Genomic DNA, 57,671 nt, shown 5'->3' with positions numbered 1-57,671 from the left:
CGAAGTGGATGTTGCCAGCCTCGTCACGCTTGTACAGGCCAGCGGGGCAGGCCTTCTCAAGCTTGGCGAATTCGGCGAGGTCGGGATTCTCCACCAGTTCGATATGGGGATTGCCTTCGTCAACGAAGAACTTGTTGACGCCCAGTTTCACATCGACATTGACGGTGCTCATATGGCTTTCGCTCCTTTGAGGCCGTCCTTAATCAGATTAAGGAAGCCAACTTTCTTGAGATGGGGCATGACCTTCTTGCGCAGGGGCACGGAAGGACCGTTGATGGTGAACAGATCGCTCATGATGCCGGTCACCATCTCGGGGTAGTCGTTGAACATGCGGGGGTTGTCGAGGAAGCCCGGCAGGTTCTTGTAGAGGTTCAGGTCCTTCATGACGAAGCTGTTGTCCAGCTCGGCCTTGTAGGAGGCCAGGCCCTTCTCGCTGTAGTCGCCAGCTTCCTTGGCGGCGATGACGGCCTTGGCAGCCGCTTCGCCGGAAGCGATGGCGAGGTCCATGCCACGCACGGTGTAGCCCACATTCAGGCACAGGCCAGCGGCGTCGCCGGCGATGAGCACGCCGTCACCGACCAGCTTGGGCAGCATGGAGAGACCACCCTCGGGCACCACGTGACCGGAGTACTCGACGGTCTTGCCGCCCTCGACGAGGGGCTTGACGGTGGGATGATTCTTGAAGTCCTCCAGCATCTGGGGAACGGTCTTGCCCACCTCGGCCATGTTGTGCAGGCCGAACACCACGCCGAGGGAAATGCTGTCCTCGTTGGTGTAGATGAAGCCGCCGCCCATGTAGCCAGCGGAGGGCATACCAGCGAACAGCCACGCGGCGCCTTCCTTGTCGGAGCAACCGAAGCGGTCGTTGATCTGCTGCTTGGAGAGCTGGATCACTTCCTTGACGCCCACGGCGCAGTGATGGGGGGTGACCTTGCTCACCATGCCGAGCTTCTCGCCAAGGATGGAATTCACGCCATCGGCGAGGATGACCACGTCGGCCTCCATCTCTTCGCCACCGGCGACCACGCCACAGACCTTGCCATCGCGCACGATGAGGTCATCCACGCGGATGCCGGGAACGATGCTGGCACCGGCCTCCTCGGCCTTGCCCGCCAGCCACTGGTCGAAGCGGGAACGCAGCACGGAGTAGGAGCGGTTCGCCGGATCGTCGGACTCGGGAGAGGCGAAGTCCAGCGTGGCGCTCTTGGTGTCGTCGATGAAGGAAATCTTCTCGTGGACGATGCAGCGCTCCACGGGGGCTTCCTCGGCGAAGTTGGGGAAGATGCGCTCAATGCTGTGGGCGTAGAGACGGCCACCGGTCATGTTCTTCGCGCCGGGGAAATTGCCGCGCTCGATGACCAGCGTCTCCAGTCCGGCCTGCGCCAGCAGACAGGCACTGGTACAACCGGCCAGACCTGCGCCGACAATTATAACGTCAAACTTATCTTCGGACATGCTTACCTCACACGCGGCACGAGGCCATAGAAATGGTTTCTGTGTTCACGAAACTGACTTCCAGATGAGCGGAAGATCCGCTCCGCCGGGAATGGCGCTCGCGGTAAGGGGGCCGCGAGGGTCATTCCCGACACGAAATACATCAAAACAGGGACGCGATGCCGGAGCCGTTAAGGGCGTTGTACGGCAGTGCCCAGTACTTGATCAGAAACACGGAGACGAGCACGCCAGCCACGACCATGAGCCAGCCGTACATCCTGTCCTTGCGGTAATCCGAGACAAGGGCCTCGGAGGCGGGAACGCGGTGCAGCTTCTCCTGAAAGGCGCTCTCCTCCGCCGTCTTGACCTGCCCACGGGAACCGAGGATGCCCAAAATCACGCTGACGGCCACGCCGATGAAGAACGGGTCGAAGAGGGACACGAACGGCACGCCCGCAAACTCCTTCAGGCACTTGGAAACGAAGTACCCGAGGAATCCGCCGACCATGGCGAAGTAGGCGCCACGCTCGGTCAGCTTGCGGCTCCAGACGCTGGCGAAGGCCACATAGCCCCACGAGGCGGCAATGATGGTGCTCGCGAACCACGTGATCACGCGGATGCTCGACAGGTTCATGTAGGCCAGCACAAGGGCGATGAGGCCGACGACGAGCACGGTCACGCGGGTGAAGAACAGCTGGGACACGTCCTTGCGCTTGTCGAGGTTCAGCACGTCGCTCGACAGGCTGAAGCTGACCACGGACAGGAAGGTGGACGCGGAGGAAAGTCCGGCCGCCATGATGCCCGTCAGCAGGATCACGCCGACGATCTTGGGGGTGACCTCGTAGGCCGCCCAGATGATGACCCGTTCAGGCTCGGTCATGCCGGGATTGAGCGGAATGACGCACACGGCGATCAGATAAAGATAGATCAGGAACACCACGGTCAGCAGAGCGGACAGCACGCCGGAACGGAAGATGACGTGCTCGTTCTTGGCCATCAGGTTGCGTCCGGCCTGCCACGGGCTGACGCCCACGGCGACCATCCACACGATGCCCATGGTGATGGCATAGAGCATGATGTCCATGACCGAACCGCCGCCCGTGTTGCCGTGATAGTCGAGAAGACCGGCGGGGGTGGCGGGATTGTTGGCCAGATTGGCAATCAGGTCGCCAAGGCCGCCCGCGGCCTTGAACACGTAGGGTCCGGCAACGAGGGTGGCACCGAGGAAGAAGATGAACATCATCGTGTCGGTGATGATCACGCCGCGCGAGCCGGAATAGAAGGTGAACAGGGTGATGCACAGCCACGACACGAAAAGGCAGGTTCCGCGATCGAAGCCGGTCATGGTTTCCATCAGGATGCCGGTGCCCTGGATGACGCTCAGCAGGTATGCGGTCAGGGACACGACCGTCGTGATGCCCGCGAAACGGCGGATGCGCTCGCTGTTGAAGCGCTGCCAGAAGTAGGACGGCATGGTGTTGACCTGCGCACGCCGGATGTACCGACCGAAGAACAGGCCGCCAAGCACGTAGCCGCTGGCGCACAGCGTGTTGATGAGAATCATGGTGGTGATGTTGCCGGTGTAGCAGTAGGCGGTATCACCCATGAAGCCATTGGTGCTAAGCATGGACGCAAACATGGTTCCCGTAATCAGGAACGTCGGAGCCTGTCGTCCGCAAACGTAGTAGTCCTCGATATTCTTGACTTTCAAACCAGCATAGATGCCAACTAGCATGTATGCGATGATGCTGAGGAGAACTCCACCAGTATAAATATTCATGAACGGGTTCTCCTGCTTACATTTTCTCGTCTTCGATGCCGTGGCGCTTCTGCTCTCGATACAGATCCCAATTCAGGTACAGGCCGACGGCCGCGATGCAGCCGCCTATGAATAGTGAGAATACGATTTCACCCATACACAACTCCTTCCTTGCTCACAGCCTACAAGACGATGTGCGAAACGCACGGGAACACTTCCTCGCTTTGGCTGGCGCTCCCCCCTCCCCTCTTGCGTGCGACAGGGAAAGCAGAACGTCATATGCACGAGCCTCCACCGAGGGAGGCCTTCATCCATATCTTCAAATACCGGATGCCACCTTGTGCCTTGCCACTGCTGTTCCAAACGTAGCAGCATGTCACGAATCACATCCGCACTGCGGCGGCATCGTCAGAATTCTGCATCATCATCGAGAACAAGGTTAAAATCCCTGCTGACGATGATGGAACAGCGTCCTCAGCAAGCAACCAGCCCCATCAAAAACTGGGAGAACGGCGAATATCCAACTGCCCGCATAGTGTAAAGGGCATCGTTTTGCCCCAGATACGGACTATGGCAACGAGCATTGCGCGCGCTGCCAATAAAAAGCATATCTTCCCGCTGGTTATGCTGAAGCTTGCATCATCGTTCGAACAAAAAATGCGCGTTCGAAAAACTTTTCCCTTCGTTTTCAAGCCCCGGAGGCGCGGGCCTGCCCGGCAGGACGACGGGCAGGCCCGCAGAGGGGCTTATATCGGCAAAACTACGCCTTGAAGGCGTTGATGAGGGCCGGAACAACCTTGTACAGATCGCCCACGATGCCGTAGTCGGCAAACTGGAAGATCGGAGCGTTCTTGTCCTTGTTGACGGCAACGATCACCTGAGCGCCGTTGACACCAACCATGTGCTGGATCTGGCCGGAGATGCCGAGGGCCAGGTACACTTCGGGCTTGGGCATCACGCCGGAGATACCGACGTAGCGCTCGCGCTCCATCCACTGCTCGCCTTCGGCGATGGGACGGGAGCAGCCAAGCTCGGCGCCCAGAGCGGCGCAGAGATCCTCGGCGATCTTGATGTCTTCCTGCTTGGCAATGCCGCGGCCGATGGAGACCACGCGCTTGGCCTTGTTCAGGTCGACGCTGCTGCCCTGCTTGGCGCGGCGCTCGATGCACTTCACGGAAGCCTTGGGCTCGACGAAGGCCACGGAAACGGCCTCGCCGGTCTTGGAGGCGTCCTCGGCGGCGGGAGCGAACACGCCGCTGCCCACGACAACGATGGACACGGAGGACTTCACCTTCTCCTCGCCAAGGGCCAGGCCACCAAACACCATGTGCTTGGCGAGCACGCCGTCGGCCTCAATGGCGATCTCGGCGGCTTCGGTCACGACGCCGGCCTCAAGACGCACGCCCAGCAGGGAAGCAAGGCCCTTGCAGCGGCGGGTGGAGGGCATCAGCACCAGAGCGGGCTTCTCGCCCTCGGCGATCACGGCGGCCATGGAATCGGCGTACGCCTCGATCACGCGGGAGGAATCGGCCTCGCCAAGGTGGTACACGGCGTCGGCGCCACACGCGAAGGCGCGGGCGACGTCGGCCTGGGAACCCAGAACGAAGGCGGAAACCTTCTCGCCCAGCTGGGCAGCGCCTGCGATCACTTCGGGCAGGCGGGAAGCTGCATCACTGAAGACCCAAACGTTGGAAATCTTGCTCATTTTATCCCCCGACTAGTTGATGACTTTGCGCAGGTTGCTGACAAATTCGGCGATCTTGTCGTCGCCGTCGCCCTCAACGATGATCCGCTTGCGGTCCTTCTGCTTGGGAGCCTTGACGGCAACGGACTCGACCACTTCGGCGGTCTCGATGCCAAGCTCGGCGGCGGTAAGAACGGCGACGGGCTTCTTGGCGGCGCCAAGAATGGCCTTCATGCCGGGGATGGTGGGCACGTTGATGTCAGCGGACACGGACACGACGGCCGGGAGGGTGATCTCCAGCACTTCGATCTCGTCGTCCAGAGCGCGCTCGGCAATGAGCTTGCCCTCGGCGCAGCTGACGATCTTGCTGATGCCGTTCACGGTGGCAACGCCGAGCAGAGCGCCCAGGCGCATGCCGACCTGCTGAGCGTAGAGGTCGCCGGAACCGTCACCGCAGAGGATCAGGTCGAAACCGATCTTCTGGGCGGCAGCGGCCATCACGCTGGCGGTCTTGTGGGGCAGAGCGCCCTTGAAGGAGTCGTCGATGACGACAGCGAGGTCGTCGGCGCCGCGGGACAGGATGTCCTTGCGGGCCTTGGTGTTCTCGAGCTCCTTGCCGCCCACGCTGAGGACGGTGATCTGGGCCTCGCCGGCGGCCTTGAGCTGCACAGCGGACTCGAGGGCGTTCAGGTCGAACTGGCTGATCTTCGGATCGGCCTTGCCGGTGTCGAGCGTACCGTCAGCGTTGACTGCGATATCCTGCTCTTCGGGAACCAACTTGCAACCGACAATGATTTTCATGCTTTCTCCATCCTATCTCTTGTATTGTTTCGACTCGGCAGCGCCGCCATGCGCTACCGGAAGGCCCGGCTCCCCTCGCGGGGAGCCGGAGCCGATAACAAGCTAAGGGTCGTTACTTCCACTCGGCCAGAGCGTAGTTGAGGTACGCGATTTCGGGCCGTTCGGCGTCGATGACGCGGAAATGGATGCTGTTGTCGCTCCACTTCCACATCTGGGTCTTCACGGTGCAGCCGGGGTACAGGGACTTGGTGATGCGGGTCTTGAAGCGGGTGAGGCGCTCCGGCTGACCGGGGAACAGGGTATTGATGATGTGGCGGCAAGCCAGACCGGCGGTGCTGACCGCGTGCAGGTTCGGCTTGGGATGGCCGAACTTCTGGGCGTACTCCCAGTCGATGTGCTGGGGATGGTAGTCGCCGGACAGGCGGTAGATCAGGGCGCGGTTGAGGGCGACCTCTTCGACAACCTCGAAGTCGGGCTCACGCTCGGGAATCTCGACAACGTCCTTCGGGGCCTTGGGGCCACCCCAGCCGCCGTCGTAGAGGGCGCAGTCCCAGCTCTCGTTGGTGAAGAGCTTGGTGCCGTTCTCGTCGAAGGTCTCGCCGATGTGCTGGGCCAGCAGGCCACGGCCTTCGCCGCGGTCGTAGAGGGCCTTGAGCAGCACGTGGGTGCTCAGAGTGCCGGACAGAGCGGTCATCGGCTCGTGGATCTGAAGGTCGAAGCCCCAGTGCAGGGAACCGCCCCAGTTGAAACCGTAGTCGATGGTCTTGGTGACTTCGCTGTCAACGATGGGCATGGCGGCGAACATGGGAAGGATCTTCAGGTCCTTCTCGTAGACGTACTCGAGGTCGGTCTTACCGTCGAAACCAGCGCCACAACCGAGAGCGAACAGGATCAGGTCCTTGAAATCGTACTTGCGCACGAACGGGCCGTAGGTCTTGCCCTGCATGTCCAACTTCAATGCCATTTTGATCATCCTTTGTATGACTGTGGTTACAAAATGTGCGGTGATTAATTTCTGACCATGATCACAAATTTAGGCTGACTAATCAAGCCCGGAATGCCCGGATGCCCAAATCGGGGTCTAATGCACCGCAGCGCACCAATCATCAGCAGCGAGCGAGCCGCTGCATTCAACACACTCATTCTTCAGAACGTTCTTCTGCACCTTGCCGGTGCTCGTTCTGGGAAATGACGTTCTGATTTCGATGAAGGACGGCACCTTGAACTTGGCGAGCCGCTTGGTGCAGTAGTCGAGGATTTCCTCGACACTGGCCGTCTCCCCTTCCTTCAGGATGACGAAGGCCTTCACCGCCTCGTCGCAGATGTCATCCGGCACGCCGACAACGGCTGCGTCCACGATCTTCGGATGGCACACGAGAACGTTCTCGATTTCGCTGCCGGAGATGTTCTCGCCGGAGCGCTTGATCACATTCTTGTTGCGATCGATGAAGTAGAAGAATCCGTCCTCGTCCATGTAGCCGGTGTCACCGGTACGCAGCCAGCCATCGGCGCTCAGGACTTCGGCGGTCGCCTCGGGGGCGTTGTAGTATTCCTTGAAGATGGTTCTGCCCGGCACACCCTTGACGCAGATTTCGCCGGGGGTCAGCGGCGGCACCTCAAGGCCGTCCTCGCCCACGATCTTCGCCTCGTAGCACAGGCCGGTGCGGCCGATGGACGGCCAGCGGCGCTCGTCGCCGGGGCGGTCGCCGATGATGCCGACGACGGTCTCGGTCATGCCATAGGAGGTCAGGAAACGGACGCCGAAGCGCTCCATAAACGCGTCCTTCTCCTGATCGGCGAGGTTCAGGTAGAAGAACACTTCGCGCAGGCAGTGGTCCTTCTCCCAGGTCTGGGCGGGTTGCAGCATCAGCGTCCGGACCATGAGCGGAATGCATTCCGTGATGGTGGCGCGATGCAGGCAGACCTGCCGCCAGAACCGGTGGGCACTGTACTTCTCCAGCATGATGAACGTCGCGCCGGTACTGAAGGTCGGCATGGCGGCGGTACACTGGAAGTCGATGTGAAAGGCAGGCATCATGGTCATGTATCGATCATCGGTCCTCAAGGCGCACTGCCACGCGGTGTAGCGTCCGGCGAACAAGAGGTTGTAATGGGTGATGACGACACCCTTGGGCCTGCTCGTGGTGCCCGAGGTGAAAATTATTTCGGCAGCGTCGTCGCTGCTCAAGGGAACGATCTCCTTCAACGCGGCCGGCTGCTCGCGCAGGGCCCGGCGGAAGTTGATGGTTCCCGGGATGTCATGGTTATCGTCCAGCCGGGTCACGAGGACGTTGTCCAGAGCGATCTTGCCTTCGCGCTGGAGTCTTTCGAAAACGGGATAAAATTTCTCTTCGGTGACGACGGTCTTCGCACCGCACTTGTTGATGAGATATTCGCTTTCGTTGTGCAGGTAGTGCACATTGACGGGAACCGTGATCGCACCGATCTTCGCAAGGCCGAACCAGCAGAATATGAATTCCGGGGTGTTGTAGAGCTGAACCGCAACCCTGTCGCCCTTGCCGATGCCGAGACCAAGAAAGAGATTCGCCGCCCGGTTGATTTCGCAGTTGAGCTGCGCGTAGGAGAACGCGCTGGTTGCGCCTTCGATGTCCTCGAAGACCAGCGCTGTCTTGTCGCCATGGGTGCGGGCCAGATCGTCCCACATATGGCGTAGGTTCTTTCCTCCAACAATATCCATCACAAGCACCTCGTCGCTCGACACATTACCCAGTCAGAGTGCATCGCGTGAAACGATGTGAGTTCGCAGAAGCGCAATGAGCGTCAGCAACGCTGAAATCCCGCCAAAGGAACCGGTAGTTCTGTCTTTCAGGCAAGAGGGATGGCCGCGTACGCGGCCATCCCTCCGCTTGCTACTTCACGTCGAAGGCTACTCGGCCTTCGGGGATGCTCCCAGCTTCACGAGGCCCTTGTCAGAAAGGGACTGGATCTGCTCGTCGGAGTATCCGATGTTCTCAAGAATGGCGGCGGAATCCTGACCGTGGGTCGGCATGCCGCGCCAGATCTTGCAGGGGTTCTTCTTGAACTTGGGCATGATGTTCGGGCCCTTGAACTTCCTGCCGTCCATCGTGTCCCACTCGGTGATGGATTCACGAGCGACGTACTGGGGGTTGACCTCCAGCTCGGGGAAGGTCAGCACCTTCGCGAAGGCGACGCGGAGCCGTCCAAACAGCTCCTGCACCTCGGCGATGGTGTGATCCACGAGGTACGCATCGAGCTTGTCCTCGATGTAGGCGGCAGAGGGGCACTTGCGGCTGATGAGCTGGGTGCCTTCGGGGAACTCTTCGGTTCCGAGAAGCTCGGGGCAACCGATCAGGTCGAACATTTCCTTGATCTGGTTGATGCCGACCAGCTCCATCACCATGAAGCCGTCCTTGCACTTGTAGGTACCGCAACCAACCCAGTAGGGATCCCTACCCTTGAACTGACGGGGAGAGATCTCACCACCGTTGAAGTAGTCCTCCATGTAGTACTGGCCAACGCAGAGCATGGCCTCGTACATGGCGACGTCGATGCTTTCGCCCACGCCGGTCTGCTTCGCCTTGTACAGGGCCGCCAGCACGGAGCTGGTGACGGTGAAGCCGGACACGTAGTCCGCGGTGTAGGGGAACGCGGGCATGGGCTGCTCCTCACTTCCGTTCTGGATGAGGTAGCCGCTGAATGCCTGCGCGATGGTGTTGTAGGCGGCGGAGTTGGTGTACTCGTCCACGCCGTACTGACCGAAGCCGGACAGGTGGGCGATGACCAGAGCCGGATTGTGCTCCCAGAGCAGCTCGTCGGTGAGGCCACGGCGAGCAAAGGCGGGGCCCTTGCTGGACTCGATGAGGATGTCCGTGGTCTCCATGAGCTTCAGGAACGCTTCCTTGCCTTCATCCGAGAAGATGTTCAGGGACAGGGCGTGCAGGTTGCGGCGGGAGTACTGGGGATAGTTCGGCTGCACGCGGATGGTGTCCGCGTAGGCAACATTCTCGATCCAGATGACTTCCGCGCCCCACTCGGCCAGCATCTGTGCGGAGAAGGGACCGGCAATCTCGATAGCCGAGAAGACGACCCGAAGGCCGCTCAGGGGGCCGAACTTGGGGGTGTTCAGTAGCTTGGTCATTGTGCTTATCCTTGCAGTATTGAGTGCAGTGGGTTGTGGACGACTAGCGGTACTGCTTCAGAACAGCGCGGCCCAGGGTCAGGATCTGCATCTCGTCGGAACCGCCGGAGAGACGGTCGATGCGCAGGTCTCGCCAGAAGCGGCCCACGCGGTGACCGGTCACGCCGATGCCACCGAGCACCTGCATGGCGGTGTCGACAACGAAGAAGGAGGCGTTAGCGCAGAAGTACTTGCACATTGCGGAATCGCCGGAGGTCATGGTGCCGTTGTCGCACTTCCAGGCGGTTTCGAAGAGCATGTTCTTCATGCTGTTCAGCTTGATCGCCATGTGGGCGAACTTTTCCTGAATCAGCTGGGTGCGGCCGATGGCCTGGCCGAACTGCACGCGCTGGTTGGCGTACTTGGCGGCGTCCTCGAAGGCGCACAGGGCGATGCCGTAGTTGGTGCAAGCAACGAGGAAACGCTCGGCGTCGAACTCTTCCTTCACGCGGTTGAAGCCGTTGCCCTCAACACCGAACAGGTCCTTCTCTTCGAGCTCGACGTTGTCGAACACAATCTCGCAGCAGCTGTCCATGCGCAGGCCGAGCTTATCGAGCTGGTTCAGCTTGATGCCGGACTTGCTCATGTCCACGAACCACTCGGAGAACACAGGGCTCTCGGAAGCGGCGTCGCGAGCCATGACCACGAGGTAGGGGCAATGGGCGCTGGAGGTGATGAAGCACTTCTGGCCGTTCAGGTACACCTTGCCGTTCTTGCGGGTGTAGGTGGTCTTCAGGCTACCCACGTCGGAACCGGCGCTGGGCTCGGTGATGGCGGAGTTCCACATCTGCTCGCCGGTGCCGCGCAGGGCGAAGATCTTGTCGATCTGCTCCTGGGTGCCGTGGCGCAGAATGGTGCTGAAGCCGGGCAGCTGGTACAGGACGTAGGTCGGAGCGCCGTGACGGCCAAGCTCCGCCCAGATGGCGGTCAGGGTGACCATGCCGGCGTCCATGCCGCCGTGTTCCTCGGGCAGGAGCATGGTGTCGATGCCCAGCTCGGCGAGTTCCTTAACCCAGCGGATCGGGTACTCGTGCTTCTCGTCGCACTCGACGAAGTAGCTTTCCCAGTTCTCTCTTTCCATCAGCTCGCGAACGCCAGCTACGAAAAGTTCCTGTTCATCAGAGAGCTTGAAATCCATGATTGAATCTCCTCAGGGGTTTAAGCTGCGAGATGCCTGCAACTCGTTATGGAATTACCAGTTCTTGTTCTGCTTAGCGTCCTTGAAGAAGGACACGACGATCATGATGTTCACGAAGAACAGCGGGCAACCACCAGCGATGATGGCCGTCTGCAGGGGCTTCAGGCCGCCCAGGGCCAGCAGGGTGACACCGATGACGCCAACCAGCACGGACCAGCCAACGCGAACCCAAACCGGAGGCTCGGAGTAGCCGTCGGCCTCGGTGCAGGTGGACATGGCCAGGGTGTAGGAGCAGGCGTTGATCAGGGTCACGGTCGCCACGAAGCAGAGAACGAAGAACACGGAAATGGTCAGGGTGCTGAACGGCAGAGCGGCCCAGGTCTCGATGACCGCGCGGGGAGCGCCGTACTGGGCAACCAGGGAGGTCATGTCGAGCACGCCACGATGGATCAGGTCCATGGTGTTGCCGCTCAGGATGGTCCACATGATCCAGGTGGTGGCGGTCAGACCGGCAACCATGCCCACGCAGACCTCACGCACGGTGCGGCCACGGGAAATGCGGGCGAGGAAGATGCAGGTCTGGATGGTGTAGATGACCCACCAGGCCCAGTAGAACACGGTCCAGCCCTGCGGGAAGCCGCCGCCGGTGATGGCGTCGGTGTAGAACAGCATGCGGCCGAAGTTGTTCAGCAGGATGCCCACGGAATCGGTGAAGTAGTTGGCGATGAAGGTGGTGCCGCCGATGCACAGGATCCACAGCAGAACAGCGATGGACAGGTAGCAGCGCAGGTCGGAAGCGATCTTGATGCCCTTGTTCAGACCGAAGGCAACGCAGATGGCGTTGAAGATAATCCAGCAGCCGATGATGGTGGCGTCCAGACCAAGGGTGTGCGGCACGCCGAAGAGGTACTGCATGCACTCGGTGACCAGCGGAGTGGCCAGACCAAGGCTGGTGCCCATGGCGAGGATCAGAGCGACGATGTAGACGTTGTCGATGATGATGCCGACGAGGCCCTTGCAGTGACGCTCACCCAGCAGAGCGACAAGGGTGCCGCTGGGGCGGACGACGTTGATCTTCTTCACGAACAGGAAGTAGCCGAACACAACGCTGAAGAAGCCGAAAACGGCCCAAGGCAGCGGGCCCCAGTGGAAGAGGCTGTAGGCGAGGCCGTATTCCTGCGCGGTGACGGAGAACGGCTCAAAACCGAAGGGCGGGGTCGAAACGTAGCAGTATGCCTCGTAGGATCCCCAGAAGAGCACTGCGGCGGAAGTGGAGGAAGCGAACAGCAGGAACAGCCAGCTGGAAGTGCTGAATTCAGGCTCCTCTTCGCCGAGCTTCTTGTTCTTCCAAGGTCCGAAAACGAACCAGGCCCAACCAGCGGCCATGATGATCATGTACCACTCGAATGCCCAGCCCCAGGAGAAGGTGACATAGTGGAACAGGGCGTTGATGACGCGGTTTGCGGCGTCAAGATCGCGCACCGTCAGGTAGCACAGGATACCCACGATGATCAGCGAAGGGAAAAACACCTTGGGATCAATTTTTACAGATGCGTTCTTTTTGGGTTCCATCCCCAATACTCCAGATGAAATTGGAAAGTCGTTCGTCAAGCCGGCCCCATCAATTCGCCGAACCGTCATGCCCCGCCGGGTTCATCCGTCGGGCGGCCCATCTTGGCGCGAACACGGGTGCCACTCTCCGTCACTGGCGAAATGCCCCTAACCCCAACAAGCCCATTCATCCGCGCACGCGCGCGTAACTCCGATACCGAGCTTTTGCAGCCTCCAATCACTTGGCATCTCGTCAAGCGCTCATGACTTGCGGACATCTTCGGGAGACGACGCGCGTACATGACGAACTTTCAGTCGAGGACCTCACGCGGCCAAGTCCTCCGCGCACCGCCGTCACCTGCGCGAGGGGGAAAGCCCTCGGCGACATGGCAAACCAGTCGATGCGCCCTGCTCCGTCTTCCGGCCCCTCGGTTTCAACCGGGGAAGCCCAAAATCGGTCCGTCATGTCAAAGGTGAAGCAAGCGCCTCGCCCGCGCGTCTTGCGCGGCGGAAACCTTCGTCTACGAAAGCAGAGCATCTCCAGACCACAGCCCTCGCGATGCTCCATATTTTCCGCTATGATTTCCGATAGTTGGCGCTAGCCACCCAGATTTTCCACACTTCGTGTGTTCCCGTTGCCGCGCACGTGAAAATTTGCATAATCATGTTCATATTGCAATCACAATTTTTTTATGAACGCGTTCATGACCGTGATCACAGCAAATAATGCTAATTTTTTCAGAATGTTAACCTAAATCTTTTTTTGGTTTCATTACTGCGGCAGAAACACCGCGAGAGAAAACGAAAGGACGAACCGACGGGGATATTTCGCGAAACAGGCGTTTCACCAGCTATTTCATCCATGCATGGCCGAAATGTGCATACCATGGACACAGTGACGCCAACAAATGACGACATCAGACGACAACCAGACCAAATCAACGGCTATGTACACGCAAATCAAAGAAATCCAGTACTCGAAGCATGCATAACCCAATGTCGCGAGCATGAAATAGCGAAGTATGTTCGTGCATTGTTTCCGCATAGCGTCGTGACACGCTCTCCAGCTCATGATTGCAAAACAAGAACAATCATCCCTATTCACGACAACACTGCCGCTGCGTATGAAATACGCCTCAACATGCATAACAACCGACAAAAAACCCCTTCCGCCAGGGAGTCCGTAGCTCCCGGCGTAGCCTGTCAAAAGCCACCGCCCCCCCACGCAATCGGGCCCGATTGACACGTTTGGCACAAGCAAGCCAATACCCTCCGCAACCCCTTGACAAATAAAATCAATCATAATATATAGTTGTGCTCATAGCACATAGCTGACGGCTCTTCCCGAGACATTCCAAGGTCTTAAACCGAAAAGCGAACCAACGCCTTACGGCTGGACGCCCACGCATGTACTTCGCGCCCCCATACGACCCGATGGAACGCTTTCGCTTCCATCCCGCAGGCATTGCCCAAAGCCGTTCACCGCGCTCGGGACTCCGGAGCTTCAGCCCTCCTTATCATTAATATATGGGGCTGCTGTTTTTGCTTGCACCAGCCGCGCGAAAATGCCCCATTGCGCGAATCTTTGACACAGCACGCAGCGTCCCTGCCACACCAGCCGCACACCGCCACAGCCAGCGCCCGGCCGCGACAGGGTTCAATGCCGGACAACCGCACCCAACAACGGCTGAACCACGCATGCCCAGCCCACGAAGAACACCGCCTCCAGTGGCGTCGGCGGGGCGTTACGCATCCCCTTTCGGATTGAGAGCAGGACAATCGCCATGCGGACAGAACGGGGAAGGCAAAGCTGACACGGCCTTCACGCGGTTTTCGAAATTGACAAAGGCGCAACTGCTGCCTAAGCAGCTGTTCGCCTAATCATGATTTTACCCGCAGTGGATTTATTTCATGACCGCGGTTATAAATTGGATGGCACGTTGAGAACGTCCCGGCCCGCACATGGCTCGCGAACGTGCGGGATCACGGGAAAATCGACGCTTCACGGGCGATATACACCGCGCACATCGCGCGCAGGCAAACGCCCCGCGCAGGGCGGCAAGGACATTGGCAGCCTGTACACGCCGCGACCACACTACGCCGCGACAGTGGGCGTAATGAAAACGACTTGATCTGACACATTTGGCGCACGAAACTATCAAGGTTTGGAGCAAGAGACAGCATATGCAGACATCGCAGGACAGGTCCAAGATCAAGCAAAAGCGCATAATGACGTATTTCATCAAGGCCGCCAACGAGATCATCAAGCAGGAAGGCATTGGTGCGGTCACCATCCGCAAGGCGGCGGACATAGCCGGCTATGCGAGCGCCACACTTTACAATTACTTTGACAACCTTCCGCATCTCGTCTTCCTCGCCACGATGCACTACCTCGGCGAGTACCATGCCGCGCTTCCCCGCTACCTCGCCGGGTGCAAGAATTCGGTCGAACGCTACATGGCCATCTGCCAGTGTTTCACGGAATTCTCCCTCGACGAGCCGGAGATTTACAAGCTGCTGTTCTTCACCCATGGCGACGAGAAGCTCGAAGAATACACCAGACAGTACTACGAGCTGTTTCCCGAGAAGATCAAGAAGGACTGGCCCGCCCCCCTCGACAAGATCTTCAACATCAACAACATCTATCGCCGCAGCGCCATCATGCTCGACGACTGCGTCAACGAGGGCTTTCTCAGTCGGGAAAGCGCGGATGCGTTCAACGACATCGCGCTCATGGTCTCCAAGTGCATCCTCCAGGACTTCCAGGATGGCCTGTTGGACAAGGACACCGCCCTCAAAAAGACCATGGACTACTACCACCACCTGCTGGGGAGCTACCTGGACCCCGCGCATCGCAACCTGATGCCCGATCTCGAAAGCCTCAAGCGTCCGCAGGTGACCCCCGGCGAGGTCGAACTCGCCGCGCAGGCCTAGGCACAGCCTCGGCATACCTCGCAAAAAAACAAGGCGCACATGGCGGATGCATTCCACCATGTGCGCCTTGTTCCTTTTCCACCGGGGCGAAGGACGCCCGCGTACGCCGCGAAGCAGGCCGCCGCAGACGAGGATTTCTCCCGCCTGCGGCCAGTCCGCTCCGTCCTAGAAAAACGGATTGTGAATCTTCTCGTCGCCCGCCGTGGTCGAAGGGCCATGTCCGGGGTAGAGCACCGTCTTGCCCGGCATGGTGAATATTTCATTCTCGACGGAACGCATGAGCGCCTTGATGTTGCCGCCGGTGAAGTCCGTCCTGCCAATGGAGCGGGCAAAGATGAGATCACCCACGAAGGCCACGCCCTCTCCTGTGAAATGGAAGGTCAGCCCGCCGGGCGTGTGGCCGGGGGTGGGGACGACCTTGCACTTCTTGCCAAGGAATTCATGCATACCCTCCGCGATGGGGGTATAGCGGAAGTCCTCCTGCAAATCGGGATAGCCGGAATCGCCGCAGCCGAGAATCTCCATGTCGACGAGGAAGGCGTCATCGGCACTGGCGAGGATTTCCGCGCCGGTCAGCCGGGCGAGCTTGGCGGCTCCGTAAAAGTGATCGATGTGGATGTGCGTGACGAGGATATGCGTCAGCGTCAGATTTTCCTTCTTCAAAACATCAAGCACCGCCGAGGAATCGTCGCCGGGATCGATAAACACGGCCTTGCTGCCCTCGGACAGCAGATACCCATTGGTCTGGTACGGGCCAAGGCAAAACTTCCGGATCTTCATCGGGACTCCTTGCAAAGCGGTTGACGGAGTGGGAGCGAACGCACTCGGACGGCGGCCTGCGGTCTCCCGCACTGCCTCCTGTCGCACACGATGCGTCGCGACACGCCGCTCTCATGATCAGATTGGTTAACGGTTCGCCACGGTGGGCGCCGGAAAGCGCAGCCCACTGCGCAGCGCCATCCCGGTGAGGATTGCCGCGCCCGCATGGCGATCGTACATGGCGTCTTTATCCAGAATTGCGCCCACAAGCAAGCGAAGCCCTGCGCGGGCTCTCCGGGCCACGCCAGAGCAACCGGCTAGCAGGTCCGCCCGGACGGTGGAAGATAAGATTCTGCGCAATGTTGTCAAGAATCGACAGATGCGCAGCCGCCCGGTATCCTCGCACCCGAATTTCCCAGTCGGCATCCGCCTCTCACGAAAAGCGAAGCGAAACTCCCTGCGCACGCCGCAGGCGACATTGGCCACAACAGCTTGCGCACAGATCCTCCCCCGCTTCGGAAGCGGAAACCGGAATTCATACCAGACGGTATCTTTTTTCGTAATATTCTGATTTCATACAACAAAAATAAAACCCGCGCCGGACTTTACAGGCACACCCCCTTGTATCAAGGTGAATACGCCAAGTTTTCCGGCAAGATACAGGAACACAACATGTTCATTCGCAAGGATAAAATGATGATTCAAATACTGCGCGCAACCCTTCTTCCGCTCCTGGCGACGCTGGCGCTCCTGCTTTCCCCGCCAACGGCTCATGCGGAGAAACCCGCCGCCATAGTCAAAACGAGCACCATCGGCCAAGGAACCATTCAGGCTGCGGCCACATTCACCGGCTCCACGCAGTTCCACCGACAGGCCAATCTGGCCTCCGAACTAAGCGGACTGGTGGAAAAGGTCTTCGTGGACGAGGGCGACACCGTCAAGGCCGGCGAAGCCCTCGCCTGCCTGAACACCGAATTGCTCGACTGCTCCATCGCCGCCGCGCGCGCCGCGCTGGCCGAGCAGAAGGCCGTGCTCGACAACGCGCGCATCGACCTTGAACGTAAAAAGAACCTCATCGACGGTAGCGTCATCTCCCGCGACGAATACGACAGCGCATTCTACGCCGAACGCACGGCCAGCGCCCGCTACGCCACCCTTGAGGCGGAACTCGAATCCCTGCTGACCCAGCGCCGCAAGGCCTGCGTCACGGCCAAGTTCGACGGCGTGGTTCTCGTCCGACACGTTCAGGAAGGCGAATGGATTACCCCATCCTCCGCACTGTTCACCGTCGCCGCCGCCAAGGAAGTCGAGGTGCGCGTCCACGTGCCCCAGCGCCATCTGCCCGCCCTGCGCAAGGGCGCGCAGGTCACCGTGGCGATCCTCGGCGAGGAGCAGGAAGGCACCATCCGCGCCATCGTTCCAGACGGCGACCCCAAGACGCGAACCATCCCTGTCATCATCCGCCTGCGCGACCGTGGCACCGCTGCCGGTCTTGAGGCGTCCGTCACCATGACCGTCGGAGAGACGAAAACTGCCCTCATTGCCCCGCGTCAGGCCCTCGTGCGCCACGCCAATGGCGACGGCTACAGCGTATTCACCATCCGCGACGGCAAGGCATGGGCCGTTCCGGTCCGGGTGGAAGGCTACGCGGGCGACATGGTTGGTTTCTCCTCCGACGCGCTCAAGGCTGGCGCGCCGATCGTCACCAGCGGCAACGAACGACTCCGGTCCGGCCAGCCGGTTGTCCGGTAGGCACACATCATGGATCTCATCAAGGTAGCCATACGCAATCCGGTGGGCGTACTCGCCGCCGTCATCCTCTCGGTCATGGGCGGCCTGCTGAGCCTGTCCGCCCTGCCCTACCAGCTCACGCCGGACGTAAGCAAACCCGAGGTCTCCGTCCGCACCACATGGAAAGGCGCAAGCCCCTACGAAATCGAACGGGAAATCCTCGAACCGCAGGAGGAGAAGCTCAAGTCCATTCCGGGCCTCGAATCCATCGAAAGCATCGCCAACATGGAGCGCGGCACCATCAACTTGACCTTCCGGCTGGGCATTCCGGTCCGCGAGGCGGTACTTGAGGTCTCCAACAAGCTCGACGAGGTCAACACCTACCCCGACAACGTCGACCGCCCCTACATCCGCAGCACCGGCGACTCCGCCAACCCGGCCGTACGCATGTTCCTGCGCACGCTTCCGGAAAATCCGCGCCCCGTCTCCACCTACAAGACCTTCATGCAGGACGAGATCGTCCAGTACTTCGAGCGCATCCCCGGCGCGGCGCAGGTGGACGTGCGCGGCGGCACCAACGACGAGGTACACATCATCGCCTCCGCGCAGCGGCTGGCCGCCTACGGGCTGACCATCTCGGACCTCGTGGCCGCCCTATCCAAAGACAACATGAACATCTCGGCGGGCGATCTCGACGTGGGCCGCCACAACTACCGCGTGCGCATGGTCGGCGAGCATACCAGCATCGCAGACGTGGCGGGCACGGTGATCCGCGGCTACGGAGACCGCTTCGTGCGCGTAGGCGACGTGGCGGACGTCCGCCATGCCTACACCCTCAACGCGGACCCGGTGCTCTCCTCGGGCGCGCCGGGCATCGGCATGTTCATCCTGCCCCAGCAGGGCGTAAACGTGGTGGAACTGACCAACGAGGCCGACGCCGTCACGAAGCGCCTCAACGAAGACGTGCTGAAACCGCTGGGCGTCCGGCTGGACTGGGTGTACGAGCAGCGCCCCTACATCAATTCCGCCATAAGCCTCGTGCGCGGCAACATCTTCATCGGCGGCACGCTGGCCATCCTCGTTCTGCTCGTCTTTCTGCGCAGCGTGTCGGCCACGTCCATCATTTCGCTGGCCATCCCCATCAGCGCCATATCGACCTTCATGTTCATGAAGCTGGCGGACCGCAACCTCAACGTCATCTCGCTGGCGGGCATCAGCTTCTCCGTGGGCATGCTGGTGGACAACGCCATCGTGGTCCTCGAAAACATCGACAGGCACCGCAGCCTCGGCAAATCGCCCTTCGCCGCCGCCTACGACGGCACGCGCGAGGTCTGGGGCGCTGTGCTCTCCTCCACACTGACCACGGTGGTGGTCTTCCTGCCCATCCTGTTCATGCGCGACGAGGCGGGCCAGCTCTTCAAGGACATTGCACTGGCCATCACCGCCGCCATCAGCCTGAGCGCCGTGGTATCCATGCTGGTCGTGCCCATGCTCGCCGAGCGCATCTTCTCCTTCCGCGCGGCGCATCACAGCCAGTCGCACAAGCGCTGCGAGTGGATCGCCACGCTTGGCGAGCGCATCGCCGATTCCATGATGGCGCTGGTGCGCCTGTGCCTAAAGAACACCGCCACGCGCCTCGGCACGGTCATCGTCATGGTCGGGGCGTCCGCACTGGCCACATGGGCCATGTTCCCCAAGGTGGACTATCTGCCGCAGGGCAACCAGAACATGATCACGGCCATCATGGACCTGCCTCCGGGCCTGTCCACGTCGGAACGGCAGGAAATGGCCGACACCCTCGGCAAGGCCCTCGACCCCTACTATGGCAAGCAGGAACACAACGGCCTGCCGGGCATATCCCGCTATTTCTTCGTCGCCAACGAACGGCGGACCATCCTCGGCGTGTCGAGCACGCAGGAGCAGAACGCCCCGGCGCTCATCCCCCTGCTCACCGAGTTGACCTCGCAGTTTCCGGCGGTGCGCACCGTGGTCATGCAGCGCTCCATCTTCGCCTCAGGCCTCGGCAAGGGCCGCAACATCGACGTGGACTTAAGCGGCTCGGACCTGCCCGCCATGTCCGCGGCGGCAGCGCAAATGATGAAGCGCATAGGCGAGGCCATCCCCGGCGCGCGCGTGCGTCCCCAGCCGTCCATCGAACTCATCTACCCCGAAATGAACTTCATCCCGGACCGCGAGCGCCTCGCCTCCGTAGGCATGACACCCGAGGAACTCGGCATCGCGCTGGACGTGCTGCTCAAAGGCCGCAAGGTGGACGACTTCAAACGCCCCGGCGAGAAATCCGTGGATATGCTGGTCATGGGCGATCAGGGCGAACTACACGCGCCGGAGGATCTGGAGCGCGCGCTGCTCGTCACGCGGGACGGGGAAATCCTGCCCGTGGAGGCGCTGGCCAAGGTCGAGCGCACCGGCGGCATGAACGAAGTCCGCCGCCTGAACCAGAAACGCACCATCACCCTCCAGGTCACCCCGCCCAACGAAATGCCCTTGCAGGAGGCCATGGACATACTCTCCACGACCGTCATCCCGGACATGGAACACAGCGGCGACCTGCGCGGGCTGGAGACCTCGCTCTCCGGCACGGCCAGCAAGCTCACTCAGACGTTCTCGGCCCTGCGCGGCGGTTTTCTGGTGGCGGTGGCCATCACCTACCTGCTTCTGGCCGCCCTGTTCGGCAACTTCGCCTATCCGGCGCTGATCATGCTTGCCGTGCCGCTGGCCTCGGCGGGCGGCTTCATCGGCCTCAAGCTGGTCAACGTGACCATCGCCCCGCAGCAGCTCGACGTGCTAACCATGCTCGGCTTCGTCATGCTCGTAGGCATCGTGGTCAACAACCCCATCCTCATCGTGCACCAGAGCCTCATCAACGTGCGCGAAAAGGGCATGGACCACCTCGATGCCGTGGTCTCCGCCACCCGCAGCCGCCTGCGCCCCATCTTCATGAGCGCCACAACCAGCTTCCTCGGCATGCTGCCGCTGGTGGTCGCGCCGGGCGCGGGATCGGAACTCTACCGAGGCCTCGGCGCGGTGGTTCTCGGCGGCCTCATGCTCTCGACCGTGATGACCGTCTACCTCGTGCCGTCACTTCTGGCGTGGCTCATCCGCATGGAAAAACCCGGCAGCGCCCTACGCGCCGAGGCGGAGCGGGGCTAGGCGACAACGAACCAAAAGCTCAACACTTCGGCACCCCCTGTGCGCCAATGCGCACAGGGGGTGCTTCATAAGAAATAAATACCGCAACGACGGAATCGCAAGTCCTACCACAGGCACAAGCCCGAACAGACTACGTGGCGGGAAGGCGTCTGAAACGCTACACCTTCGTCGCGGTGACGGCCCCCTCTGGAGACGTCATCAAGAGCACGTCCATCCGCCCAGACCCGACAGCCACGCCACCGATCTGCACCTTATACGGCCTGCCATTCCGGCGGTGTACCGTCACCTCAATGATTCCTTCCCTCCCCATCGCCACACCCTGCCTGCCGCAATACCTGAACGTATCCTGCGCAGGCAGCTTTCCGTACAGCGACAGATAGGCCCCGCAAGGACCGTTTCCGTTTCCGGTAACAGGATCCTCGTCAATGCCGATCGCCGGAGCGAACATTCTGCCGCTGGTCAGGTTCTGGGCATCCGGCCCATTGAGTGTGAAGACAAAGAAACCATTGCAGCGTATGGCACGACTGCATTCGACAAGGGCCGCCATATCCGGCGTCAGGGAATCAAGCTTGTCCTCGGAACGGATGGGAACCATCACCTTGGAATGCCCAGTGGAGACCTCCTGCACAGGAAGATCAGGTAGCAGATCTGCAGCCTCCAAACCAAGTGCGGCAAGAATCCGATCAACCATCTCTCTGCCGTAGGGTGGCGAAAACACCACCTCCCCCTGAGTCATGACGACCTTCATGTCCTCACCGGACCCAACGATATCCACAGGCAGAATCCCCGCGCCAATTTTGGCGAAAACGGTGACGTCCGCCAGCCCAAGTGCTCTGGCACGGGCATGGTGCGCACCGACGGTAGCATGACCACAGGTAGGCACTTCCGTCGTCGGGGTGAAATAACGGATATGCAGTTCATGATCGGCGGCCTCAGGCGTCGGAATCATGAACGCGGTCTCGGAGACGTTGACCAATGCGGCCACAGCCTGCATCTCAGCTTCGCTCAATCCGGTTGCGTCCAGCACCACACCCGCCCGGTTTCCCTTGCCGGGCGTGGACGTGAACGCATCCACCAATTCAACCGTTATGTTCCTGTTCATGCGCGAAGAGTATGAATTCCCGCAGGCAAAGGCAATCTTCGGCAGAAAAACGTTACCCCGCGCATCCCACCCGTCACAAAAAGAAATCCCCCACGCGTACAGCCCGAGGGATTTCCATATCATTTGTCTGCCTCCAAAGGAAAAGCCCCGGCACAACCGGGGCTTTTTCTTTGGGCGAAACGACAAAAAAACAATGAAGCGTCAGCTCTTGATGGTGATCTCCACGTCGCCGGACGAGACGCCCTTGAGTTGGCGCAGCATGCCCATGATGGCACCGGAAAAGAGATCGCTGACGAAACCGTTCATGGGCACCGGCACGCCGCCGACGCTCACGGAGACGCTGCCCTTGCGGGCGCGGCACTGATCGGGCGTGGCCTTGCCCTCCACGATCTCGCGGGCAAGGGCGGCGCAGTCCTTGCGGCCACAGGACCCACAATCCAGCCCTGGCAGAGCGAAGCCCCGCGCCAGCACCAGATCCGCCAGCGTGACCACGTCCGTGACGTTGGTCATGTCCGGAACGGCGATAGTGCCGTAGCTCGCCAGCGCAAGGCCCTGATCCAGCGCCCCGGCGTCGGCGATGCTGCGCAGGAGCATAACGCGCGGCAGCCAGCCGAGGCTCTTGCCGCCCTCGACCACCAGCACGTCGCAGTCCAGGAGTGGTGCAATGTCGGGCAGATAGCGCTTGCCTTTCCAGAACAACGCAGCGCCGCTGTCGCTCAGCCCGGCACACACGCCGTAGGTTTCGCGCAGGCGGTCGGTGTCCGTGTCCGCGCCGTCGAGGCCGTGATGCGTGAACTTCGCAGCCGCCACGCGCACGCCGCGGCTCTTCAGTTCCTCGCCAAGGGCCACCGCAAGGGTGGTCTTGCCCGTGTCCTTGTATCCCACAATGCTTACAGCAATCATGCGTGATTCTCCCGCTTGCGGTTCAAGACTTTCCGAACCTGTACCGGGAACACCGGCACAAGGCAACACCCGCCAGCGATTCCGAACGGTTATGCATCAGAATGCATGCACGGCCCCGGCGGAGAAGCCCACGCTCACCGCGTCGCCACTGCGGATGTCGGATTCCATGAGACTGCGCCGGTCCATGAGTGCTCGAAAATCCGCACTGCCGCAACGCACGGCGACCTCGTACACGAAACCGAGGTCGCACACGGTGCGCACGTTTCCCTCATAACGCACGTAATGATCGGGAATGCCACCGTCGCGCGAAAGCACGAGGTCCTCGGGCCGTAGCGCCACATGGCCGCATCCATCGGCCACGGGATGCGGCAACGGACAGCGCAGCCCGTGGAACACGGCCTCCCCCGGTGCGAAATGCGCCTCGAACACATTCTTCATGCCCACGAACTCCGCCACGAAAGGCGTCCGAGGACGGCAGAACACATCGCGCACCGGTCCCACCTGCTCAAGCGCCCCATCACGAAGGACGCCCACCCGCTCGGCGAGGAACAGCGCCTCGGCAAAGTCATGCGTGACCATGAAGAACGTGGTCCCAAGTTCGGCGTGCAGGGTCTTGAGCAGAGCGCGAATCTCCTCGCGAAAGTTGGGGTCCAGCGCGGAAAGCGGTTCGTCGAGAAGCAGCACGGGCGGATTCACGGCCAAGGCCCGCGCCAGCGACACGCGCTGCTGCTCGCCGCCGGAAAGATTGCACACACCCCGCTCACGAATGCGCGACAGGCCGAGGACATCCACCAGCCACTCTACGCGCCGCGCGGCCTCGTCACCGGCAAGGCGGTGATAGCGCAGGCCATAGGTGATGTTCTCCATGACCGACAGATGCGGGAACAGCGCGTTGTCCTGATAGACGATGCCCACGCCGCGCCGCTCTGGCGGCAGGGCCGTCACGTCGCGCCCGGCCACGGTGATGCGCCCGCGCGCCTGCGGCACCAGCCCGGCCACGGACTCCAGCACCAGCGACTTGCCCGACCCAGTCGGCCCGATAAGGGCGAAGAACTCGCCATCCGCCACGTCCAGATTCACGTCGCGCACGCAAAAGCCCGGCAGGACGATATCCAGATGCTCCATACGGATCATGCGGCCCTCCTCGATGGCTGCGTCACCACGCGCAGAAGCAGGAACAGCACGAGACACACGGCGATGAGCCACACCGCCACGGGCTGCGAATAGCGCAGACCATAGGCCGTGAAGCGCTCGTACATGAGCACCGGTGCCACGCGGGGATGGTAGGCGACGATGATGATGGCCCCGAACTCGCTCACCGCCCGCGCCATGCACATGATGAACCCGGCCAGCATGTGCCGCCAGCACAGCGGAACCGTGACGCGCAGAAACGTCGCCGCGCACCCGGCACCAAGACTGCGCGACACGTTTTCCAGCCGCGCGGGCACGCCCTCGAAGCCGCTCTTGGCCGCGCTCACGTAAAAGGGCAAGCCCACAAAGGCCATGACCACCACAATGCCAAAGGATGTGCCCATGAGGCGCAGCCCCGCCGCGCCCAGCGCATCACCCAGCCAGTGCCCGCGCCCGGCGATGCTCAACAGCGCGATGCCCACCACCGGATGCGGCAGCATGATCGGCAGGTCAATGACGCTCTCCACAAGCTTGCGCCCCGGAAACGACGCCCGCGCGAGGAGCCACGCCAGCGGCGTCCCCAGCGCGAACACGGCGGCGGAGGCGGCCCCGGACGTCCATATCGAGAGCAGTATGGACTGGCGCACTTCGGGATCGCTCGCGGCCTCGGTCAGCGCTTCGAGGCTTGGCTGCGAGATCATCTCGTAGAGCGGCAGCAGGATGAAGGCCATGACCACCGCGCCGCACGCGCCGCACAGCCATGGAAACACGCCGCCGGAAAGCGGGAGCGCATACGCGCCCACTTTCCGGCGGAACGGGAATGAAGCTGCTTTGTCGGTCATCGGAAACCTAATCGCGGACCTCGACCAGCTTGGCGATGCCCGCCGGAAGCTTGTCCTTCATCTCCTGCGAGGGCACGCGGGCGGGAATGAACGGCGGCTGGCCCATCTCGCGCAGGATGCGCAGACCTCCCTCGGGGTCGAGCAGATAGGCCATGAAGGCCTCGGCAGCCTCACGGTTGGGAGCGTCACGCAGAATGGTCACGCCGTAGGTGCAGGACGAGCCCTTGCGGGTAATGAAGGTTCCGGGCTTCTTGCCGGTAACCTCAACCTCGGCCTGCGCGTAGAAGGGGTCCATCTTGTAGTTGCCAAGATTGATGTGGTCGTTGAGGGCCACATACTTCAGGCCATGCTGGACGGCCACGGAGAGGTACTCCCACGCGTAGTCCATGTTGCCGCTTTCGAGCAGGGAAATCAGTTCCACGGACTTGGGCCGGATGTTCTCCTGCGGACGGTTGGCCAGCAGCGCCTCGTACAGCCCCTTGCGGCCGTAGAACTTCTCGGCGAGCTGAAGCACCATCACGCTGCGGTAGCCGCAGGGGTCGAGGTTGGGATCGGAATGTCCCCACACCACGTCCTTGCGCAGGAGGATGTCCATCCAGTTCTCGGGGGTGATCTCCGAGGCATAGCGGCTCTTGTCCGTGTAGCACAGCACCAACTGGTTGCTGGCGAAGCGCACGTTGGCGTCGGCGAAGCCGGGTACGAGAGTCTTGTCGATAACGACGAAGTCGGCGGAGGCCATGATGTCGGCGGGCTTGCCCAGCTCGGAAATCATCCGCGCGAGCTTGGTGCTGCCACCGGCCTCGCGCAGGACATCCACGCCGGGATAGCGGGCTTCGAACTCCTGCTCCATGGCCTTGAAGGGCACGGACAGACTGCCCGCATGGAAGATGATCAACTGGCCCTTCGGCTCGGCGAACGCTGCGGGGGCTGCCATCGCAACGGTGAACGCCGCCAGCGCGGCGACACAAAGGATACGAGCGGCTACGAATTTCACGTGTGACTCCTTGTGCTTTCTCATGCTTGCCGGTTTGCGGAACCCATGCGCCACATACGACGCAAAGGGCCTCATCGGCATAGCACTCCAGCGAATCCACGGTCAAATTTTTCGTTCGAATTCATAGCGTTGGGATCATCATCGCCAAAACACACCCAAACAGACCGATTCCGACACACAGGTCCTCGGACATACAAAAGCCGCATCGCGTTTTGAAACGCGGTGCGGCTTCATGCTTCACAGTACCGGCTGTCCTGAAAACGAAAGGGGAAACTAGCTCACGATGCGTCCCTCGCGCATGCGGATGGTCTCGTCGGCCACCTCGCCCAGCCAATCGCGATCATGGCTGACCACGACGATGGTCGCGCCCCAGTCGTCGCGCGCGGCCTGCGCCGCGCCCATGATGCGCTTCGCGCTCTCCTCGTCGAGGCTGGCCGTCGGCTCGTCGAGCAGCAGCACGCGGGGCCGCAGCACGAGCCGCGCGGCAAGGGCCACACGTTGCGCCTCGCCGCCGGAAAGCTCCCGCCAGCTTCGGCGCAGGAACTTCTCTGGAGCAAGGCCCACCATGTCCAACGCACGCCCCACGCGCTCGGCATCGTGCGGCTCGCCGCGAACGGCAAGCCCATAGGCCACGTTGCCCTCCACGGAGCGCTTGAGGAGATACGGCTCCTGCGTCAGCAGGGTCACCTTGCGCCGCACGCCGTTGCCATTTTCCGCGCACACCTGCCCGGCGAATCGGATCGTCCCGCGCTCCGGGCGCTCCAGAAAGGCCAGAATACGCATAAGGGTCGACTTGCCGCTGCCGTTGGGACCGGCCACGCCCACGATGCGGCGCTCGCCGATGCGAAGCGATTCCACGTCGAGCACGGTGCGCCCGGCGTACACCTGCCGCACGTTGTCCAGTTCGTAGATGGCGCTCATCGGTCGTACTCCGCTAGCCGTCGCAGGCCGGAAACGGAAAGGTTGACGCCGAAGGCGATGAACAGGAGCACCAGCCCGAGGGCAATGCCCATGGCGAACTGCCCCTTGCCCGTCTCCAGCGCGATGGCCGTGGTAATAGTGCGGGTGTGCCACTTGATGTTCCCGCCGACCATCATCGAAATGCCCACCTCGGACACGATGCGCCCGTACGCGGCCACCGCCGCCAACGCGAGATGATAGCGCGCCTCCCAGAGGGTGGTGGCCAGCACCTGTCGGGGCGACGCGCCAAGGGTCTCCAGCGTCAGCCGCAATCGCCGGTCCATGTTCTCCACGGCCGTGGCGGTCATGGCTACGACGATGGGCAGCCCGAGCATCACCTGCCCCAACGCGATGCCCGGCAGCGTGAACAGCAGTTCCAATTCGCCGAACGGACCGCGACGCGACAGCATGGCATAGACCAGAAGCCCGATGACCACCGTGGGAAAGGACAAAAGCGTGTCCACCACCATACGCACCCCGCGCTTGCCGGGAAACGTGGAGTGCCCGAGCAGAAAGCCCAGCGGCGCGCCAAGGATCATGCTGCCCGCAATGGACAGCGACGACACGACGACCGTGGTCCTGATGGCGGAATAGGTCTCGGGATCGAGGGAGAAGAGGAGCACGAAGGCCCTGACAAGTCCGTCCAGAAGGTAATCCATGGTTCTCCGTAGGCGTCCGGGAAAAACCGGCACGGGGTTCTGGCGAAAAAAAGGCCGGGCCGCGCACTGCGCCGCCCGGCCGTCGATTCGGTCGATGTGCTCTCTACCGCGTCCGACTAGCGGGCGTTGGGGGTGAAGAGCTGCTTGCCGAGCAGGCGGAACTCGGCGATGCGCTGCTGGGTGGGGGCGGAAGCCATCCACTCCCGGAAACGGGTGGCGAGGTCGTACTTGACCTTGGCGCACTTCTCGGGATTCACACACAGCACGCTGTACTGGTTGAACAGAGCCTTATCGCCTTCCACGATGATTTTCAACGGGGCGTCGCCGTTGTTGGTGGCCTCGTACTTGATGTAGGTGCCACGGTCAGTCATGGTGTAACCATTGCGCTCGGCCGCGACGTTGATGGTGGAGATCATGCCCTGACCGGTCTGCACGTACCACGGAGCCTTGTCGGGCACGGCCATTCCGGCGGCCTTCCACAGGGAAAGCTCCTTCTTGTGGGTGCCGGAGTTGTCGCCACGGCTGACGAAGTCGATCTTCTTCTCCGCGATGGTCTTCATGGACTCAACGACAGTACGGCCGCGCACGCCTGCGGGGTCGCTCTCGGGGCCGATGATCACGAAATCGTTGTACATGATCTCGGTGCGGTCCACGCCGTATCCCTCATCCACGAACTGTTTCTCCGCCGCCGGAGCGTGCACGAGCAGCACGTCCACGTCGCAGTTGCGCCCCATGGCGAGGGCCTTGCCGGTTCCCACGGCGGTCCAGCGCAGTTCAATGCCCGTCTCCTGCTGGAAGACGGGAGCCAGCACGTCGAGCAAGCCCGTGTTGTCGGTGCTGGTGGTCGTGGCCATCATCAGAACGGGGGTCTGCGCCTGCGCCAGCACGGGCAGCGACAGAGCGGATACGAGCACCAAAGCGAGAATGAGCAGCAGTCGTTTTTTCACCTTTCCACTCCTTTCTGGTCGTTATTTTCCGTTTTTAAAACCTACTTGAAAGCTCTACTTATATGACTACCTGTATTGACTTGCGAAGCCAAAGTCCACCTCAGAGAGATATGCGCAAGGTTTGGCACCAGCCATCATGACGATTTTCCCTCGAACGCCACTCTTTTCATATTAAAATTCAGAGTGTTGATGAGGTATTGGTCTTTTCCATCGAAAAAGTGTATTGTGTTGAGGAAATTCAATCTTACAACCGCCTCCGCGCAGGTGATCCGACAATGCCATTCGATCCGCAAGCACGACTCAGACTGCTCGATATCCGGTTCCGACTGCTGCGTGAAAGGACCCACATCCCCGACGTTCTCGCGAACCTCGTCCACGATGTCCACCAGCGGCAAATAACCGCACGCGCCGAGGCGAACGTCCGCGTCACGGAAGACATGCTCACCCCGCCAGAACAGCGTGGTCCGGGCATTCCCCTGCTCCTGCGGGAGCGCTTCCCCTTCGACGCGGAACTGTCCGCCCGCCTCTTCGACGAATTCATCGCGCTCCTTCTTCCCCTTTCCGGTCCACTGGCCGACGCCGCCCGCCTCATCCGGGATTCGCGCACGGACCTCGACCTCGGCTCCCTGTTCTCCGCCCGCCTCGCCGACGACGAATCCCGCTTCGCGCTCTGGGCGGAAAAGACACCCAAGGCTCCGAACTGCATGAAATTCCTCATCCAGTCCTCCATGGCTCCGGGGCTGAACGAGGCCGCCGAACAGGCCGCCGAGGGCATGGACCTCGAAATCAGCCATGCGCCTGGCCCCTGCCCGGTTTGCGGGAGTCTGCCCTTCATAACGGAGCTTCGCGGCAAGGAAGGGTTCCGCCACGCCACCTGCTCCTTCTGCCAGACCACCTACCGCATCGCCCGGTTGAGCTGCCCCTTCTGCGGCGAGGACGACATGGAAAAGCTGGCCTACTTCACGGCGGAGGGCGAGGACGGCTACCGGGTCGACGTCTGCGACTCGTGCAAGATGTACATCAAGTGCGCGGACTTCCGGGCGATGGATCGCAAGACCATGCCGCTCATCGACGATCTCGATTCGCTGACGCTAGACCTTTTGGCTGCGGAGGAAGGCTACACGCGCCCCACGCTGTCCAGCCTCGGCTTCTGAACCGGAGACAACGGCATGCCCTCGCATTCTTCCACACACGCACAAATGGAACGGGAAGGCTCCGGGCTGCACGAAGTGGCCTGCCGACAATTCAAAAACGGCGCATGGCGCGACTTCACGGACGTCGTCACGCCGGAGGCCGAATTGTGTCTTCGCTGGCCGGACCGGCCCGCCGTCCGCCTGCTGGCCTTTCCGGAGAATCTGTCGAGACTGGCCCTCGGGCACGCCATGCTGGAGCTGTGTGCCCCGGGAGAAATGCCGCACGTGACCGCCCGCAATGGTGACGAGTGGACGCTCGCCCCCGTTTCGGACACGCGACGGCTTGCCGATGCGCCGCCCGCATCCGTCGATGCCGAACGCATCCTCGCGTGCATGACGGAATTCATCGCGGGCGAAGGGCGCTGGGAGGCCACGGGATGTTTCCACCGCGCGGCGGTCTGGAATCCGGCCACGCAGGCCTTCGTCGCGCAGGCCGAGGACATCGGCAGGCACAACTGCATCGACCGCCTCGCGGGCTGGAGCGTGGAAAACGCCACCCGCCTCGACGGCATGTTTCTCTTCGTCTCGGCACGGGCCACGGCTTCGCTGGTGCACAAGGCCACGGCCTGCGGCTTTGCGGCCATGGTCAGCCGTAGCGCGGTAACCACCTCTGGCCTCGCTACCGCGCGCACGGCAGGCATGGCGCTGGCGGGATTCGCCCGCGAGATACGCTTCACGGTCTTCACGGACCCGGCGGGCCGCATCCTCGACCCGCAACACCCCGGAGGCAGGCCATGACGCAATGCGACATTCCCGCGCTGGTCCTCGCTGGCGGCAAGAGCACCCGGTTGGGGCTGGACAAGGTCGGGCTACACTTCTCGGGGAAGACCATGCTCTCGCGCATGATCGAGCTGGCGGGCAGCCTGTGCCGCGAGGTCTGCGTCTCGGGCCGCGACCCGGCGGAACTCGGCGTCTGCGCCCCGTGGCTACCGGACGACACGGCCGGAGTTGGCCCCATGGGCGGCATCCTCACAGGCCTTCGCGCCTTTGGCCGTCCACTGCTGGTACTCGCTTGCGACCTGCCCATGCTCGACGCCCCGACCGTGGCGCGCCTGCTGGCGGCCGAGGCGCAACGCCCGCCACATGCGGTGATGACCACCTTCCGTCAGGAGGAAACCGGCTACATCGAGTCGCTGGTGTCCGTGTACACGCCACAGGCCATACCGCTGCTGGAGCAGGCCATGCGCGACGGCATCTACAAACTCAGCCGGGCCATCCCGCCGGAGCTTCGCCACCACGTGCCCTACTCGCGCAGCGAAGCCGCCGTCTTCTTCAACATCAACTTCCCGGCCGATCTCGCCATGCTGCGACAGGTGGAAAACCACCGGCTACCAAGCTGACGGCGGCACCGGGATTGACATGACGCCCCCGGCGGGCGACAGATTCCTTCACGGACGTCACCACACACTGAAACGACCATCCGCGAACAGACAATGCCCTCCGGCCAGCGCCGGAACGAACGATACGGAAGAGGGAGTCCACCATGATCCACGACGGTCACGGCCGCACAGTCAGCTACATCAGGCTTTCCGTGACGGACCGCTGCAATCTCAAGTGCTTCTACTGCCGCACCGACGGCGAGGAATGCTTCATCGACCACTCGAACATCCTGAGCTACGAGGAAATGCTCCGTCTCGTTCAGGCCGCGCAGACCATGGACGTGACCAAGCTCCGGCTGACCGGCGGAGAGCCCTTCGTGCGCCGGGATTTCCTCGCCTTTCTCGGCATGCTGCGTGAGGAGTGTCCCGGCCTTGACGTGCGCATCACCACCAACGGCACACTGCTCGGCGGCAAGGTGCCCGCGCTCAAGCACCTCGGCATCCAGCGCATCAACATCTCCCTCGACACGCTCAAGCCCGAGCGCTTCGCGCATGTCACGGGCCGCGACTTCCACGACCGCGTCCTGCAGGCCATCGACGACTGTCTGCACTACGGGCTGACGGTCAAGATCAACGCCGTGGCCATGAAGGGCATCAACGACGACGAAATCGCCGCCTTCACCGAGTTCGCGAAGACCCGCCCGGTGGACGTGCGCTTCATCGAATTCATGCCCATCGGCGGATGTTCGCACTGGAAGAAGGAATACGCCCTGCCCGCCCGCGACATCATCGCGGCGGTCTCCGCCGTGGCGGACATCACCCCCGTGCCGAAGCACGCCATCAACGACGGCCCGGCTCGCATCTACGAGATCAAGGACGGCCTCGGCCGCATCGGCGTCATCTCCGCCATGTCCGACCACTTCTGCGACACCTGCAATCGGCTGCGCATCACCTCCGACGGCAGGCTGCGCACCTGCCTGTTCTCGGACAAGGAATACCGCCTGCGCCCCATCCTGCGTTCTCCCCGCCTCGGCAACGAGGCGCTCCTGCGCGTGATGCGGCTGGCAACGCAGCACAAACCGCTGGGCTACAAGCTCCTCGAAAAGCGTCTGCTCGGCAATTCCGTGTGCTCCAAGGTCATGTCATCCATCGGCGGCTAGCGTGCAGCAGGAACTGGAAACGGCAATCCCGGACGAAATCTTCGTCGACGAGGCGGCGGCGCGGCGCTATCTGCTGAAGTTCTGCTGGAAGAACCACCAGCGCTTCTGCCCGCGCTGCCGCAGTCGGCGCAACTACCGTCTGAACAACGGCAGGCGACGTTGCGCCCGTTGCCGCTACACGTTCCACGACTTCAGCGGACGCTGGATCAACAACTGCAACCTCTCCTGCACGCAGTGGCTGCGCCTCGTCCAGCTCTTCGAAACCGAAACCACGGCGCGCACGGCGTCCAAGGAACTGGGCATCTCATACAACACGGCCTACAAGGCCATGTCCACCTTGCGCTTCGCCATCGTGGCCCATGCGCTGGACGCACGGCAGCTTCTCGGCCCGAATTCCCCCCTCGGGCTGTCCCTGAACGGGCGCGCCTTCCAGTCTCCCTCCGCAACCGAGGAAAAGCAGGTCACCCCGGTCTTCGGCATCATGGACCGCGGCACGTGGGCCTTCGTCGACCTCATTCCCGGCTTCGACCTCGAAACGCTCCTCCACTTCAGCCTGAGCTTCCAGCTCAAGACCGTACGCCTTGGCAACGTGATCTACACGGACCGCTACCAGCGCTACGACACACTCATCTGCTGCGTGGGCAACGACCCGGCGGCGGACTACTTCCGCGTCGGCCCCCACGGGCTGCCCATCGACGAGAACAATCCCGGCTTCTGGCATTACGTCAGTTCGCGGCTCACCAAGTTCCACGGCGTGACGCCACAGCGCTTCCCGCTCTATCTGAAGGAACTGGAGCTGCGCTACAACTCGCGCCACAAGGACCTCTTCCCCCTGCTCACCGGCTTCCTCTGCGACTTCGCGCCGGAAATCGACTGACGTCGCAACCCGGACCTTTCCACTCCTTTCCCCGATCCAGCACGGCTTTCGTGCGGCCCGCTTCCGCCTGGGTAGTGTCAAACCCTACCCAAGTTCTATAGCATTGCCCCCACCCCAGCTTGTAGCTATAGAGGATATAAGTCCTAACAGCCTTTGAAGGCTTATGAATAGCTATGCGAAAGGAGGTGATGGCCGTGATGACAACCCGCCCGACTGCGATTCCCTTTGCGGGACTGGGCCTCGATCTTGGTCCGGTCGCAGCCAGGGCCAGGCTGCTCATGCCACGCTACGTGCGCCACGTGCGACCTCGTACGCATCCGACATGGCATGAGACCTGCGCGCCCGCACCCGCGGGCTACAGGCTGCTTCTCGGGCTTTCCCGAGAAATTCGAGGACGTTGAACGATCACACCGGAACAAGGAGACACGGAATGAAACGCAGAGAGTTCATCAAGCTCTCCGCCGTGGGCGCCGCCGCCACCGCATTCGGCGGACTTGGCGTATCCCTTGCGCCCACCACCGCGAGAGCGCAGCACTTGAAGACCCGCTGGGCCAAGCAGACCACCTCCGTCTGCTGTTACTGCGCCGTCGGCTGCGGACTCATCGTCCATACGGACACCATGAGCCAGCGCGCCATCAACGTCGAGGGCGACCCCGACCATCCCGTCAACGAAGGTGCCCTGTGCGCCAAGGGCGCGTCCATCTGGGCACTCGGCGAGAATGACCGCCGCGAGAAGAACGTCCTCTACCGCGCTCCCTACAGCGACAAGTGGGAAGTGAAGGGCTGGGACTGGGCGCTCTCACGCATCGCCCGCCGCATCAAGGACACCCGCGACGCGAGCTTCACCGAAGTCAACGCCAAGGGACAGACCGTCAACCGCTGCGACGGCATCGCCTCCGTTGGCTCCGCAGCGCTCGACAACGAGGAATGCTGGGCCTACCAGTCGTTCCTGCGCGCACTCGGCCTGGTGTACATAGAGCACCAGGCACGTATCTGACACAGCGCCACTGTTGCGGCTCTGGCAGAGTCGTTCGGACGCGGCGCGATGACCAATCACTGGATCGACCTCAAGAACAGTGATTGCATTCTGATAATGGGCAGCAACGCTGCCGAAAACCACCCGATTTCCTTCAAGTGGGTGCTCAAGGCCAAGGACAACGGTGCCACGGTCATTCACGTGGACCCGCGGTTCACCAGAACCTCCACCAAGGCCGACATCTACGCCCCCATCCGCTCCGGGTCCGACATCGGATTCCTCGGCGGCATGATCAAGTACATCCTCGACAACGAGCTGTATTTCAAGGAATACGTCGTCAACTACACCAACGCGTCCTTCATCGTGCGCGAGGACTTCAAGTTCGACGACGGCCTGTTCTCCGGCTTCGACGGCAACAAGTACGACAAGTCCACGTGGGACTTCGAGTACGAGTCCGAAGGCGTTCCGCGCAAGGATGCGAGCCTCAAACACCCCCGCTGCGTGTTCCAGCTGCTGAAGAAGCACTTCAGCCGCTACACGCTGGACAAGGTGGAGGCCGTCACCGGTACCCCGCGCGCGGACATCCTGAAGGTCTACAAGGCCTACTCCGCCTCCGGCAAGCCGGACAAGTCCGCCACCATCATGTACGCCATGGGCTGGACCCAGCACACCGTGGGCGTGCAGAACATCCGCTCCATGGCCATCATCCAGCTGCTGCTGGGCAACATCGGCGTGGCTGGCGGCGGCGTGAACGCACTGCGCGGCGAATCCAACGTGCAGGGCTCCACGGACCAGTGCCTGCTGTGGCACATCCTGCCCGGCTACCTCGGCATCCCCACGGGGTCGCTCGGCGACCTCGCCGCCTACAACGCCAAGATGTCCGGCCCGCACCTCAAGGGTGCCAAGGACCCCATGAGCGCCGCATGGTGGCAGAACTTCCCGAAATACTCGGTGAGCCTGCTCAAGGCCATGTACCCCTCCGCAACGCCGGAGACCGGCTACGAATGGCTGCCCAAGTGCGACGACGGCAAGAACTACTCGTGGCTGAACATGTTCGAGGAGATGGACAAAGGCGCGTTCAAGGGCTTCTTCGCATGGGGCCAGAACCCCGCATGCGGCGGTGCCAACTCGAACAAGACCCGCAACGCCATGGCCAAGCTGGACTGGATGGTCAACGTCAACATCTTCGACAACGAGACCGGCAGCTTCTGGCATGGCCCGGACATGGACCCCAAGAAGATCAAGACCGAGGTCTTCTTCCTGCCCTGCGCGGTGTCCATCGAAAAGGAAGGCTCCATCACCAACTCCGGCCGCTGGATGCAGTGGCGCTATCAGGGGCCCAAGCCTTGGGGCGACACCCGACCCGACGGCGAGATCATCACTGAACTCATGGAAAAGGTCCGCGAGCTGTACGCCGAGGAAGGCGGCAAGTTCGTTCAGCCCATCCTCGGGCTGGGCACCCACCTCTGGGGCGGCGAGCACGGCATCTTCGACCCCCACGCCGTGGCCAAGCTCATCAATGGCTTCTTCCTGAAGGACGTGGAGATCAAGGGTACCCTCTACAAGAAGGGCCAACAGGTGCCGAGTTTCGCCTTCCTGCAGGACGACGGCTCCACCTGCTCCGGCAACTGGCTGTACTGCCAGTCCTACACGGACAAGGGCAACATGGCCGCCCGCCGCGACAAGACCCAGACCCCGGAGCAGGAAAAGATCGGCCTGTATCCGAACTGGGCATGGTGCTGGCCCGTCAACCGCCGCATCATCTACAACCGCGCGTCGGTGGACCTCGAAGGCAAGCCCTACGCGCCGGACAAGCCCGTCATCCAGTGGAACGGCGAGAAGTGGATCGGCGACGTGCCGGACGGCGGCTGGAAGCCCGGCACCAAGTACGCCTTCATCATGAAGCCGCAGGGTCACGGCCACATCTTCGGTCCCGGCCGTGCCGACGGTCCGTTCCCCGAGTACTACGAGCCTATGGAGTGCCCGGTTTCCCGGCATCCGTTCTCCAAGCAACTCCACAACCCCACGGCCCTGCAATTCAAGAACGAATACAAGGCCGTATGCGATCCGAAGTACCCGTTCGTGTGCTCCACCTACCGTGTCACGGAGCACTGGCAAAGCGGCGTCATGACCCGCTTCACCCCATGGCTCATCGAGGCCGAGCCGCAGATCTTCTGCGAAATGAGCCCCGAACTGGCCAAGCTGCGCGGCATCGCCAACGGCGACAAGGTCACCCTCGAAAGCGCGCGCGGCAAGCTGTGGGCCATCGCCATCGTCACGCCGCGCCTGCGGCCCTTCAAGGTCATGGGCAATACCGTCCACCAGATCGGCATCCCGTGGCACTACGGCTGGGTATTCCCCAAGAACGGCGGCGACGCGGCGAACCTGCTTTCGCCCTCCGTCGGCGATCCGAACACGGGCATTCCCGAGACCAAGGCATTCATGGTGAACGTGCGCAAGGCAAAGGAGGACTAGGATGGAAAAGACATTCTTCATAGACCTCACTCGCTGCACGGCCTGCCGGGGATGCCAGGTGGCCTGCAAGCAGTGGCACAAACTGCCCGCCGAGGAGACCAGAAACTTCGGCTCGCATCAGAACCCGGCCGACCTGTCGGTGCACACCTACAAGCTCGTCCGCTTCAGTGAACACGCAAATGGGCACAAGGTACAGTGGCTGTTCTTCCCCGAGCAGTGCCGCCACTGCATCATCGCGCCCTGCAAGGAGGTGGCCGACGGTTACGACGAGACCGCCATCCTGCGCGACGAAACCACCGGCGCGGTGCTCTTCACCGACCGCCTCGCCGCATTCGGCAACGACGAAAAGCAGGAAGTCCGGGAGGCTTGCCCCTACGACATCCCGCGCTTCGACCCCGAAACCGGCCTCATGGCCAAGTGCGACTTCTGCATCGACAGGGTCCACAACGGCCTGCTTCCGGCCTGTGTTCAGGTCTGCCCCACCGGCACCATGAACTTCGGTGACCGGGAGGACATGCTGGCGCTAGCCGAGGAGCGGCTCGCCCAGGTGAAGAAGTCCAAGCCGAACGCCATGCTCGTGGACCCCGACGACGTCAACGTCATCTACCTCGTGGAGGCTGATCCCAAGCTCTACCACGAGTTCCTTGCCGCCGACGCCGGAGCGCACGATCCCAAGGGCATCACCCGCAAGCAGATGTTTGCGAAGCTGCTGTCCCCGCTGAAGAACCTGTCGTAAGACACCTTGAACCATAAACCCTGCGGCCCGGACCACGCGTCCGGGCCGCAGACCCTATCTGCCGCCATGCGCATGCGCCCGCGATCGACGAAAGTCCGCCAGCCGCGCACCGTCCATCACATGACAACGCCGCGGCAATTGGGACAATGCGCCTTGCCACGCTCCCTCGCCAATTGTACAGTTTCATAATGACCAGTCCCACGCCTCGTGATCGGCATGACGCCTCTCTCCTTCGGCAGAACGTCCATGCCGAAAAGAAAAACTCGTCCCAGCATCGCCGCGACGTGAGGCACTGGCCGGACCTTGTACTGATCGCGGCGCTTCTCGCGACACTACTCGCGGCATTCATCCCGCGTCCGGTTCTGGCGAAGGAACTATCGCCACCGCTGACCCTGCAACTCAAATGGCACCACCAATTCCAGTTCGCGGGATACTATGCGGCACTGGAAAAAGGCTTCTACGCCGAAGAAGGGCTGGACGTGCGTATCGTCCCCGGCGGACCGACCATCGATCCCGCCGATCAGGTCACCTCTGGACGGGCCGACTATGGCGTGCTGGCCTCGGAACTGCTCGTCAAACGCGCAGCCGGAGCACCGCTCGTCTGCGTGGCCCCCATCTTCCAACATTCCATCCGGGTGCTCTTCGTCCACGAGGACTCCACCATCCGCTCTCCGCAGGATCTCGCCTTTCGCCGCATCGCCATAAACCAGACGGAATCCGCCGAAATCCTCGCCATGATGCTTAACGAGGGTCTCCCCCCCGGTGACATGGATTTCCGCAACAAGAGCGAGGATTCCCTCGCGCTTTTCATGCGGCGCGAACTCGACGGCTTTGTCGGAAGCATCGGCAACGAGGCATGGCCACTCATCCAATCCGGACACTTGACGCGGCTCATCCGTCCCATCGACTATGGCATCGATTTCTATGGAGACTGCCTCTTCACGACAGAGCGGGAGGTAAAGGAATACCCGAAGCGAGTGGAGGCCTTCCGGCGCGCCAGCATCCGCGGCTGGGAATACGCCTTCGACCATCCAGAAGAGATGTCGGAACTCATCATCACAAAGTACAATCCGCAGAAAACGCGCGAAGCCCTGCTCTTCGAGGCCGGGCGTCTGCGTGAAATCACCCAGCCCAAGCTCGTGGAAATAGGGCACAGCAATGAAGGGCGCTGGAAGAACATCGCGAACACCTACCGCCGCCTCGGCCTTGTGGCGGGCGATTTCACCATCGACGGATTCTTTCTCTCGTACTATCTGGAGCCACCCCTTCCGTCCCGGATCAAAGGCCTCATCGTCGGCACGGGCGCACTGCTTTTGCTCGCACTCATCGTCGCGGGCGCGCTGGCCCTGTTCAACACCCGCCTCAAGCGCGGGGTGGAACGGCGCACCGCCGAGCTGGCCGCCGCCAATACGCAACTCGCCCGTGAAGTCCGCATGCACGAGGAAGCGCGAAGCGAACTCACTTCGCTTCGCAACATGCTTGAAAGCGTCATCAACGCCATGCCGTCCATACTCATCGGCGTGGATGAAAACGGAAAGATCACGCACTGGAACCAGAAGGCCAGCGAACAGACCGGGCTGACACAGGAGGCGGCGGAACGAATGAACCTGCAGGAAGCCCTCCCCGCCCTCGCGGACAGCGACGTCCTCATCCGCAGGGCGCTGGAAAGCGGCGACCCCATCCGCATCCACAAGCTCCAGCTCAACATGACGGGAACCACCGGCTGGTACGACCTGACCGTCTATCCGCTCCCGCATCAGATCGGCGCCAACGCCGTCATCCGCATCGACGACGTCGGCGACCTCATGCGCATGGAACAGACGCTGGTTCAGGCGGAAAAGATGATGTCCCTCAACAGCCTCGCGGCGGGCATCGCCCACGAGATCAACAATCCGCTGGGGGCCATCGTACAGGGCACGCAGAACATCAGCCGCCGGTTCTCCCCGGATTTCCCGGCCAACGTCACAGCCGCGCAGGAAGCGGGCGTCAGCCTCGACGGCATCCACACCTACATGGAAAAGCGCAAAATCGACCGCCTGCTCGACGGTATCCGCGAATCAGGACTACGCGCGGCCACCATCATCCAGAACATGCTCGACTTCAGCCGCAAAAGCGACGCCGGAATGGCCATCGTCAACGTGCACGAGGTCCTCGACCACGCCGTGTCGCTGGCCTCCACGGACTACGACCTCAAGAAAAAGTATGATTTCAGAAACATCTCCATCGAACGGCGCTATGCCGACAACATGCCGCCGCTTCGCATTGCGCGAACGGAGATAGAGCAGGTGGTGCTGAATCTGCTACGCAACTCGGCGCAGGCCATGTCCTCACACGGCTCCAACGGGGAAACGCCGCGCATCGTCATCGAGACGGAACTCGCCAGCAGATATGGAAGAATCACCATCACGGACAACGGCCCCGGCATGGACGACAAAACCCGCTCGCGCATCTTCGAGCCGTTCTTCACCACAAAGCCGCCGGGCGAGGGCACGGGGCTTGGGCTTTCCGTGTCCTACTCCATCATCACCAGAAATCACGCTGGCCGCTTCGAGGTGGAATCCACGCCCGGCAAGGGCACGACCTTCATCCTCAGCCTGCCCATTCCCACCGAGGACGGCCCCTCGGCGTCCTGACCGACGCGCACGTGCCATCGGCACGCGGCATCCGGGCTATTCGCCACGGACGAATTCCAGCCGACCGGCGTCGGGCATATCCACGGCAATGCCCCCGGAAGCTCCCAGACGCCCAACCAGCACCCCGCCGCCACGAGTATGCAGCCAGATCTGGTCCCCACGACGATCCCAGACGAAGAACACATCCACGTCGCTCGTGGACCATGTCCCTCTTCCACCCGGCTCAAGAACGAGACGCACTTCGCCATCATCCCCCGCGGCGCGATATTCCCCCTCCACCGACGAGGCATCGAAACACCCGACCGCGACAATGCACAGACACGCAATCAGCGTCGCCACGATCCGACGCCGCAGAACACACAGACGGGCCTTCATCGCACCTCCTCGCCAATCATCCACGAAAACCTGTTTTCGAGATGGAACAGGGAATCACGGAAATAGACGTGCGCGGCCATGAGTAGCCAGCCAAGATCACGCAGCACCGTGCGCCACCCCACCTCGGCTTCCTGACTGTCGAAACAGCCGCAGCCAATGGGAATGTCCATGACCAACGCCCAGACCAGCGCCAGCATGAATACCGTGAGCATCGCCGCGATCATCACACAGGCCGAGCGTCCGCGCACGCCGACGACAAGTAGCACGCCGCACACCAGTTCCATCCACGGCAGGGTCACGGCCATGAGGCCGACAAACATCTCAGGTACGAGCTGATAATTGGCGACGGACTGGGCGAACACGGCGGGATACATGATCTTGTAGATGCTGGCGTAGATGAACAGTCCGCCGAGATACAGCCGGAAAACCAGCGCAAGCAGGGCGTTCCCGTGGGAAGCAACAAAGGCGGCGACACGCTTCATGGCTCCACCGGATATCCCCGCTCCGCCCAGCCGGAAAGCCCGCCGGACAGAACGCTGACGTTCGTGAAGCCCCGCCCGAAAAGCAGATGCGCCACATCATCGTCGTAGGCGCTACTCACCGTGTGGCCGTAGACGACGATCCGCTCATCGCGCGAGCGCGCGGCAAGGCGCATGGAATAGATGAAATCGAACAGATTCGCAGGGACGTTGACCGCTCCGCGAATGCGCCCCTTGCGAAAGAATTCCGCCGGGCGGGCATCGATGAACAGCACCCCCGCATCGTGGGTGGCCTTTGCCTCGTCAACGTCCATGCGCATCGCCTCCGACCGGAACCATGACTGCGGCAGGATATCCACACGGTTCGGGCTGACGCTGTTGAACAGCAGCCCCAGACACAGCGAGACAATGAGCACGAAGACGAAATCCATGGCCCGCACACGGCCGAGGCGCGACGTTTCACGGCGGACGGCGGACAGGATGCGCTCGCGTGATTCCTGAATGCTGCCGACCTCGATGCGACACTGCGACACCTCTTCCAGTAGCTCCACCAGTTCCCTGTTGCGCCGCTCAAGATCGTAATTCAAATCCGCAAGTTCCCGATTCCCAGCTTCGAGCGTGCGATTGAGACGCTCGATGACGCCCCCCTGCGCGGCTCGGTCGAGCGCACCCGCGAGGACCAGCGTAAGATTGCGGATGAATTCCGCGTCGTCCGGACCGGGCGGCGAAGCGCAGCCACGCAGACCGAACGCGAAGAACCCCGCCTCGCCATCGGCTCCAAGCCACGAGGAGCTGATGCAGATGTCGGCAGGAAGGGGAAATGATGATTCAGATGGGGAAAGGCGAACGTCCTCTCCGGGCAGGGCTTCCCGGTCCTTGGCGTACGCCAGAAGCGCATCCCGCCCTTGCAGTAGCCGCCGCCCCTCGGCATCCTCGAAGCCCTTTTGAACGAAGAGACTCTCCGCCCCCTCGGCTCCGTGCAGCAGCACCACACCATGCGACATACCAAGCGCCCGCAGGGCATGGCCGAGAAACGAAGCGGCCACCCCGCGCATGTCGGAGATGGCCGCCAGTTCACGTGACAGATCGTACAGGGCCCGCAGATGCGCCATGTGGCGCTCGCGCGAGGCCCCCGGTGTGTCGGGAAAATCCCCGCAATCCTGTCTTCGCGCACCCTCGTCCATGCAAAGCCCCTACGGCAGTCGCTCGTGCAGAATCTTCAGGAACGCCTCGGGAGATTCCAGCCTGCCGAGATGGGTATGGAGCACCTTGCCCGAAGCGTCGGCGAGGATCAGGAACGGCGTCTTGGGTTCGCCAAGGTTCTTGTGCACCGAATAGTCCTCGTCGCGCAGGATGGGATACTCCGCGCGGTGCTCCTTGCGCACGGCCGCGACCTCAAGCTCCGTGGCTCCGCTGGCCAGCGCCAAAAAACACACGCGTCCATTCAGCGCGCCGTCGCGTTGGAGCGACCGGAAAAGGCTACGCAATGCGGGGGCTTGCTCATGACAGATGGGACAGTACACGCCGATGACCTCAATGACGACAAGATCAGCCTTGAGGTCGGAAAAGGCAAAGGATTCACCGGACGGAACACCGAGATAGGCGCTCTCGGCGGGAATGGCTGGTGCGGGAAGACGAAGTGCGCCGAGGGAGCCGCCCTCCACGGGAAGTTCGGCGGCCAAAGCCACGGCGAAGAGACAACTCACGAGCATGGCGCACAGGCATCCGTGCGCAAGCATTCGTTTCCAAGAGGTCGCGGATAGCATGGCTCCTCCCTCGAAGCCGCCGTGTTCACGCGCCGAGTGCGGTCAGGGCCTCCTCCTCGGTGTCGTAGATGGCGGCGAAACGTGTGATGCCGACCATGTCGAAGACCTTGCGGAAGTTCTCCGACAGCCCCGCAATGGCCACGGCCTGCCCCTGCTTCTCGCTTTCCGAAAAAAGCTGGATGAGCACCGCGATGCCCGCGCCGTTGATGGACGAATTATCGTCGAAGCGCATGACGATGCTCCCGCCCGAGGCGGCGGCCTTCTCATATTCTGCTATCAGAAACGGCTCGGAGCGGGAAGTGATGTTGCCCTTCACGTCGATGACCACGGCATAGCCGAGGTCGCGCGAGGCCACTTCCTCCTCCTTGTCGCGCAGGAGCTGCAACCGCTCCTCGGCGCGCCGGAGCGCGGCGTCGAGATCGCCACGCTGGATGGGCTTGTTGATGAAATCCGTGGCGTTCAGATTGAGCGCCGTGATGGCGATGTCCATGTCGCCATGCCCGGTGATGACGATGACCTCCGCGAAGGGGTCGATCTCCTTGATGCGCTTGAGGACGTGCAGACCGTCCATGCCCGGCATCTTGATATCCGTGAGGACGATGGGCGGATGCTCGCGCACGAAGACTTCGAGTCCCGCCTCGCCGCTTTCCGCGGTCAGCACCTCGTAGCCATAGGCCCCGAGGAAGAGCTTAAACATGGAAAGCGTGGGCTTTTCGTCGTCTATGACCAGTATCTTGCTCATAACGCTCCTTTGTCGCCTCATGGCGCTGGGGGGAAGCTCAGCCGGAACGTCGTGCCCGCCCCCACTTTGGAATCAACGGCGATCTCTCCGTCGTAATCCTTCACGATTCCATACGAAATCGCAAGCCCGAGGCCCATTCCCTGTCCGGTTTCCTTGGTTGTGTAGAACGGCTCGAAAATCTTGTCGACGAGACTCTTGTCGATGCCCGTGCCGGAGTCGGAAACGGTCATGATGACGCGCCCGCTCTCGGTGAAGGTCCTAATGGCAATGACGCGGTCACGCGGGTCGCCCTCCTCGTCGGACCACATATTGATGGCGTCGCGGGCGTTGGAAACGAGGTTGAAGAACACCTGCTGCAAGCGGTTGCCATGCGCCATGACGGGCGGCAGTTCCGACGCGAGGTCGAGGTCCAGCGTGATGTTCTGAAGCTTGAGCTGCTGGGAGATGATCTTGAGGATGGCCCGCACGGGGTCGTTGATGTCCACCCGCTCAAGCGTAATGGCGGACTTGCGCCCGAACTGACGCAGGGTGTTGACGATCTCCGTCGCCCTATCGATCTGCGCGCCGATCTCGGACGTGACCTGCCGCAAGTGCGCACCGGGAATCTCACGCCCGCTCTCGACCATCATGCCCAGATAATCACTGCCCATGCGTATGGCGTTGAGCGGCTGGTTAAGCTCGTGGGCGATGCCTGCGGACATTTCGCCGAGCGTCGCCATCTTGCTGGCCTGCACGAGCTGCGCGTCCTTCTCCACGATATCCGTGATGTCCGTGGCGGAGACGACAATGGCCTCCCTGTCGCCATAGCGGGTTCCGCAGGCGTGCATGTTCACGAACAGCGGCTGCCCGTCGCTACGACGATGGATGGCCTTGGGATAGAGCACCCGCTCGCCGGGCTTGGCGCGCTTGGCAAAGTTCGCGAGCGACCCCATGCCGTCCTGCGCCTCCAACTCCGAAAAATTCATGCGCAGCAGTTCGCGCGTGGGATAGCCGTAGACTTCCTCGCCACGCGGATTCACGTCGAGAATCTTGAGCGTTCCGGCTTCGAGCACGAAGATCGGGTCCGGACCAGCGTCAAAGAGCCAACGGTACTTGGCCTCGGATTCGCGCAGCCGGTTGCGGTACAGGCGGATCGAACGGACCATGTATACGAAGGAGTCCGCAAGCTGGAGCACCTCGTCGCCAATCTGCCGATGGCGAATGACGCATTCGCGGCAGTAGGGCGGCTTTGCCGGGGGCGGGCTGTCTGGGGAGACAGGCCCCATGGTCTTGTCCACGTGCCAGCAGGGCAGGTCGGAATTGTGATAGGCCGGACAACGCTCGAACTTGCCCTGATCGGACAAAAGATCCTCGTACTGGGAACCGAGGTCGAGCTTGAAATTCAGATTGCCCTTGGAAATTTCGTCGGACATCTCGATGAGCTTGGTCACGGGCAGCGTGATGTACCCCGAAATCCTGTGGCTGATCCAGAAGATGATGGTGCACACCAGCGCAATGAAGCCGAGGAACATGATCCGCAACCGCCCCACCAGCGTGTCGATATGCCGCTTGTTGAGCCCCACGTGCACCGTGGCCACGCGGTAGATGCCCTCCAGCATGGGCACGGCGATGTCCAGCGCAGGCTCGCCGTCCACCTTGACCTGCCGCACGCTCGGAACACCCTCACCGTTCGGAGGCAGCGGATTGGAGCGGCTCAGGTTCTGTGGAAAGGGACGCACGAAGGTATGCGCGAGTATTTCGTCATTGGGGCCGGAAATGAAGATGTAGGAGACGAGATTGCGCCGTTCACCCAGCAGACTGGCATCGAAGATCAGCGCGGTGAGACTCGGATGGTCGTTGTCGAGCACGAAGCCGCTGCCACGGTCCGCTATGGACTGGGCAATGCCCACGCCACGGTGCTCCAACTCCGACGTCAGGCTCTCCAACAGAATGCCGCGCGCCAAGAGCGCAATGGCAACGCTGATGAGCATGATGACCGCGAGAATCGAAAAATATATTTTATTCTTGAGACTTATGTTGCGGAACCGTTTCATTCGCTCGCTCTCTGCCGAATCGCCCGGCAGGCTGGCCTACCGCGCAGCCTCGGACGCTGCGCGTCCCTTGTGAATGTCGGACCAGTCCGAAATGAGCACGAAGCGGCCCTGCCTGAATCGCGTAAAATACACGCGGTCGAACCCCTGATGATCCGTGGGACTGAAGGACAGGGTATTCGCAATGCCCAGCGAACAGTCGCGGATGGTTTCGATGGCGTCGATGAAGCCCTCGCGGTCCAGATCGCGTCCGGCCCTACGCAGCCCCTCGACCAGCACCTTGGCGTTGATGAACCCTTCGAGGCCGACAGAATTGGGCGTGTCGTCAGGATAGTAGCGACGCAGCAACTCGACGTATTCACTCGCGCCCCACAACCGCGACTGCGAGTCCGAAGCCCCCGTGGTTTCCGAAGAGTCCGGCGGCGGCACGACCTGCGTCACGAGCACATCCTCGCCTTCACGCCCCAGAAGCCGGGCCAGCTCCTCCGCGCCAACGAATGACACGTTGTGGAACAGCGGCCGGAAATTCCGCTCATGGCACAGGCGGATGAATCGCGCGCAGGGTTCGTACGTTCCAATCATGACCACGGCCTCGGCGTCGGACGCGGCTATGCGCGCCAACCCGTCCTCAACGTCGAGCGTCCCGCGCTTGTAGGAACCGCGCGCAACGGGAGCGAGCCCGTACTTCTTGAGGGCAAGCTCCGTCCCCTTGAGGCCGTCGAATCCGTAGGTATCGTACTGGTAGAAGACGGCAATGCGCCGGATGCCAAGGTCTTCGACAAAACGCCGCACGGCCTCCTCCGTCTCCTGATAATAGGACGCACGCACATTGATGATGTAGCGCCTGAACGGTTCGCGCAGGGCGTTGGCACCAGTGAACATGCCGACCAGCGGCACGCGCGCCTCCTCCACGAGCGGAATGATCTTTACCGTCGTAGGTGTGCCCACATAGCAGAACAGACTAAAGACGTTGTCGTCGATGATGAGACGCTGGGTGTTGCTGACGCACAGCGGCGGATCATAGAGATCATCGTAGGAAATGATGCGAATGATGCGGCCATGCACACCGCCCTGCTCGTTGACGTGGCGGATGTAGCTCAATGCGCCGCGAAGCGTCTGCAAGCCGAGGTAGCTGGCATGCCCGGACAGGGCAAGAGAGGAACCGATGCGTATTTCAGTGTCGGTAACGCCGGGTGCAGAAGAGGAGCCTGCGTCGCCGCGAGAGTGGCCGTCGCTGCAGCCTGCGAGGGCGCACAACGCCAAGGCCAGAATCATCCTCACGCAGATTTTCGCATTCACACCTCGTCCCCCTTGCGTCCGCCAACTCTGCACGGCGGGTCATTCAACGGAAAGTCCGCTGAAAAATAGCATACTCCCCCCCGGGGTCAAGGATTCATGACGGGCGGCCGACATTTGCCCCGGTAGCGCCCGGCCGCCATGACCTGCCGGGTGCGATGTTGCCATGGCGCACGTTCCCGGCTACACTTCTCCCGCAAATCCAAACAGTTCCAACAGGTATACTCATGAGTCCATCGACACGAAGGGAAGCCGGCATGAAACGTCTCCTCTCCACACGCGAAGTGGCCCAGTTCCTCGGGGTCAACGAAAAGATGATCTACACCCTCATCTCCGAGAAGGGCCTACCCGCCTCGAAGGTCACGGGAAAGTGGCTGTTCCCCAGCCACCTCGTGGAGCAGTGGGTGGAAGGCCGTACCATCAACTACCCCTCCACGGCCCAGCCGGGTTCGCTCGACGGCCTGCTCGTGGTGGCCGGGTCGAACGACATCCTGCTCGACAAGGCGCTTGGCCTATACATGCGCCACTTCCCCGACGAGTTGGCCGTGTTCGGCAACATGGGGAGTCTTGGCGGCATCAAGGCCCTCAAGCGCGGCACCTGCCACATGGCCGCTAGCCATCTGGCCGAAGAGGAACGCGAGGAATACAACTTCTCCTACGCCGCCGAGGAATTGAAGGAACTTCCGGCCGTGGTCAATTTCTGCCGCCGCGAGCAGATTCTCTACCTCGCGCCGGGCAACCCCCTCGGCATCACCACCGTGGCAGACATTCCCGAGCGCGGCCTGAAAGTGGCCAACCGGCCGCTCGGCACCGGAACCCGTCTGCTCTTCGACCGGCTGCTCTCGCAGGTGGAGGCGGACACATCGAAAATCCCCGGCTACGAGCGCGAATTCCCCCGCCACATGGACGTGGGCCTCGAAGTCCTCGCCGGGCGGGCGGACTGCGGCCCCGGCATCCGCGCCGTGGCGGGCCTGTTGGGGCTCGACACGCTGCACGTAGGCTGGGAGCGCTTCGACCTGCTCATCCCCAAGGACCGCTTCTTCGAAAAGCCGGTCCAGCAGTTCCTGAACATGCTCACGGACCCCGAATTCAAGGCGCTGAGCGCAAGCCTCGACGGCTACGACCTCTCCGAAAGCGGCAAGATGGTCTTCCCCGGCGGCTGATCCCCGCGTCACACGCCGGAAACGGGAAGCCCCGGACGGATTAATCCGTCCGGGGCTTCCCGTTTCCGGCCCCAAAGGCGTCTTGTACATCTCCCATAGCACGCCGAGGTGCCAGCCGACATATCCAGTGTCCTCCAGCAGGCTCCCCGGCCCGCCACGGATTCAGCCCCCGGTTTCTTCCTCGCCAAACAGTTGAACCAGCACATCCTCGCCGCCGTCGCCACGCAGATAGTCGCGCACATCGTCCTCGCTACGAAACTGCAAGCGAAAGCTCTTGCCGCGAATCATCTCATACGAATCGAGATGCAGGACGAACGCGCCGTCGCTCCCACGATGCAGGCCATAGCGAAACACGGTACTGCGCCGCTCGTCCCAGACGACCTCGCGCTTGGCTCTGGCCACCAATCGCCCTTCGGCCTGATCATCGCGCTCGTCCATGCGTTCCTCGGATGTGCTCTCCATGATGCATTTCCCGCCCCGTAACGGCCGGTTACGCCACCTTCATCCGTTATCGCACAGAAAAGAAAAAGGCGGAAGGCAAAACGCCCCCCGCCTCGAATCGACTTGTCCGAATCAACCTACTTCTGCATATCCGCCTGAACTTCCTGCATGAGCTGCATGGCCTGCTGGAGCTTGGCGTTCTGGGCATCGCTCTCCATCTGGGAGCCGAGGTAGCCAGCCTTCTGGGCCATCTCCTGAAGCATGGTGCCAACGACCATCTTCTTGGTCTTGGCGGGCAGATCCTTCAGCGCGCCAAGCTCGGTCTCGATGCCGGCGATCTTGCCGTCAATGCCCTGAATCTGCTGCTGCATGCCGGGGATCACGCTCACCTGCTCGGTGAGGCTGGTCAGGTTCTGGTTCAGTCCGAAGAAGAACACCACCAACAGGATAACGGACATGATGGAAACCAGCAGGGCAACCTTGCCCATGTCGCGGTTGGTCCTGTCCATGATGGCCTGAGCCTCGGGAGCCGGTTCGGCGATGCGCTCGACCTTTGCGCCGTTGGCCTTGCCAATATGATGGATCTTTTCTGCTGCGCTCATATGAATCCTCCGATGTTTTCTGCTTGAATTCATTCAAGTTAAGCCGATGGTCAACCTTACGCCATGCGAAACGATGTGACAAGGCGCGAAAAAGCCGACTACTGCATATGCAGTTGTTTCACGGCGACACTGTCTCGCGACTCATTTCCCGCCGGAAACGACGGGCATCTGGGCGGCGACCACGCAATTCCTACCGCCCTGCTTGGCCCTGTAGAGCGCCTCATCCGCCCGAATGGCCACGGCCTCCCAGTCCTCGCCGGGAACGGCCACGGCCACACCAAAGCTGCTAGTCACACCGCGCGGCACGCCGTCGATGGACAACTTCTCAATCCGCATGCGTAGCCGCTCGGCCATGGACACGGCGTCTTCCCCCACCGCGTCCGGCACAAGCAACATAAATTCCTCGCCGCCCCAGCGCGCCAGCACATCCTGCGACCGCACGGCTTCCGCCACGGCCGAGGCGAGCGCACGAAGCACCTCGTCGCCCACGTCGTGCCCGTAGGTATCGTTCACGCGCTTGAAGTGGTCGATGTCGAACATGATGAGCGTCGGCATCACTCCAGACTTCTCCGCCGCGCGCCACGCGTCCTGCGCAAGAACGCCGAAGCGCCGACGGTTGGAAATGCCGGTAAGCGGATCAAGCGATGCCTGATCATGCAGGCTGCGCCGTTCCGCCTCGAATTCGGTGATGTCCGTCAGTGTAATGAGAAAACGCCCGGCAACGGGAAAGGCACGATACGTAGCGACAAAGCTGTGCCCCCGTCCCTCGGGATCGTGGGAGAGCGGAATGCGCAGCACGTGCCTGCGGTCGAGGGAATCGTCCACCACCTGCCGAATCCAGCTCTCCCGGCTCTCCAGAGCGCGCCCATCCACCTCGGCCACGAAGTCCGACACGAAGCGTCCGGACGCCACAAGCTCTGCGAAATCCGCGTAGCCCAAAAAACGGCACATCGGCTCGTTGACGTACAGCTCCCGTTCGTCCTCGACCAGCACGGCAAAATCCGGATTGGCATCGAGGATGGTGCGTACGGAAACCTCCGCCCCGTGCGCGTGCCGGCGCAACGTCACAAGCTCCACGCTGCGGTGGACGCAACGCATGAGCGCCTCGGGCAGCACGGGCTTGAGCAACACGCCATCCGCCCCCTGATCGACGGCGCGGACAACCTCGGCGGCCTCGTCCACACCCACCGCGACAATCACGTCCATGGCGGGCAAGGCGTCGCGCAAGCGTCCGACCAATTCGAGGCCGTCCATATCCGGGAGGTCGATGTCCGTGAGCAGCACATCCGGTGCCGCCGCAACGCACAAGCCCATCGCCTGCGTGCCGTTCTCGGCCACGATGACGTTCACGGCCACGCGTTCGAGCACACGGGCAATCTGCTCGCGTTGAAAATGATCGGGAATGACGCAGAGAATGATGCAGTCGTGCGGCGACTCGCCATCCATGTGGGGGAATGATGCTGATTCGGACATGGCTGGCTCCTGCACGATAAGAGGACTAGTTGACCCAGCGCCCGGTGTCGTACCGGAAGATTTCGGTGACGCGCACCCGTCGCACGCGCTCGAACGGTCCCTGCCGCACGGCATCGGACGACGCGCCGCGCGCCTCAAAATGATGCTCCTGATAGCGTAGCACGCCAACGTACGGACACGTCCTGGAGTCCTTGGACTTGACCGTCGTCTCAAGGGACGTGTCCTCGACGGCGACATAGCTGGCCACCCACTCGCCGCCCTCCTGCCGCACGCAGACGTGTCCCTGCCGGTCCTTGAAATTGCGCCCCACCCTATCCACCCAGGACCGGGCAAAGGTCTCGAACTGCGTCGTGGCGGTCTCCAGCGTCACGGGGCCACGCTTGCGCGGGGCGCGGGGACGGGCAGCGGCCTTGCGCGGGGCAACGGCGGCCTGCTGCGTGACGGCGGGAGCTTCAGTCTTCCCCCCTGCGACATCGGAAGGAAACACCGCGACGGACGACGCATATGCGTCGGGCGCGAGCGCGGATTCGGATACGGCAGGTGCGGTGGAAAGGACGGGAGGACTCCCGGCTTCGGCAATGGATTCGGGGACGGGCGCGGGGAAAGGCGGTTCGGGATAATCGGGGGCGTCGCAGATGACGGAGGCGGAATCGTCCGGCTCGGCGGACGTCGCGTTAGCGTCGGGCGCAGGTTCCGTTCGAGTGTCCAAGACGGCGACTTCCGCCTCGGTTCCACGGACGGGCTCGTCCGGTCCGCCGTCCAGCACAACCCACGCCAGCACGACGGCTGCCATGCCCAGAAGCACGAGCAGCACCGAAAATCCTGCCGTGGTCGTTCTTTTCATGAATGTATCGCTCACGCTTCCTGCATACCCGCAGGCGGCGACATCTTCAACCACAAAGCCGCGGCCCCCCCCCGGAAGGAGGACCGCGGCCCGTTGGTCATTCGTCCACTACTGGAAGATGATCTCAACGCGACGGTTGAGCTTTCTTCCCTCGCGGGTGTTGTTGTCGTACTTGGGCTGGGACTCGCCAAGGCCCATGGTGCTCATGCGCTCGGCGGGCACGCCCTTGTCCTTCAGATACTTCTGGACGGACTTGGCGCGGCGATCCGACAGACCCTTGTTGTATTCCTCGGTGCCGATGTTGCAGGTATGGCCCTCAAGCAGCACGGACTTGTCCTTGCCCTTGATGATGTCGGCGGCCTCGTCAAGGATGGGGGTCATCTCTTCCTTGATGCGGCTGGAGTCGAAGTCGAAGTTCACACGCAGGGGGATGATGTCCTGCATGGGCTCTTCCTTCTTCACTTCCTCCATGATCTCCTCTTCGTCGAAGAAGACCTTCTGGACGAAGTCCTTCAGGGCCATGTCGCTCGCCAGCAGTTCGGGTCCGGAAGCGGACACGGAGCAGGCGTTCAGGCCAGCGATGGCGTCAAGCACGCGCTGGCCGTCCTCGGTATCGGCGAAGGACACGACATGGAAGCAGACCTGTCCGGGATGGGCGGCGTAGATATTCTTCGCCTCCTCCACCGGATCGTGACCGAGGTTGTTCTTACCGTCGGACACGACGATCACGGCGATGTTCTTCTTCATGTTCTCGACGGCGGTGTCGAGCTTCATGAGGCCGTTGCCCATCGGGGTCAGCCTGCCGGACACGGTGTAACCGGTGGCGATGCCGTCGATGGCGCGATCCATGATCGCACGGTCATAGGTTCCGCCGAGCTTCCACTCGAAGGGACCGAAGGTGTAGAAACGGGACTCGTATTCCCTCTCCGGCACGGCGGCGTTGAACTTCTTCAGAAACTGCTTGGCAAGGACGATGCTCTCCTCGCCCAGCGTCTGATGCTTCATGGCCATGGAACCGGAATAGTCAAGGAAGACGATAAAGCTGTCCGCCTTGGGCACGAGCCTCGTCTTGGCGCTTGCCTGACCCGCCGCGCCCAGCAGGAACACGGCAACGAATGCAAGAATAGCCAATGATTTCAATCTGAAACGAATCATGACATCTCACTCCTGTTCTTGAAATTTGCCTTCTGCGTTCCGATACTCCCGGAAACCGGGCGTCGGGCACGGCTCCACCAGGGAAGTCTAGCAGAAAGGCCCTGCCATTCATAGTACAACCATTTTTTTTACGCCCTCCGCCGCTTCCCGGCGAATCGGACACGGAAAGGACATTATCCCACTCCCGCAATTGTTTCAAATGAATTTGATCGGTTATCGGTTAACCCATCATTTTCCCGCAAACGCGTGCACGACGCGCAAAAGCGAAGGGCCCGGCCAAAGCCGGGCCCTTCAACTGCGAACGTCCTTTCCGCGCGGGCACGCCTACCCGGCGCGCCCCGACTATTGCGAAGCATCACCGTCCGCGCCACGAAAACGCCAATGCCCCTTGGGAATCTCAATCATCATATCAGCTTCAAGCTCCGGGACGGCAAAGACGATCATCAGGTCCTCTGTCGCCTCCTGCCAAAACATCCGGCCGCGCATGCGCCGAGTCAGCTCGTGGGGGAGCATGCCGCAGTGCGCAGCGATCTCCTTGACCGCAAGACCGATGGTGTACTTGGCATTGGTGGTGAATTCCACATCGGCCAGCTGAACCTCATGGGCCTCGTCGCGATGTCCATCAAGCTCCAGACCATCCTGCCCCAGACGCGTTTCGTTAAAGGTTACGTGTTCCATCGCGCCCTCCTTTGGGTCATGAAAACGCCTTTCCACGCCGACTGGTGCAGGCCGTCTTCCTGACAGGAACCTAGCAAGTCCGATACCGGATCGCGTTTGGTCGGGCATTTCCGCATGATATGCTGCGCACGCAAGCGATGCGGCAAAAAACCGACACGCCCTGCAACCCAATCAACCCTCCGCCACACGCCGTGTTCCGCCGAAGGCCCACAACACGCGGCATTTCCCACTTTCCACCATCGCACGAACCGCGCACCGAAAGGAAGACAAAAAAGCCCCCAATCCGCACACACGGATCGGGGGCCATGTCCTTCACGTCCGAAGACTACAGCCCGGAGGCGATGGCCTCGTGGATGCGCCGCGAAGCGATCTCGTCGCCGAGAAGGCCAACGCGCACGGATACAAGCGTCACATGAGGATTGGTCGCCTTGAAGCGAACCCAGTAGGAGCGGTCTTGATCCTTACCGCTGATGGAACCGGAGCTCAGATTGATCTCCTTGTCCTCCACGGTGAGGTTCAGCCGCCGAGCCGCACGCAGCGTGGACTCGTAGACCGAATCGACATCGGCATTGTAGGAGCGTTCCAGATTTCCAGTCACATAGGCGTAGGTTCCGCCACCGGCGACGGCTCCCACGGCCATCACCGCGCAACCCTGCATGGCCGCGGCGGCCGCCAGCATGAGTACAAGGCAGATATTCCTGATCATTTTCATTGCGAACTCCAGAGTCTGCCGGATACCCCCAAAGGGGCACCCGAATTTCATCAACGATTGCAACGAGTCATAGCCGATCCCGTCACGCCCATCAACCATGGATTCCACCGCGCGCATCAGCGCAAGAGAGCGCCCCCAGCCAACGGCACCGTTTCCCCGCCTCTCTGGACAGAATCGCACTTGGCGACTAGATGTTACGACAACACAACATCGCCATGACGCGCCCTACACGCCAAACGCTTCACCTCTCCACACAGCGAGCAGGATAACGAAATGAACATCGACGCAACGCTCATCACTGCATTTCTTGCCGGATTCGCGACATGCGCAGCGCCCTTCGCACTGCACCTTGCGCACAGGATAAAGGCGTTACGCACGCAATGCGCCGCAGAACAGCAGACACGAATCGCCGTTCTCGACGAACAGCTTCGCGCATTGCGAGACGAACTCGACACGTGCAGACGAACGCTCGACGAATCAAACGCCGAGCGCGACACGCTTCGCACGCGCCTTATCGCCGCAGGGCAAGACATCGCGCGCCTGCGGGAACAGGCCGCCCGGCTCCCCGAAATCGACGCCCTGCGCAAGGCCAACGACGCCATGCGGGCACAGGAACGTCAACTCGGCGCGCAGGTGGCGAGCCTACAAACGGAACTGGACGCCGAACGCGCCCACGGCCGGGAAAAGCTCGCCCTGCTCGGCGAGGCGCGCGAAGAGCTTGCGAACCAGTTCAAGACCCTCGCAAACGAGATCTTCGACGACAAATCCCGCCGCTTCACGGAGCAGAATCAAACCACCATGAAGCAGTTGCTGGACCCCATGCGCACGAAGCTCGTGGAATTTCAGGCGCAGGTGGAAAAGGCCTACGTGCAGGAAGGCAAGGACCGCGCGGAACTGACCAGTCAGGTCCGCCAATTGATGGACCTGAACCGCCAGCTTTCCGACGACGCCAACAACCTCACCCGCGCCCTCAAGGGTAACTCGAAAACGCGGGGCGACTGGGGCGAGCTGATCCTCGAACGCATCCTCGAAAGCTCCGGCCTGCGTAAGGGCGAGGAATTCACCGTGCAGGAAAGCCACACCACGGACGGCGGCAGACGGCTGCAACCCGACGTGGTGATCCACCTGCCGCAGGGCAAGCACCTCGTGATCGACTCCAAGGTTTCGCTCAACGCCTATCTGGAACACACGCGGGCCGAGGCCGACGACGAACGCGAGCATGCGCTGAAGGGGCACATCGCCGCCATGCGCACACACATCCGCGAACTCTCCGCCAAGGACTATCAGGCGCTCTACGGCATGACCTCGCCGGACTTCGTCATCATGTTCGTGCCGGTCGAACCCGCGTACCTGCTGGCCATATCCAAGGACGCCACCCTCTGGCGCGAGGCGTGGGACAGAAACATCCTCCTCGTCAGCCCAAGCACCCTGCTCTTCGTGGTGCGCACGGTGGCCACGCTGTGGCGGCAGGAGCAGCAGACCAGAAACGCGCAGGAAATCGCCCAGCGCGGTGCGCTGCTCTACGACAAGTTCAAGGGCTTCGTGGACGACATCGACGACATGGGCACCCGCCTCGATCAGGCCAGAAGGGCCTACGACAAGGCGCGGGGCAAACTCTGCACCGGAACGGGCAACCTGATCCGGCAGGCGGAGATGCTCCGGGAACTCGGCGTAAAGCCGAAATCGCCTCTGCCGCACCAACTCGTCGAGAGCGCCATGCTCACGCAGGACTAACGCCCGGAGGCACCCGCACCCCATATCATATGAAAACGGCCCCGGAGTGGAACCACGATGGTTCCACTCCGGGGCCGTTTCATTCGCCCCTTCCAGACTAGCGCCCGAGGGGGTGGAAGGATGCGCCGGTCAGCGCGGCGAGATCGGCCGGAGCCAGTTCGATATCGAGCCCACGGCGTCCACCGCTCACAAAAATGGTCTCATACTCGGTGGCAGACTCGTCGATGACGGTGGGCAGGCGCTTCTTCTGCCCGAGGGGACTGACACCGCCCAACACATAGCCAGTGGTCTTCTCGACGACCTTCCCGTCCGCCATGGCGGCCTTCTTCGTACCAAGCGCCTTGGCGCACGCCTTGAGGTCGAGCTGTCCCGTCACCGGAACCACGGCCACGGCGAGCTTGCCGTCAAAAGCGACGACAAGAGTCTTGAAGACCCGTTCGGCCTCCACGCCCAGCTTCTCGGCAGCCTCCCCGCCGAACGAATCCGCCGACGGGTCATGCGTATATTCATGAATCTCGTAATGCACCTTGGCCTTCTTGGCCACGTCGATTGCCGGTGTCATGCGAACCATCCATCCTTGCAGTTGAACCCGAAGCCGTCATAGCGGCCAGCACCATCCGGACACCCCGGCATACTGACCTGCCGGGGGCATGCTGGCAATGGGTTACGGCTGATTGGGCATACAGTCAAGGAGTGGTGCAACGAGCGTCAAAGCCCTCCTCTCGCTGCCCACAGTTAACGGAGTCATGCCCGGACAGGAACCGAGATGAACGGCACGACAGACCGGCAAAAGCTAGCGCTCCTGTTCATGAACACTTCGGGAGCGGAGCCTGCATCGCGATGCGGACGATATCCGGACGCTCCTTGCGTATGAACTGCCCGAGGTCGGAAATGGCCTGATCGGAGATATAGGCAAGCAAGGGAATGACGCACCCCACGAGGCGATCGTTAAGACGAAGAAGTTTGGTAGACTGGCGACCGTACTTGCCGTGGTCGACCACGCGAACGCCATTCACGAGTTCTTTCACGACAGGCATCCAGGACTCATGGTTAACCATGACAAGAAACTTGTCGTCAGACAGCCCAACGTTGCTCCGGAAAAATGCCGCATTGCGCCACTCCAGACACGCCCTGCGATACTGGCACAAGCACATGCCGAAGGCCTTCGTGGCGGCTATAGACCAACTGTTCGCGTTATTCTTGCCCACCGGATAGAACTTGATATTGTGTTCGTTGTGGAGATACAGGCAGGATCGCGAGTATTCAGTGTGCCTTGAAATATCGCCGAAAAGGATGGAACACGACATCTTGGAGAGCTTCATGGTCAAGCCATTGCGATTCTGACCGATGTCAACAGCCAAATCATCTACAGTCTTCGGTTCCCAGTGCCCGCTCTTTATGAAGCATTTCTCGAGTTTTAACGGATCATCCAAAGGGTAATCCTCGCCCATATCCCTGTCCGACGACCCGTCCTCCATCGTCAGATAGCACAGTGGGGCGTCTATCGGCCCATCATGCCGAACATGATTCAACATGGCCGTGGCAACCCGATTTAGCGCGCTCCCCGTCGCATTCCCCGTGTTCATGCTTTCCTCCTCTCTTTGTCGGGCGAACGCAGGCTTGATGATTATACTTGAACACTACCATCGCAGACTTGAAAGGCCAATGAAACGGCACAACCAAAACAAGGGGAAAGTCGCCACGACAGTCGAGCGAAGTGCAGAGAGCACACGCGCGCAACGAAGGATACAGCCCTAACGCAGGAGGTTTTCAATTTCACGAAGAAGAGGCTTCGCGAGGGGGAATATCAACCAGCGCCCCGCATGGCGGGGGACTTCAACATCGGGCACTTCGTGCCCTCAGCGGGCGGAAGGCATAGAAAAAGGGAGCACACTGTTGTGTGCTCCCTTTGATCGTCGTGGCGGAGCCGACGAGACTCGAACTCGCGGCCTCTGGCGTGACAGGCCAGCGTTATAACCGACTTAACTACAGCTCCGCATTATGAATTCCGCATCCGTAGATGCAGCTATTCGCAACTTTTGTCAAGATGGCCGGGGCTTTCACCCCGGCCCTAATCATATAACGCCCTCGAAGGGCAATTCAATCTGTGGCGGAGCCGACGAGACTCGAACTCGCGGCCTCTGGCGTGACAG

48 protein-coding genes and 1 tRNA gene (1 of these 49 running past the window's edge) are annotated in these 57,671 nt (G+C 61.7%); 13 read left to right on the top strand and 36 right to left on the bottom strand.

All coding sequences use genetic code 11. The annotated features are described in order from the left end of the window. The 10 genes from GGQ74_RS00245 to caiT form a co-directional block, all read right to left on the bottom strand. Positions 1-172: the 5' portion of a 4Fe-4S dicluster domain-containing protein gene (locus GGQ74_RS00245; protein WP_167939548.1), read on the bottom strand. The gene continues 113 nt to the left of window position 1, outside the view; the window shows 172 of its 285 coding nt (coding positions 1-172); the start codon lies at positions 170-172; the stop codon falls past the left edge of the window. Further along, entirely contained in the window at positions 169-1,455 is a 1,287-nt protein-coding gene (locus tag GGQ74_RS00240; protein ID WP_167939547.1) for an FAD-dependent oxidoreductase, read from the bottom strand. Before GGQ74_RS00240 ends, GGQ74_RS00245 begins: the two co-directional genes overlap by 4 nt. Before the next feature lie 142 nt (positions 1,456-1,597). Beyond that, on the bottom strand, positions 1,598-3,214 hold the full coding sequence (locus tag GGQ74_RS00235) for a sodium:solute symporter family protein (RefSeq protein ID WP_167939546.1): 1,617 nt from the start codon (positions 3,212-3,214) through the stop codon (positions 1,598-1,600). A gap of 739 nt (positions 3,215-3,953) precedes the next feature. Beyond that, positions 3,954-4,898, bottom strand: coding sequence for an FAD-binding protein (locus GGQ74_RS00230; RefSeq protein WP_167939545.1), 945 nt, complete (start codon positions 4,896-4,898; stop codon positions 3,954-3,956). Positions 4,899-4,910: 12 nt separating this feature from the next. After that, the gene (gene fixA, locus GGQ74_RS00225; protein ID WP_167939544.1) at positions 4,911-5,678 is read right to left on the bottom strand and encodes a putative electron transfer flavoprotein FixA; all 768 of its coding nucleotides are present in this window, start codon (positions 5,676-5,678) and stop codon (positions 4,911-4,913) included. Positions 5,679-5,790: 112 nt separating this feature from the next. Beyond that, positions 5,791-6,642, bottom strand: a complete 852-nt coding sequence (locus GGQ74_RS00220) for a MaoC/PaaZ C-terminal domain-containing protein (RefSeq protein ID WP_167939543.1) — start codon at positions 6,640-6,642, stop codon at positions 5,791-5,793. 117 nt (positions 6,643-6,759) lie between these two features. Then, entirely contained in the window at positions 6,760-8,376 is a 1,617-nt protein-coding gene (caiC, locus tag GGQ74_RS00215; protein ID WP_167939542.1) for a crotonobetaine/carnitine-CoA ligase, read from the bottom strand. Between the two features lie 189 nt (positions 8,377-8,565). Continuing rightward, positions 8,566-9,798, bottom strand: coding sequence for an L-carnitine CoA-transferase (gene caiB, locus GGQ74_RS00210; protein WP_167939541.1), 1,233 nt, complete (start codon positions 9,796-9,798; stop codon positions 8,566-8,568). 43 nt (positions 9,799-9,841) lie between these two features. Then, positions 9,842-10,975: a crotonobetainyl-CoA dehydrogenase gene (gene caiA / locus GGQ74_RS00205; protein ID WP_167939540.1), complete on the bottom strand. Its 1,134-nt coding sequence runs from the start codon at positions 10,973-10,975 to the stop codon at positions 9,842-9,844. Positions 10,976-11,029: 54 nt separating this feature from the next. Continuing rightward, entirely contained in the window at positions 11,030-12,547 is a 1,518-nt protein-coding gene (gene caiT / locus GGQ74_RS00200; protein ID WP_167939539.1) for an L-carnitine/gamma-butyrobetaine antiporter, read from the bottom strand. Between the two features lie 2,163 nt (positions 12,548-14,710). Here caiT and GGQ74_RS00195 point away from each other — a divergent pair. Next, positions 14,711-15,460: a TetR/AcrR family transcriptional regulator gene (locus tag GGQ74_RS00195; protein ID WP_167939538.1), complete on the top strand. Its 750-nt coding sequence runs from the start codon at positions 14,711-14,713 to the stop codon at positions 15,458-15,460. Positions 15,461-15,625: 165 nt separating this feature from the next. On the opposite strand, the gene GGQ74_RS00190 is transcribed toward GGQ74_RS00195, so the two are convergent. Continuing rightward, complete coding sequence (locus tag GGQ74_RS00190) at positions 15,626-16,240, bottom strand: MBL fold metallo-hydrolase (protein WP_167939537.1); 615 nt, start codon at positions 16,238-16,240, stop codon at positions 15,626-15,628. 675 nt (positions 16,241-16,915) lie between these two features. On the opposite strand from GGQ74_RS00190, the gene GGQ74_RS00185 reads away from it, so the two are divergent. After that, positions 16,916-17,971, top strand: coding sequence for an efflux RND transporter periplasmic adaptor subunit (locus GGQ74_RS00185; protein ID WP_167939536.1), 1,056 nt, complete (start codon positions 16,916-16,918; stop codon positions 17,969-17,971). Between the two features lie 9 nt (positions 17,972-17,980). After that, positions 17,981-21,121, top strand: a complete 3,141-nt coding sequence (locus GGQ74_RS00180) for an efflux RND transporter permease subunit (RefSeq protein WP_167939535.1) — start codon at positions 17,981-17,983, stop codon at positions 21,119-21,121. 157 nt (positions 21,122-21,278) lie between these two features. On the opposite strand, the gene GGQ74_RS00175 is transcribed toward GGQ74_RS00180, so the two are convergent. From GGQ74_RS00175 to GGQ74_RS00140, 8 genes are all read right to left on the bottom strand, one after another. Further along, positions 21,279-22,346 carry a PhzF family isomerase gene (locus GGQ74_RS00175; RefSeq protein WP_245168036.1) on the bottom strand — a complete coding sequence of 356 codons (1,068 nt, stop codon included), beginning with the start codon at positions 22,344-22,346 and terminating at the stop codon, positions 21,279-21,281. 78 nt (positions 22,347-22,424) lie between these two features. Beyond that, the gene (locus GGQ74_RS00170; protein ID WP_167939534.1) at positions 22,425-23,126 is read right to left on the bottom strand and encodes a molybdopterin-guanine dinucleotide biosynthesis protein MobB; all 702 of its coding nucleotides are present in this window, start codon (positions 23,124-23,126) and stop codon (positions 22,425-22,427) included. Positions 23,127-23,222: 96 nt separating this feature from the next. After that, positions 23,223-24,260 (bottom strand): ABC transporter ATP-binding protein, encoded by a 1,038-nt coding sequence (locus GGQ74_RS00165; RefSeq protein ID WP_167939533.1) that lies wholly within the window; start codon positions 24,258-24,260, stop codon positions 23,223-23,225. Continuing rightward, positions 24,257-25,099: an ABC transporter permease gene (locus GGQ74_RS00160; RefSeq protein ID WP_167939532.1), complete on the bottom strand. Its 843-nt coding sequence runs from the start codon at positions 25,097-25,099 to the stop codon at positions 24,257-24,259. The genes GGQ74_RS00165 and GGQ74_RS00160 overlap by 4 nt, the downstream gene beginning before the upstream one ends. Positions 25,100-25,106: 7 nt before the next feature. After that, positions 25,107-26,093, bottom strand: coding sequence for a tungstate ABC transporter substrate-binding protein WtpA (gene wtpA / locus GGQ74_RS00155; RefSeq protein ID WP_342448559.1), 987 nt, complete (start codon positions 26,091-26,093; stop codon positions 25,107-25,109). A 273-nt stretch (positions 26,094-26,366) separates the two neighbouring features. Continuing rightward, positions 26,367-27,014: an energy-coupling factor ABC transporter ATP-binding protein gene (locus tag GGQ74_RS00150; protein ID WP_167939530.1), complete on the bottom strand. Its 648-nt coding sequence runs from the start codon at positions 27,012-27,014 to the stop codon at positions 26,367-26,369. Further along, positions 27,011-27,712, bottom strand: a complete 702-nt coding sequence (locus GGQ74_RS00145) for an ABC transporter permease (RefSeq protein WP_167939529.1) — start codon at positions 27,710-27,712, stop codon at positions 27,011-27,013. Before GGQ74_RS00145 ends, GGQ74_RS00150 begins: the two co-directional genes overlap by 4 nt. Before the next feature lie 116 nt (positions 27,713-27,828). Then, positions 27,829-28,659 (bottom strand): substrate-binding domain-containing protein, encoded by an 831-nt coding sequence (locus tag GGQ74_RS00140; RefSeq protein ID WP_167939528.1) that lies wholly within the window; start codon positions 28,657-28,659, stop codon positions 27,829-27,831. Positions 28,660-28,934: 275 nt separating this feature from the next. Between GGQ74_RS00140 and GGQ74_RS00135 the strand changes: the two genes are divergently transcribed. The 8 genes from GGQ74_RS00135 to GGQ74_RS00100 all read left to right on the top strand — a co-directional run bounded on the left by GGQ74_RS00135 (position 28,935) and on the right by GGQ74_RS00100 (position 40,028). After that, positions 28,935-29,813, top strand: a complete 879-nt coding sequence (locus tag GGQ74_RS00135; protein WP_167939527.1) for a formate dehydrogenase accessory protein FdhE — start codon at positions 28,935-28,937, stop codon at positions 29,811-29,813. Positions 29,814-29,828: 15 nt separating this feature from the next. Next, a complete protein-coding gene (locus tag GGQ74_RS00130) occupies positions 29,829-30,590 on the top strand; it encodes a formate dehydrogenase accessory sulfurtransferase FdhD (RefSeq protein WP_167939526.1) in 762 nt (253 codons plus the stop codon). After that, positions 30,587-31,192 (top strand): molybdenum cofactor guanylyltransferase, encoded by a 606-nt coding sequence (gene mobA / locus GGQ74_RS00125; protein WP_167939525.1) that lies wholly within the window; start codon positions 30,587-30,589, stop codon positions 31,190-31,192. The genes GGQ74_RS00130 and mobA overlap by 4 nt, the downstream gene beginning before the upstream one ends. Positions 31,193-31,335: 143 nt before the next feature. Then, positions 31,336-32,331 (top strand): GTP 3',8-cyclase MoaA, encoded by a 996-nt coding sequence (moaA, locus tag GGQ74_RS00120; RefSeq protein WP_167939524.1) that lies wholly within the window; start codon positions 31,336-31,338, stop codon positions 32,329-32,331. Between the two features lies 1 nt (position 32,332). Continuing rightward, positions 32,333-33,208: a transposase gene (locus tag GGQ74_RS00115; protein ID WP_342448558.1), complete on the top strand. Its 876-nt coding sequence runs from the start codon at positions 32,333-32,335 to the stop codon at positions 33,206-33,208. 430 nt (positions 33,209-33,638) lie between these two features. Further along, complete coding sequence (fdnG, locus tag GGQ74_RS00110) at positions 33,639-36,659, top strand: formate dehydrogenase-N subunit alpha (protein ID WP_167939523.1); 3,021 nt, start codon at positions 33,639-33,641, stop codon at positions 36,657-36,659. A gap of 1 nt (position 36,660) precedes the next feature. Then, positions 36,661-37,395, top strand: a complete 735-nt coding sequence (locus GGQ74_RS00105; protein WP_167939522.1) for a 4Fe-4S dicluster domain-containing protein — start codon at positions 36,661-36,663, stop codon at positions 37,393-37,395. Between the two features lie 284 nt (positions 37,396-37,679). Continuing rightward, complete coding sequence (locus GGQ74_RS00100; protein WP_167939521.1) at positions 37,680-40,028, top strand: ABC transporter substrate-binding protein; 2,349 nt, start codon at positions 37,680-37,682, stop codon at positions 40,026-40,028. Positions 40,029-40,064: 36 nt separating this feature from the next. Here GGQ74_RS00100 and GGQ74_RS00095 read toward each other — a convergent pair whose 3' ends face one another. From GGQ74_RS00095 to GGQ74_RS00065, 7 genes are all read right to left on the bottom strand, one after another. Then, positions 40,065-40,403 carry a hypothetical protein gene (locus tag GGQ74_RS00095; protein ID WP_167939520.1) on the bottom strand — a complete coding sequence of 113 codons (339 nt, stop codon included), beginning with the start codon at positions 40,401-40,403 and terminating at the stop codon, positions 40,065-40,067. Continuing rightward, positions 40,400-40,885: a MauE/DoxX family redox-associated membrane protein gene (locus GGQ74_RS00090; protein ID WP_167939519.1), complete on the bottom strand. Its 486-nt coding sequence runs from the start codon at positions 40,883-40,885 to the stop codon at positions 40,400-40,402. The genes GGQ74_RS00095 and GGQ74_RS00090 overlap by 4 nt, the downstream gene beginning before the upstream one ends. Next, on the bottom strand, positions 40,882-41,994 hold the full coding sequence (locus GGQ74_RS00085; RefSeq protein WP_167939518.1) for a rhodanese-like domain-containing protein: 1,113 nt from the start codon (positions 41,992-41,994) through the stop codon (positions 40,882-40,884). The genes GGQ74_RS00090 and GGQ74_RS00085 overlap by 4 nt, the downstream gene beginning before the upstream one ends. A gap of 81 nt (positions 41,995-42,075) precedes the next feature. Beyond that, positions 42,076-42,621, bottom strand: a complete 546-nt coding sequence (locus GGQ74_RS00080) for a peroxiredoxin family protein (protein WP_167939517.1) — start codon at positions 42,619-42,621, stop codon at positions 42,076-42,078. Positions 42,622-42,673: 52 nt separating this feature from the next. Next, a complete protein-coding gene (locus GGQ74_RS00075) occupies positions 42,674-43,390 on the bottom strand; it encodes a response regulator (RefSeq protein WP_167939516.1) in 717 nt (238 codons plus the stop codon). Between the two features lie 17 nt (positions 43,391-43,407). Further along, a complete protein-coding gene (locus tag GGQ74_RS00070) occupies positions 43,408-45,423 on the bottom strand; it encodes an ATP-binding protein (protein WP_167939515.1) in 2,016 nt (671 codons plus the stop codon). A 36-nt stretch (positions 45,424-45,459) separates the two neighbouring features. After that, a complete protein-coding gene (locus GGQ74_RS00065) occupies positions 45,460-46,695 on the bottom strand; it encodes an ABC transporter substrate-binding protein (protein ID WP_167940947.1) in 1,236 nt (411 codons plus the stop codon). Positions 46,696-46,973: 278 nt separating this feature from the next. Between GGQ74_RS00065 and GGQ74_RS00060 the strand changes: the two genes are divergently transcribed. Beyond that, positions 46,974-47,879: a helix-turn-helix transcriptional regulator gene (locus GGQ74_RS00060; protein WP_167939514.1), complete on the top strand. Its 906-nt coding sequence runs from the start codon at positions 46,974-46,976 to the stop codon at positions 47,877-47,879. A gap of 162 nt (positions 47,880-48,041) precedes the next feature. On the opposite strand, the gene GGQ74_RS00055 is transcribed toward GGQ74_RS00060, so the two are convergent. The 7 genes from GGQ74_RS00055 to GGQ74_RS00025 form a co-directional block, all read right to left on the bottom strand. After that, on the bottom strand, positions 48,042-48,341 hold the full coding sequence (locus GGQ74_RS00055; protein ID WP_167939513.1) for a hypothetical protein: 300 nt from the start codon (positions 48,339-48,341) through the stop codon (positions 48,042-48,044). 116 nt (positions 48,342-48,457) lie between these two features. Further along, positions 48,458-48,922 (bottom strand): hypothetical protein, encoded by a 465-nt coding sequence (locus tag GGQ74_RS00050; RefSeq protein WP_167939512.1) that lies wholly within the window; start codon positions 48,920-48,922, stop codon positions 48,458-48,460. 141 nt (positions 48,923-49,063) lie between these two features. After that, entirely contained in the window at positions 49,064-50,395 is a 1,332-nt protein-coding gene (locus GGQ74_RS00045; protein ID WP_167939511.1) for a GGDEF domain-containing response regulator, read from the bottom strand. 25 nt (positions 50,396-50,420) lie between these two features. After that, positions 50,421-51,239, bottom strand: a complete 819-nt coding sequence (locus GGQ74_RS00040) for a hypothetical protein (RefSeq protein WP_167939510.1) — start codon at positions 51,237-51,239, stop codon at positions 50,421-50,423. Positions 51,240-51,347: 108 nt separating this feature from the next. Next, positions 51,348-52,394 carry an OmpA family protein gene (locus GGQ74_RS00035; RefSeq protein WP_167939509.1) on the bottom strand — a complete coding sequence of 349 codons (1,047 nt, stop codon included), beginning with the start codon at positions 52,392-52,394 and terminating at the stop codon, positions 51,348-51,350. Between the two features lie 342 nt (positions 52,395-52,736). Beyond that, positions 52,737-53,072, bottom strand: coding sequence for a hypothetical protein (locus GGQ74_RS00030; protein ID WP_167939508.1), 336 nt, complete (start codon positions 53,070-53,072; stop codon positions 52,737-52,739). A 325-nt stretch (positions 53,073-53,397) separates the two neighbouring features. Next, on the bottom strand, positions 53,398-53,784 hold the full coding sequence (locus GGQ74_RS00025) for a DUF3568 domain-containing protein (RefSeq protein ID WP_167939507.1): 387 nt from the start codon (positions 53,782-53,784) through the stop codon (positions 53,398-53,400). 273 nt (positions 53,785-54,057) lie between these two features. Between GGQ74_RS00025 and GGQ74_RS00020 the strand changes: the two genes are divergently transcribed. Continuing rightward, positions 54,058-55,518 carry a DNA recombination protein RmuC gene (locus tag GGQ74_RS00020; RefSeq protein ID WP_167939506.1) on the top strand — a complete coding sequence of 487 codons (1,461 nt, stop codon included), beginning with the start codon at positions 54,058-54,060 and terminating at the stop codon, positions 55,516-55,518. Between the two features lie 97 nt (positions 55,519-55,615). On the opposite strand, the gene ybaK is transcribed toward GGQ74_RS00020, so the two are convergent. The 3 genes from ybaK to GGQ74_RS00005 all read right to left on the bottom strand — a co-directional run bounded on the left by ybaK (position 55,616) and on the right by GGQ74_RS00005 (position 57,514). Continuing rightward, entirely contained in the window at positions 55,616-56,080 is a 465-nt protein-coding gene (gene ybaK / locus GGQ74_RS00015) for a Cys-tRNA(Pro) deacylase (protein WP_167939505.1), read from the bottom strand. A 244-nt stretch (positions 56,081-56,324) separates the two neighbouring features. Then, positions 56,325-57,104: a hypothetical protein gene (locus GGQ74_RS00010; RefSeq protein ID WP_167939504.1), complete on the bottom strand. Its 780-nt coding sequence runs from the start codon at positions 57,102-57,104 to the stop codon at positions 56,325-56,327. Positions 57,105-57,437: 333 nt separating this feature from the next. After that, a tRNA-Asp gene (locus GGQ74_RS00005) sits at positions 57,438-57,514 on the bottom strand. Positions 57,515-57,671 lie beyond the last annotated feature (157 nt).

It is taken from the genome of Desulfobaculum xiamenense, from assembly GCF_011927665.1.
Classification (GTDB): Bacteria; Desulfobacterota; Desulfovibrionia; order Desulfovibrionales; family Desulfovibrionaceae; genus Desulfobaculum; species Desulfobaculum xiamenense.
Note: the sequence above shows the minus strand (reverse complement) of the source record. Positions and strands in the feature narration are given on the sequence as shown.

Coding starts and splice junctions, on each gene's coding strand:
- GGQ74_RS00240 (WP_167939547.1), bottom strand. CDS start 1,455: ATGTCCGAAGATAAGTTTGACGTTATAATTGTCGGCGCAGGTCTGGCC.
- GGQ74_RS00235 (WP_167939546.1), bottom strand. CDS start 3,214: ATGAATATTTATACTGGTGGAGTTCTCCTCAGCATCATCGCATACATG.
- GGQ74_RS00230 (WP_167939545.1), bottom strand. CDS start 4,898: ATGAGCAAGATTTCCAACGTTTGGGTCTTCAGTGATGCAGCTTCCCGC.
- fixA (WP_167939544.1), bottom strand. CDS start 5,678: ATGAAAATCATTGTCGGTTGCAAGTTGGTTCCCGAAGAGCAGGATATC.
- GGQ74_RS00220 (WP_167939543.1), bottom strand. CDS start 6,642: ATGGCATTGAAGTTGGACATGCAGGGCAAGACCTACGGCCCGTTCGTG.
- caiC (WP_167939542.1), bottom strand. CDS start 8,376: ATGGATATTGTTGGAGGAAAGAACCTACGCCATATGTGGGACGATCTG.
- caiB (WP_167939541.1), bottom strand. CDS start 9,798: ATGACCAAGCTACTGAACACCCCCAAGTTCGGCCCCCTGAGCGGCCTT.
- caiA (WP_167939540.1), bottom strand. CDS start 10,975: ATGGATTTCAAGCTCTCTGATGAACAGGAACTTTTCGTAGCTGGCGTT.
- caiT (WP_167939539.1), bottom strand. CDS start 12,547: ATGGAACCCAAAAAGAACGCATCTGTAAAAATTGATCCCAAGGTGTTT.
- GGQ74_RS00195 (WP_167939538.1), top strand. CDS start 14,711: ATGCAGACATCGCAGGACAGGTCCAAGATCAAGCAAAAGCGCATAATG.
- GGQ74_RS00190 (WP_167939537.1), bottom strand. CDS start 16,240: ATGAAGATCCGGAAGTTTTGCCTTGGCCCGTACCAGACCAATGGGTAT.
- GGQ74_RS00185 (WP_167939536.1), top strand. CDS start 16,916: ATGATTCAAATACTGCGCGCAACCCTTCTTCCGCTCCTGGCGACGCTG.
- GGQ74_RS00180 (WP_167939535.1), top strand. CDS start 17,981: ATGGATCTCATCAAGGTAGCCATACGCAATCCGGTGGGCGTACTCGCC.
- GGQ74_RS00175 (WP_245168036.1), bottom strand. CDS start 22,346: ATGATATGGAAATCCCTCGGGCTGTACGCGTGGGGGATTTCTTTTTGT.
- GGQ74_RS00170 (WP_167939534.1), bottom strand. CDS start 23,126: ATGATTGCTGTAAGCATTGTGGGATACAAGGACACGGGCAAGACCACC.
- GGQ74_RS00165 (WP_167939533.1), bottom strand. CDS start 24,260: ATGATCCGTATGGAGCATCTGGATATCGTCCTGCCGGGCTTTTGCGTG.
- GGQ74_RS00160 (WP_167939532.1), bottom strand. CDS start 25,099: ATGACCGACAAAGCAGCTTCATTCCCGTTCCGCCGGAAAGTGGGCGCG.
- GGQ74_RS00150 (WP_167939530.1), bottom strand. CDS start 27,014: ATGAGCGCCATCTACGAACTGGACAACGTGCGGCAGGTGTACGCCGGG.
- GGQ74_RS00145 (WP_167939529.1), bottom strand. CDS start 27,712: ATGGATTACCTTCTGGACGGACTTGTCAGGGCCTTCGTGCTCCTCTTC.
- GGQ74_RS00135 (WP_167939527.1), top strand. CDS start 28,935: ATGCCATTCGATCCGCAAGCACGACTCAGACTGCTCGATATCCGGTTC.
- GGQ74_RS00130 (WP_167939526.1), top strand. CDS start 29,829: ATGCCCTCGCATTCTTCCACACACGCACAAATGGAACGGGAAGGCTCC.
- mobA (WP_167939525.1), top strand. CDS start 30,587: ATGACGCAATGCGACATTCCCGCGCTGGTCCTCGCTGGCGGCAAGAGC.
- moaA (WP_167939524.1), top strand. CDS start 31,336: ATGATCCACGACGGTCACGGCCGCACAGTCAGCTACATCAGGCTTTCC.
- GGQ74_RS00105 (WP_167939522.1), top strand. CDS start 36,661: ATGGAAAAGACATTCTTCATAGACCTCACTCGCTGCACGGCCTGCCGG.
- GGQ74_RS00095 (WP_167939520.1), bottom strand. CDS start 40,403: ATGAAGGCCCGTCTGTGTGTTCTGCGGCGTCGGATCGTGGCGACGCTG.
- GGQ74_RS00090 (WP_167939519.1), bottom strand. CDS start 40,885: ATGAAGCGTGTCGCCGCCTTTGTTGCTTCCCACGGGAACGCCCTGCTT.
- GGQ74_RS00085 (WP_167939518.1), bottom strand. CDS start 41,994: ATGGCGCATCTGCGGGCCCTGTACGATCTGTCACGTGAACTGGCGGCC.
- GGQ74_RS00080 (WP_167939517.1), bottom strand. CDS start 42,621: ATGCTTGCGCACGGATGCCTGTGCGCCATGCTCGTGAGTTGTCTCTTC.
- GGQ74_RS00075 (WP_167939516.1), bottom strand. CDS start 43,390: ATGAGCAAGATACTGGTCATAGACGACGAAAAGCCCACGCTTTCCATG.
- GGQ74_RS00070 (WP_167939515.1), bottom strand. CDS start 45,423: ATGAAACGGTTCCGCAACATAAGTCTCAAGAATAAAATATATTTTTCG.
- GGQ74_RS00065 (WP_167940947.1), bottom strand. CDS start 46,695: ATGATTCTGGCCTTGGCGTTGTGCGCCCTCGCAGGCTGCAGCGACGGC.
- GGQ74_RS00060 (WP_167939514.1), top strand. CDS start 46,974: ATGAAACGTCTCCTCTCCACACGCGAAGTGGCCCAGTTCCTCGGGGTC.
- GGQ74_RS00055 (WP_167939513.1), bottom strand. CDS start 48,341: ATGGAGAGCACATCCGAGGAACGCATGGACGAGCGCGATGATCAGGCC.
- GGQ74_RS00050 (WP_167939512.1), bottom strand. CDS start 48,922: ATGAGCGCAGCAGAAAAGATCCATCATATTGGCAAGGCCAACGGCGCA.
- GGQ74_RS00045 (WP_167939511.1), bottom strand. CDS start 50,395: ATGTCCGAATCAGCATCATTCCCCCACATGGATGGCGAGTCGCCGCAC.
- GGQ74_RS00040 (WP_167939510.1), bottom strand. CDS start 51,239: ATGAAAAGAACGACCACGGCAGGATTTTCGGTGCTGCTCGTGCTTCTG.
- GGQ74_RS00035 (WP_167939509.1), bottom strand. CDS start 52,394: ATGATTCGTTTCAGATTGAAATCATTGGCTATTCTTGCATTCGTTGCC.
- GGQ74_RS00030 (WP_167939508.1), bottom strand. CDS start 53,072: ATGGAACACGTAACCTTTAACGAAACGCGTCTGGGGCAGGATGGTCTG.
- GGQ74_RS00025 (WP_167939507.1), bottom strand. CDS start 53,784: ATGAAAATGATCAGGAATATCTGCCTTGTACTCATGCTGGCGGCCGCC.
- GGQ74_RS00020 (WP_167939506.1), top strand. CDS start 54,058: ATGAACATCGACGCAACGCTCATCACTGCATTTCTTGCCGGATTCGCG.
- ybaK (WP_167939505.1), bottom strand. CDS start 56,080: ATGACACCGGCAATCGACGTGGCCAAGAAGGCCAAGGTGCATTACGAG.
- GGQ74_RS00010 (WP_167939504.1), bottom strand. CDS start 57,104: ATGAACACGGGGAATGCGACGGGGAGCGCGCTAAATCGGGTTGCCACG.